44 protein-coding genes, 6 tRNA genes, 1 pseudogene and 1 riboswitch (1 of these 52 running past the window's edge) are annotated in these 57,671 nt (G+C 65.4%); of the genes and pseudogenes, 16 read left to right on the top strand and 35 right to left on the bottom strand.

The features are described from left to right. The 3 genes in view from prmC to hemA are tightly spaced (at most 16 nt apart) and all read right to left on the bottom strand, a layout consistent with a single transcriptional unit that may run on beyond the window. Positions 1-22: the 5' portion of a peptide chain release factor N(5)-glutamine methyltransferase gene (gene prmC / locus GFD32_RS01995; RefSeq protein ID WP_163574975.1), read on the bottom strand. Its footprint begins 824 nt before the window's first position; the window shows 22 of its 846 coding nt (coding positions 1-22); its start codon is at positions 20-22; its stop codon lies off the left edge, out of view. A 16-nt stretch (positions 23-38) separates the two neighbouring features. Next, the gene (gene prfA / locus GFD32_RS01990) at positions 39-1,130 is read right to left on the bottom strand and encodes a peptide chain release factor 1 (protein ID WP_163574813.1); all 1,092 of its coding nucleotides are present in this window, start codon (positions 1,128-1,130) and stop codon (positions 39-41) included. An 11-nt stretch (positions 1,131-1,141) separates the two neighbouring features. Further along, positions 1,142-2,407, bottom strand: coding sequence for a glutamyl-tRNA reductase (hemA, locus tag GFD32_RS01985; RefSeq protein WP_163574811.1), 1,266 nt, complete (start codon positions 2,405-2,407; stop codon positions 1,142-1,144). Between the two features lie 270 nt (positions 2,408-2,677). Between hemA and GFD32_RS01980 the strand changes: the two genes are divergently transcribed. The 9 genes from GFD32_RS01980 to GFD32_RS01940 all read left to right on the top strand — a co-directional run bounded on the left by GFD32_RS01980 (position 2,678) and on the right by GFD32_RS01940 (position 10,002). Continuing rightward, entirely contained in the window at positions 2,678-4,492 is a 1,815-nt protein-coding gene (locus tag GFD32_RS01980; protein WP_163574809.1) for a tetratricopeptide repeat protein, read from the top strand. A gap of 2 nt (positions 4,493-4,494) precedes the next feature. Continuing rightward, positions 4,495-5,118 (top strand): lipoprotein insertase outer membrane protein LolB, encoded by a 624-nt coding sequence (gene lolB, locus GFD32_RS01975; protein ID WP_163574807.1) that lies wholly within the window; start codon positions 4,495-4,497, stop codon positions 5,116-5,118. A gap of 4 nt (positions 5,119-5,122) precedes the next feature. Next, positions 5,123-5,980, top strand: a complete 858-nt coding sequence (ispE, locus tag GFD32_RS01970) for a 4-(cytidine 5'-diphospho)-2-C-methyl-D-erythritol kinase (protein WP_163574974.1) — start codon at positions 5,123-5,125, stop codon at positions 5,978-5,980. A gap of 61 nt (positions 5,981-6,041) precedes the next feature. After that, positions 6,042-6,116 (top strand) — tRNA-Gln (locus GFD32_RS01965). A 62-nt stretch (positions 6,117-6,178) separates the two neighbouring features. Continuing rightward, on the top strand, positions 6,179-7,120 hold the full coding sequence (locus tag GFD32_RS01960; protein WP_205599008.1) for a ribose-phosphate pyrophosphokinase: 942 nt from the start codon (positions 6,179-6,181) through the stop codon (positions 7,118-7,120). Positions 7,121-7,239: 119 nt separating this feature from the next. After that, complete coding sequence (locus GFD32_RS01955) at positions 7,240-7,890, top strand: 50S ribosomal protein L25/general stress protein Ctc (protein WP_163574805.1); 651 nt, start codon at positions 7,240-7,242, stop codon at positions 7,888-7,890. A gap of 88 nt (positions 7,891-7,978) precedes the next feature. Then, the gene (gene pth / locus GFD32_RS01950) at positions 7,979-8,563 is read left to right on the top strand and encodes an aminoacyl-tRNA hydrolase (RefSeq protein ID WP_163574803.1); all 585 of its coding nucleotides are present in this window, start codon (positions 7,979-7,981) and stop codon (positions 8,561-8,563) included. A 207-nt stretch (positions 8,564-8,770) separates the two neighbouring features. Beyond that, positions 8,771-9,862 carry a redox-regulated ATPase YchF gene (ychF, locus tag GFD32_RS01945; protein WP_163574801.1) on the top strand — a complete coding sequence of 364 codons (1,092 nt, stop codon included), beginning with the start codon at positions 8,771-8,773 and terminating at the stop codon, positions 9,860-9,862. Positions 9,863-9,925: 63 nt separating this feature from the next. Then, positions 9,926-10,002 (top strand) — tRNA-Met (locus GFD32_RS01940). A 217-nt stretch (positions 10,003-10,219) separates the two neighbouring features. On the opposite strand, the gene GFD32_RS01935 is transcribed toward GFD32_RS01940, so the two are convergent. Beyond that, positions 10,220-11,518, bottom strand: coding sequence for a M18 family aminopeptidase (locus GFD32_RS01935; RefSeq protein WP_163574799.1), 1,299 nt, complete (start codon positions 11,516-11,518; stop codon positions 10,220-10,222). Between the two features lie 128 nt (positions 11,519-11,646). Between GFD32_RS01935 and GFD32_RS01930 the strand changes: the two genes are divergently transcribed. Beyond that, positions 11,647-13,707 carry a carboxy terminal-processing peptidase gene (locus GFD32_RS01930; protein WP_163574797.1) on the top strand — a complete coding sequence of 687 codons (2,061 nt, stop codon included), beginning with the start codon at positions 11,647-11,649 and terminating at the stop codon, positions 13,705-13,707. 61 nt (positions 13,708-13,768) lie between these two features. On the opposite strand, the gene GFD32_RS01925 is transcribed toward GFD32_RS01930, so the two are convergent. The 6 genes from GFD32_RS01925 to GFD32_RS01900 all read right to left on the bottom strand — a co-directional run bounded on the left by GFD32_RS01925 (position 13,769) and on the right by GFD32_RS01900 (position 18,444). Next, positions 13,769-16,645 carry a PAS domain S-box protein gene (locus GFD32_RS01925; RefSeq protein WP_163574795.1) on the bottom strand — a complete coding sequence of 959 codons (2,877 nt, stop codon included), beginning with the start codon at positions 16,643-16,645 and terminating at the stop codon, positions 13,769-13,771. A gap of 224 nt (positions 16,646-16,869) precedes the next feature. Beyond that, positions 16,870-16,945: transfer RNA gene (locus tag GFD32_RS01920), tRNA-Asn, on the bottom strand. Between the two features lie 28 nt (positions 16,946-16,973). Further along, positions 16,974-17,049, bottom strand: a tRNA-Asn gene (locus GFD32_RS01915). A gap of 37 nt (positions 17,050-17,086) precedes the next feature. Beyond that, positions 17,087-17,162, bottom strand: a tRNA-Asn gene (locus GFD32_RS01910). Positions 17,163-17,318: 156 nt separating this feature from the next. Continuing rightward, positions 17,319-17,395, bottom strand: a tRNA-Met gene (locus GFD32_RS01905). 83 nt (positions 17,396-17,478) lie between these two features. Further along, on the bottom strand, positions 17,479-18,444 hold the full coding sequence (locus GFD32_RS01900; RefSeq protein WP_163574793.1) for a choline ABC transporter substrate-binding protein: 966 nt from the start codon (positions 18,442-18,444) through the stop codon (positions 17,479-17,481). A 164-nt stretch (positions 18,445-18,608) separates the two neighbouring features. On the opposite strand from GFD32_RS01900, the gene betI reads away from it, so the two are divergent. The 4 genes from betI (at position 18,609) to GFD32_RS01880 (ending at position 25,266) form a co-directional block, all read left to right on the top strand. Then, entirely contained in the window at positions 18,609-19,226 is a 618-nt protein-coding gene (betI, locus tag GFD32_RS01895; protein WP_205599007.1) for a transcriptional regulator BetI, read from the top strand. A 44-nt stretch (positions 19,227-19,270) separates the two neighbouring features. Further along, positions 19,271-20,740, top strand: coding sequence for a betaine-aldehyde dehydrogenase (gene betB / locus GFD32_RS01890; RefSeq protein ID WP_163574792.1), 1,470 nt, complete (start codon positions 19,271-19,273; stop codon positions 20,738-20,740). A gap of 165 nt (positions 20,741-20,905) precedes the next feature. Next, positions 20,906-22,633, top strand: a complete 1,728-nt coding sequence (betA, locus tag GFD32_RS01885; protein WP_163574790.1) for a choline dehydrogenase — start codon at positions 20,906-20,908, stop codon at positions 22,631-22,633. A 185-nt stretch (positions 22,634-22,818) separates the two neighbouring features. Continuing rightward, positions 22,819-25,266 carry an acyl-CoA dehydrogenase gene (locus tag GFD32_RS01880; protein WP_163574788.1) on the top strand — a complete coding sequence of 816 codons (2,448 nt, stop codon included), beginning with the start codon at positions 22,819-22,821 and terminating at the stop codon, positions 25,264-25,266. A 127-nt stretch (positions 25,267-25,393) separates the two neighbouring features. Here GFD32_RS01880 and GFD32_RS01875 read toward each other — a convergent pair whose 3' ends face one another. The 4 genes from GFD32_RS01875 to GFD32_RS01860 all read right to left on the bottom strand — a co-directional run bounded on the left by GFD32_RS01875 (position 25,394) and on the right by GFD32_RS01860 (position 31,227). Next, entirely contained in the window at positions 25,394-27,268 is a 1,875-nt protein-coding gene (locus tag GFD32_RS01875) for an SLC13 family permease (RefSeq protein WP_163574786.1), read from the bottom strand. Between the two features lie 128 nt (positions 27,269-27,396). Further along, positions 27,397-28,212: an enoyl-CoA hydratase-related protein gene (locus GFD32_RS01870; protein WP_163574784.1), complete on the bottom strand. Its 816-nt coding sequence runs from the start codon at positions 28,210-28,212 to the stop codon at positions 27,397-27,399. After that, positions 28,209-30,410: an acetate--CoA ligase family protein gene (locus tag GFD32_RS01865; RefSeq protein WP_163574783.1), complete on the bottom strand. Its 2,202-nt coding sequence runs from the start codon at positions 30,408-30,410 to the stop codon at positions 28,209-28,211. Before GFD32_RS01865 ends, GFD32_RS01870 begins: the two co-directional genes overlap by 4 nt. Before the next feature lie 22 nt (positions 30,411-30,432). After that, positions 30,433-31,227, bottom strand: coding sequence for an enoyl-CoA hydratase/isomerase family protein (locus GFD32_RS01860; protein WP_163574781.1), 795 nt, complete (start codon positions 31,225-31,227; stop codon positions 30,433-30,435). 261 nt (positions 31,228-31,488) lie between these two features. On the opposite strand from GFD32_RS01860, the gene GFD32_RS01855 reads away from it, so the two are divergent. After that, entirely contained in the window at positions 31,489-32,412 is a 924-nt protein-coding gene (locus GFD32_RS01855; protein ID WP_240455515.1) for a MurR/RpiR family transcriptional regulator, read from the top strand. Positions 32,413-32,473: 61 nt separating this feature from the next. On the opposite strand, the gene GFD32_RS01850 is transcribed toward GFD32_RS01855, so the two are convergent. Next, entirely contained in the window at positions 32,474-33,451 is a 978-nt protein-coding gene (locus GFD32_RS01850; protein WP_163574780.1) for an NADPH:quinone reductase, read from the bottom strand. 62 nt (positions 33,452-33,513) lie between these two features. Continuing rightward, positions 33,514-34,083 (bottom strand): hypothetical protein, encoded by a 570-nt coding sequence (locus tag GFD32_RS01845; protein ID WP_163574778.1) that lies wholly within the window; start codon positions 34,081-34,083, stop codon positions 33,514-33,516. Positions 34,084-34,395: 312 nt separating this feature from the next. Here GFD32_RS01845 and GFD32_RS01840 point away from each other — a divergent pair, with 312 nt between their 5' ends. Further along, complete coding sequence (locus tag GFD32_RS01840) at positions 34,396-35,157, top strand: glycerophosphodiester phosphodiesterase family protein (RefSeq protein WP_163574776.1); 762 nt, start codon at positions 34,396-34,398, stop codon at positions 35,155-35,157. A 15-nt stretch (positions 35,158-35,172) separates the two neighbouring features. Here GFD32_RS01840 and GFD32_RS01835 read toward each other — a convergent pair whose 3' ends face one another. The 19 genes and pseudogenes from GFD32_RS01835 to GFD32_RS01745 form a co-directional block, all read right to left on the bottom strand. After that, on the bottom strand, positions 35,173-36,663 hold the full coding sequence (locus GFD32_RS01835) for a cobyric acid synthase (RefSeq protein ID WP_163574774.1): 1,491 nt from the start codon (positions 36,661-36,663) through the stop codon (positions 35,173-35,175). Between the two features lie 121 nt (positions 36,664-36,784). Continuing rightward, a complete protein-coding gene (gene cobO / locus GFD32_RS01830) occupies positions 36,785-37,390 on the bottom strand; it encodes a cob(I)yrinic acid a,c-diamide adenosyltransferase (protein ID WP_163574772.1) in 606 nt (201 codons plus the stop codon). 1 nt (position 37,391) lies between these two features. Continuing rightward, positions 37,392-38,732 (bottom strand): cobyrinate a,c-diamide synthase, encoded by a 1,341-nt coding sequence (locus GFD32_RS01825; RefSeq protein ID WP_240455514.1) that lies wholly within the window; start codon positions 38,730-38,732, stop codon positions 37,392-37,394. A gap of 3 nt (positions 38,733-38,735) precedes the next feature. Then, a complete protein-coding gene (locus GFD32_RS01820; protein ID WP_163574770.1) occupies positions 38,736-39,503 on the bottom strand; it encodes an ABC transporter ATP-binding protein in 768 nt (255 codons plus the stop codon). Further along, complete coding sequence (locus tag GFD32_RS01815) at positions 39,503-40,510, bottom strand: FecCD family ABC transporter permease (RefSeq protein ID WP_407081063.1); 1,008 nt, start codon at positions 40,508-40,510, stop codon at positions 39,503-39,505. The genes GFD32_RS01820 and GFD32_RS01815 overlap by 1 nt, the downstream gene beginning before the upstream one ends. Then, positions 40,497-41,384 carry a cobalamin-binding protein gene (locus GFD32_RS01810; protein ID WP_240455513.1) on the bottom strand — a complete coding sequence of 296 codons (888 nt, stop codon included), beginning with the start codon at positions 41,382-41,384 and terminating at the stop codon, positions 40,497-40,499. Before GFD32_RS01810 ends, GFD32_RS01815 begins: the two co-directional genes overlap by 14 nt. 2 nt (positions 41,385-41,386) lie before the next feature. After that, positions 41,387-43,255, bottom strand: a complete 1,869-nt coding sequence (locus GFD32_RS01805) for a TonB-dependent receptor domain-containing protein (protein ID WP_163574766.1) — start codon at positions 43,253-43,255, stop codon at positions 41,387-41,389. 153 nt (positions 43,256-43,408) lie between these two features. Next, a riboswitch (cobalamin riboswitch) is annotated at positions 43,409-43,627 on the bottom strand. 57 nt (positions 43,628-43,684) lie between these two features. Then, the gene (locus GFD32_RS01800; RefSeq protein ID WP_163574763.1) at positions 43,685-44,113 is read right to left on the bottom strand and encodes a bifunctional adenosylcobinamide kinase/adenosylcobinamide-phosphate guanylyltransferase; all 429 of its coding nucleotides are present in this window, start codon (positions 44,111-44,113) and stop codon (positions 43,685-43,687) included. Next, positions 44,065-44,706 (bottom strand): histidine phosphatase family protein, encoded by a 642-nt coding sequence (locus GFD32_RS01795; protein WP_163574761.1) that lies wholly within the window; start codon positions 44,704-44,706, stop codon positions 44,065-44,067. The genes GFD32_RS01800 and GFD32_RS01795 overlap by 49 nt, the downstream gene beginning before the upstream one ends. Continuing rightward, entirely contained in the window at positions 44,658-45,416 is a 759-nt protein-coding gene (gene cobS / locus GFD32_RS01790) for an adenosylcobinamide-GDP ribazoletransferase (protein WP_163574760.1), read from the bottom strand. The genes GFD32_RS01795 and cobS overlap by 49 nt, the downstream gene beginning before the upstream one ends. Before the next feature lie 25 nt (positions 45,417-45,441). Then, a complete protein-coding gene (locus GFD32_RS01785) occupies positions 45,442-48,693 on the bottom strand; it encodes a type I restriction endonuclease subunit R (RefSeq protein ID WP_163574758.1) in 3,252 nt (1,083 codons plus the stop codon). Next, a complete protein-coding gene (locus GFD32_RS01780) occupies positions 48,693-50,174 on the bottom strand; it encodes a Fic family protein (RefSeq protein WP_163574755.1) in 1,482 nt (493 codons plus the stop codon). The genes GFD32_RS01785 and GFD32_RS01780 overlap by 1 nt, the downstream gene beginning before the upstream one ends. Continuing rightward, a complete protein-coding gene (locus GFD32_RS01775; protein ID WP_163574753.1) occupies positions 50,171-51,307 on the bottom strand; it encodes a restriction endonuclease subunit S in 1,137 nt (378 codons plus the stop codon). The genes GFD32_RS01780 and GFD32_RS01775 overlap by 4 nt, the downstream gene beginning before the upstream one ends. After that, positions 51,304-53,430, bottom strand: a complete 2,127-nt coding sequence (locus GFD32_RS01770; RefSeq protein ID WP_163574751.1) for a class I SAM-dependent DNA methyltransferase — start codon at positions 53,428-53,430, stop codon at positions 51,304-51,306. Before GFD32_RS01770 ends, GFD32_RS01775 begins: the two co-directional genes overlap by 4 nt. 232 nt (positions 53,431-53,662) lie before the next feature. Then, complete coding sequence (locus GFD32_RS01765; protein ID WP_163574749.1) at positions 53,663-54,190, bottom strand: bifunctional adenosylcobinamide kinase/adenosylcobinamide-phosphate guanylyltransferase; 528 nt, start codon at positions 54,188-54,190, stop codon at positions 53,663-53,665. Then, positions 54,187-55,359 carry a pyridoxal phosphate-dependent aminotransferase gene (locus tag GFD32_RS01760; protein WP_163574747.1) on the bottom strand — a complete coding sequence of 391 codons (1,173 nt, stop codon included), beginning with the start codon at positions 55,357-55,359 and terminating at the stop codon, positions 54,187-54,189. Before GFD32_RS01760 ends, GFD32_RS01765 begins: the two co-directional genes overlap by 4 nt. Then, positions 55,356-56,348 (bottom strand): adenosylcobinamide-phosphate synthase CbiB, encoded by a 993-nt coding sequence (gene cbiB, locus GFD32_RS01755; protein ID WP_163574745.1) that lies wholly within the window; start codon positions 56,346-56,348, stop codon positions 55,356-55,358. The genes GFD32_RS01760 and cbiB overlap by 4 nt, the downstream gene beginning before the upstream one ends. Beyond that, positions 56,345-57,397, bottom strand: coding sequence for a nicotinate-nucleotide--dimethylbenzimidazole phosphoribosyltransferase (gene cobT / locus GFD32_RS01750; RefSeq protein ID WP_163574743.1), 1,053 nt, complete (start codon positions 57,395-57,397; stop codon positions 56,345-56,347). The genes cbiB and cobT overlap by 4 nt, the downstream gene beginning before the upstream one ends. Positions 57,398-57,546: 149 nt before the next feature. Next, positions 57,547-57,671, bottom strand: a pseudogene (locus tag GFD32_RS01745) (IS1595 family transposase); the annotation flags it as partial.

Here is a 57,671-nt window from a genome sequence, read left to right as displayed (position 1 = left end):
ACAGCAGCCTGTCGAGCGGCACTATTTTGCCCTGCACATCACGCCTCCTGCTGCAGGGCGGCGAGCTGCTCTGCCTGGTATTCGTGGATCAGCGGAGCGATCACCTCGTCGAGTTGCTCGCCGCTGACCACCTCGCCCAGCTTGTAGAGGGTGAGGTTGATGCGGTGGTCGGTGACGCGCCCCTGGGGGAAGTTGTAGGTGCGAATGCGTTCGCTGCGGTCACCGGAGCCCACCAGCGAACGGCGCGTATCAGCCTGCTCCTGGCGCTGGCTGTCCACGGCCGTCTGCTTGAGCCGGGCAGCGAGCAGCGACATCGCCTTGGCGCGGTTCTTGTGCTGGCTGCGCTCCTCCTGGCACTCCACCACCACACCGGTGGGCAGATGAGTCAGGCGAATGGCCGAGTCGGTAGTGTTGACGTGCTGGCCACCGGCGCCGCTGGAGCGGAAGGTGTCCACCCGCAGGTCGCCTGAGTCGATGTCGATGTCGCCCACCTCGTCGGCTTCGGGCATCACCGCCACGGTGCACGCCGAAGTATGGATGCGTCCCTGGGACTCGGTGGCCGGCACGCGCTGCACGCGGTGCGCGCCGGACTCGAACTTGAGCCGCGCATAGACGCCCTCGCCCTTGATGCGCGAGATGATCTCCTTGTAGCCGCCCTGCTCGCCATGGCTGGCACTGATCACCTCGACCTTCCAGCCCTGCTTCTCGGCGTAGCGCGAATACATGCGAAACAGGTCCCCAGCGAACAGTGCCGCCTCGTCGCCGCCGGTACCGGCACGGACCTCGAGGAAGACGTTGCGTCGGTCATCGGGATCCTTGGGCACCAGCAACTGCTTGAGGCGAGTTTCCAGTGCCTCCAGCTTGTCGCGACCTTCGGCGAGCTCCAGCTCGGCCAGCTCGCGCAGCTCGGCGTCGCTGTCGTCGGTCAGTTCGCCGGCGGCTTCCAGATCGGTCTCGATGGCGCAGTAGTCCCGCCAGGCCTCGACCAGCGGCTCGAGCTCGGCATATTCGCGCGAATAGTTGCGAAAGCGCGGCTGGTCGCTGATCACGTCGGGCTCCGCCAGCAAGGCGGCAAGCTCCTCGAAGCGCTCGACGAAGGCATCGAGACGCTGGCGCAGGGTCGCTTTCATGGCGTGTCCTGTCAGGGTTTCGGGGAAGGGGGGTCGAGCAGCAGAGACTCCGCGGCGGCCAGCAGGTCGCGGCGCTCGCTGCCCGACGCCTCGCGCATGGCCACGGTGGGACGGTGCAGCAGGCGATTGGTGAGCTGATGCGCCAGCAGGCGCACCACGCTCTCCGGATCCTCGCCGCGCGCCAGACGCGCCAGCGCCTGCTGCTCGGAGAGCTCCCGCAGATCGATGGCCTGGTCGCGGTAGCGCCGGATCAGCTCGCCGCTGCTGCGGATGCGCCGCTCATGTAGCCACATGCTGACGCCGTGCTCGATCAGCGACTCGGCCTGATCCGCGGCCACCTGGCGATGCCGGCGATTCTCCTGAATCACCTCGTTCAGATCGTCCACGGTATACAGGAAGACGTCATCGAGTTCGCCCACCTCCGGCTCGATATCCCGCGGCACGGCGATGTCGACCATGAAGATCGGCCGGTGGCGGCGCTTCTTCAAGGCCCGCTCGGCCATGCCCTTGCCGAGGATGGGTAGCGGCGCCGCCGTGGAGGAGATGACGATATCGGCGCGCGGCAAGGCATCGGGAATTTCGTTGAGCGAAATCGCCTCGGCGTTGAACTGGCTGGCCAACTCATCGGCCCGCTCACGGGTGCGGTTGGCGACGATCATCTCGCGCACCCCCGCCTCGCGCAAATGGCGAGCCACCAGTTCGATGGTCTCGCCGGCACCGATCAGCATTGCCCGTGAACGGGCGAAGTCATCGAAGATCCGGCTGGCCAAGCTGACCGCCGCGTAGGCCACCGATACCGGGTTCTGGCCAATGCCGGTCCGTGTGCGCACCTGTTTGGCCACGGAAAACGTGTGCTGAAAAAGCAGCTCGAGTTCACCGCCCAACCCCTGCGCATCGCGCGCCGACTGGTAGGCTTCCTTCAGCTGACCGAGGATCTGCGGCTCGCCGAGCACCATGGAATCGAGACCCACGGCCACCCGCATCAGGTGACGTGCTGCCTCGTTATCCAGGTAGTGATAAGCGCAGCGAGACAGGTCATCCACCGGCAAGCCGTGGAAATCGCTCAGCCAGTCGAGAATCGGCCGTTCACCGCTGGATTCGGTAACGCAGTACAGTTCCGTACGATTGCAGGTCGACAGCACGGCAGCTTCCCGCACCTCGGGCATGCCGCGAAGCTGACCGAGTGCCGATGTCAACTGCGGGGGCGTGAAGGCGACCCGTTCGCGTACGGCGACGGTAGCCGTCTTGTGATTGATACCAAGGGCAAGAAGCGTCATGCGTTAGGCGTCTTCGCGTTGTGTCGTTCGGTGGTGCCGCAAAAGCCCACCTCTGCGGCGCAAGATTCTATCACAGCCTGACCGTTCGGGCGCCAGGCGGCCGTGATGCAACCTTGACCTGCCGCAAGAACCCCCGGCGGTCTCCTCTGCGATCAACACCGGGGACATCGTCATGCCCGGCGGCAATTGCCCGCCAAGCGCGTGGCCGTCGCTTTGCCCATGCGCCATGAGCCGGTATGCTGACGGCTCGGTCTACTGGACAGGATTCGCATGCCCTCCACCTACCGCGCGGCGACACGCTCTCGCCTTCATCATCCGGGTCGGCGCTGGCGCCTCTGGCTGGCCGCACCCGGCCTCGTCGCTCCGCTGCTGCTGGCCGCATGCCAGGCGCTGCCGACATCCGCCCCCGACAACGCCCATGAGGATCCACTGGCCAATGCACCAGCCATCGAGGAGGGACTCGATGCCGACAGTCTTTCGTCGCTGCTGCTGGCCGAGTTCGCCGGCCAGCGTGGCGACTACCGCCGCGCCACCCAGGAATACCTGAAGATGGCCGAGCGCCTCGGCATCCCCTCGCTGGCCGAGCGCGCCACCCTGGCGGCACGCTTCAGCAGCGACCCGCTGCTACTCGAGGAATCCGTCGAGCGCTGGCAGCGCCTGGCTCCCCAGGCAGACGCCCCCATGCGCTTGCTGGCTGGTCTCGCCATCCAGCGCGGCAACTGGCTCGAGGCCCTCGAACAGCGCCTGGCCCTTGCCGAGCGAGGCAGCCAGGCCGACCTTTCCGGACTGGTAGAGCTGGCGCTGGAGTCCGATACCGACCTGGTGCCGCTTCGACGGCGACTCGCCACCTTCCTCGAACATGTCGATGACGAGCTGCCCCGACTGCACGATGCCGAACTGGCACTGGCCATGCTGGAGGCCGCCACTGGCCTGACGCACCGCGCCGATGCCCGTCTCGCCAGACTCGCTCAGCAGCACCCTGAGTTGCCGGCGATATGGTTCGCCCGCGCCCAACTGGCCCTGAACGCCGACGATCCCGAACGCGCCCGCAACGCCGCCCGGCGCGGGCTCGACATTTCTCCGGACGATCCTCGCTTCGTGCTGCAACTCGCCCAGGCCGAACTGGCGCTGGGCAACGTAGCCGCCGCCGAAGCTCGTACCGATGCCCTGCTCGACAGTCATGCCGGCGGACACGAGCTGCGTTTCGCCTTGGCCCAGCTCTACTTGGAGAAGGGCCACCTCGAGCCGGCGCGCCGCCTGCTGCTGCCTCTCACCGACGGCGACGAAACACCGGCGGCGACATTCGCGCTGCTGGGCGCCATCGCCGAGGCCGAGGGCGAAGTCGACAACGCCCTTCTCTATTACCGTCAGGTACCGCCCGGCGATGAATTCCTGAACGCCCGTCTACGTGCGGCACGCATGCTCATCGACGATGGACGTCTGCAGGACGCCCGCGCCTTCCTGCGTATCGAACGCCTGCGCCACGAGCAACACTACAGCGACCTGGTCGCACTCGAAGTGGAACTTCTCGACGAGCAGGACCGCCAGGACGCCGCAGACACCCTGCTCGACAGCGAGCTCGAACGCACTCCCAACGACGAACAGCTTCTTTACCTGCGTGCCATGCGCACCTGGCAAGCAGGCGATCTCGAAGCCATGGAGCGCGACCTCGGGCGCATCATCGAGAACGATCCCGAGCATGCCATGGCCCTCAACGCTCTGGGCTATACCCTGGCCGACCTCGACATCAAGGGCCGTCTCGAGGAAGCTCGCGCGCTGATTGAGCGCGCCTACGAACTCGATCCCGGCAATGCCGCCATTCTCGACAGCCTCGGCTGGGTCTACTATCGCCTCGGCGATGCCGAGCGCGCCCTCCCGTGGCTGGAGCGTGCCTATGCCGCCATGCCGGACCAAGAAGTCGCCGCCCACTTGGTCGAAGTGCTGTGGGCCCTCGACCGCCGCGACGAAGCCCGCGGCAAGCTCCGCGAAGCCCTCGAACGCTTCGATGAACACCCGCTGCTGGACGAGTTGCTCGAACGCATCCCCGAGCTCGTTCCCGATGCCTCTCAGACAGACGAGACATGATCATGACCTTTTTCCTGCCTGCTCCGCGACGTCTCATGCTCGCCCTCGCCCTGGCCCTGCTGGCTGGATGTGCAGGTCGCCCGGATGCCCCGGAAGGCGAACGCCAACCCGGTGACTGGGAGGCACAACGGACCCGCATCGAAGCGCTCGACACCTGGACGCTGATCGGCAAGGCCGGACTTCGCACCCCCAAGGAGTCGACCAGCGCCAACCTCGACTGGAGCCAGTACCCCCACTACTACCGCCTGCTCATCAGCGGTCCGTTCGGTAGCGGGCGCAACACCCTGGAAGGACGCGAAGGTCGCTTTTCGATGACCACCGCCGAGGGCCGCTTCGAAGCCGAGACACCGCAAGCGCTGATGCAGGAACAGCTCGGCTGGTCGCTGCCCGTCGAAGCGCTCGCCGAGTGGATTCGCGGCCTGCCTGCGCCCGAGCGCTCTCATCGGCTCGAGACCGATGCGCTGGGCTTCCCGCGCCACCTGCAACAGGACGGCTGGACGATCGATTACCGCGACTGGGTCCAGGTGGAAACGCTCTGGCTACCGCGCCGACTGGTGATGACCTACGACGAGCTTCGCGTGACCCTGGTGATCAACGAGTGGCGGCCAGAGCTGGGCGATGCCTGAGCCAATGCCGCAAGAGACGACGCTCTCCCTACCCGCGCCGGCCAAGCTCAATCGCCTGCTGCACATCGTCGGTCGCCGCGCCGACGGCTACCACGAACTGCAGACACTCTTTCAGTTCCTCGACCATGGCGACACGCTCCACCTGCGCCGGCGAAGCGATGACGAGATCCGGCTCACGCCACCGCTGCCGGGCCTTGCCATGGACGACAACCTCATCGTACGTGCCGCTCGCGCGCTTCAGGCCGCCGGCAGCGTGCGGCTCGGTGCCGACATCCACCTCGACAAACGCCTTCCCATCGGCGGAGGCCTGGGCGGTGGGAGCTCCAACGCCGCGACGGCGCTGCTCGGCCTCGACCGCCTGTGGAGTCTCGATCTCGAGCTGGACGAACTGGCCGACCTGGGGCTCGCCCTGGGTGCCGACGTGCCGGTCTTCGTGCGCGGTCATGCTGCCTGGGGAGAAGGCATCGGCGAACGACTCACGCCGGTCGAACTCGATACCCCCTGGTTCGTGGTCGTCCACCCCGGCGTCACGGTGGCCACGCCGGCCGTGTTCGGGGCCTCGCAATTGACACGCGACACCCCCCCGATTACCATGGCGCGCGCACTGCAGGGGGGAGCGTCCGGCTGGCGCAACGACTGCGAGCCTACCGTCAAGGCACTCTATCCGGCCGTCGCTGACGCGCTGAACTGGCTTGGCGAGCGCGCACCGGCCATGCTGACCGGCACAGGTGCCTGCGTCTTCGCCACTCTGACGAGCGACGTCGAGGCCCAGCGGCTGCTGGCCGACATGCCGGAGCGCTGGATGGCCTTCGCGGCACGAGGCCTGAATCGCTCACCCCTTCATGCTGCGCTGGGTCGATGACCGCCGTTGCAAAGCGCCATGGCGGCAGCGCGCTGAACCGACCCGGTGCGGAGCCGATTGCTGGGGTATAGCCAAGCGGTAAGGCAGCGGTTTTTGGTATCGCCATGCGGAGGTTCGAATCCTCCTACCCCAGCCATTCCGTCCCGGACGACCGTCGACCCGATCCCTGAAGACCCAACACAGCAAAGGTGGCTGCGCGTGTCAAAATTGATGGTTTTCGCCGGGAACGCCAATCCCGAACTCGCCCAGAAGGTTGCCGAGAGCCTGGACACTCGTCTCGGCAATGCCACGGTCGGGCAATTCAGCGACGGCGAAATCGCGGTCGAAATCAACGAGAACGTGCGCGGCAAGGACATCTTCATTCTGCAGTCCACCTGTGCGCCGACCAACGACAATCTGATGGAACTGATCCTGATGACGGATGCCCTTCGCCGGGCCTCCGCCACCCGGGTCACGGCCGTGGTGCCCTACTTCGGTTATGCCCGTCAGGATCGCCGCGTGCGCTCCGCCCGCGTTCCGATTTCCGCCAAGGTGGTCGCCGACATGATGGTCAAGTCCGGTATCGACCGCGTCATGACCATGGATCTGCATGCCGATCAGATCCAGGGATTCTTCGACGTACCGGTGGACAACGTCTACGGCTCGCCGATTCTGCTCGACGACATCGAGCGCCAGAACTACGACGACCTCGTGGTCGTGTCGCCGGACGTGGGCGGCGTGGTAAGGGCCCGAGCCATCGCCAAGCAGCTCAATGCCGACCTCGCCATCATCGACAAGCGCCGCCCCCAGGCCAACCAGGCCCAGGTGATGCATATCATCGGCGAAGTCGAGAACCGTACCTGCGTGGTGGTGGACGATATGATCGATACCGCCGGCACCCTGTGCAAGGCCGGCGACGCTCTGAAGGATCACGGAGCTCGCCGCGTGGTCGCCTATGCCACCCACCCGATTCTCTCCGGCCCGGCCGTGGACAACATCACCGGCTCGGTGCTCGACGAGGTCGTCGTCACCGATACCATTCCGCTCTCCGACACGGCTCGCCGCAGCGGCAAGATCCGTCAGCTCAGCGTGGCCGGCCTGATCGCCGAGGCGATCCGTCGGGTCAGCAACGAAGAATCCGTCAGCGCCATGTTCCACTGAATCCCATTCGGTCGAACGGCGTGACGTAGGTCCCGGGCGATGTCGCCCGGGCAACCGGAAGCGCTGGGATCTGGTCGCGGGTCCGAGCGTTTCCTTATTCTCCAGAAAGAGGCAATTCCATGTCCGATTACACACTCAACGCCAGCGTTCGTAACGACCTGGGGAAAGGTGCGAGCCGCCGCCTGCGTCGTGCGAACGAACAAGTGCCGGCCATCGTCTATGGTGGCGAGCAGGCACCCCAACCCATCGCCGTCGACAAGACCAGCTTCTACAAGGCACTCGAGGAAGAAGCCTTCTTCTCCTCGGTGATCACACTGCAGGTGGACGGCAAGCCTCAGCAGGTCGTGGTGCGCGACCTTCAGCGCCATCCCTACAAGCCGTTGGTCACTCACGCCGACTTCCTGCGCGTGGACGCCACCCACGCGATCAACCTGCGCATTCCGCTGCACGTCATCGGTGAAGAGACGTGCGTCGGCATCAAGGATCAGGGCGGCGAACTGCACGTGCTCTCCAACGACATCGAGGTGAGCTGCCTGCCCAAGGATCTCCCCGACTACCTCGAGGTCGACATTGCCGACGTCGAGCTGGGCAGCACCCTGCACCTTTCCGACCTCAAGCTGCCGGCCGGCGTCACCTTGGTCGAGCTCTCCCACGGCGAAGATCATGACAACGCCGTGCTGAGCATCACCAAGCCCAAGACCCGCGCTGCCGACGAACCCGAGGACGGCGAAGCCGCCGAGGGCGAGGAAGGCGAAGAGAGCGGCGAGTAAGCCCGCCGCTCAGGGGCCACGCATGGCGTGGCCCCCACTCTTTACCTCAAGCGCCTCGGCGCTTGTTTTTTTGTTGGGAGTCTGAGCGATGAGTCAGGTCAAAGCGATCATCGGATTGGGCAATCCGGGCCCCGACTACGCCACCACTCGGCACAATGCCGGCGCATGGCTGGTCGAGGCCATGGCACGCACAGCCGGCACCGAGCTCCGTGCGGAACGCAAGTTCCTCGGGTTGCATGCCAAGGTGCGTCTCGATGGCCATGAGCTGCACCTGCTCGAACCCACGACCTTCATGAATCGCAGCGGCGGCGCCGTTGCGGCGCTGACCCAGTTCTTCAAGATCGCGCCGGACGAGCTGCTGGTCGCTCACGACGAACTGGACCTGCCTCCGGGTGCGGCGCGCTACAAACGAGGCGGCGGCCACGGCGGGCACAACGGCCTGCGCGACATCATCCGTGCGCTGGGCAATGACAACTCGTTTCACCGCCTGCGCATCGGTATCGGCCACCCGGGCGACGCCCGTCAGGTGACGAACTACGTACTGGGCCGTCCCGGCAAGGCCGAGCGTGCCGCCATCGACGCGGCCATCGACGAGTGCCAGGCCACCCTGCCCCTAGCCATCGCCGACGACTGGGCCCGCGCCATGAATCGGCTGCACAGTTTCAAGCCGTAAGCTGGAAGCTGGAAGCTGGAAGCTGGAAGCTGGAAGCTGGAAGCTGGAGCCCAGCTTCTTGCCACCAGAAACTGGCGGCAAGGGTTTTTCTTCCAGCTTCCAGGCGCGAAGCGCCGCTCTTACAGCTTATAGCTCGTCACCGCACCGTCTCGTACAATGGCGCCTACGCATTTTCGCGCCTCGCCCCATTACTCTCAGGAACGTCTTATGGGTTTCAACTGCGGTATCGTCGGCCTGCCCAACGTCGGCAAGTCGACCCTCTTCAACGCCTTGACCAAGTCCGGTATCGACGCCGAGAACTTTCCCTTCTGCACCATCGAGCCCAACGTGGGCATCGTACCCATGCCCGACCCGCGTCTCGACCGACTCGCCGAGATCGTGAAGCCGCAGAAGGTGATCCCCACCACCATGGAGTTCGTCGACATCGCCGGCCTGGTGGCGGGCGCTTCCAAGGGCGAGGGGCTGGGCAACCAGTTCCTGGCCAACATCCGCGAAACCCAAGCCATCGCCCACGTTGTGCGCTGCTTCGACAACGACAACGTCATCCACGTGGCCAACCAGATCGATCCGCGGGCCGACATCGAGACCATCAACCTGGAACTCGCTCTGGCCGACCTCGACACCGTGGAGCGGGCCATCCAGCGACTGACCCGCGTGGTCAAGAGCGGCGACAAGGAGGCCATTGCCACCAAGGCGATCCTCGACCGCGTCCAGCCGCACCTGGCCGAAGGGCAACCGCTGCGCAGTTTCGGCCTCGATGACGACGCGAAGAAACAGCTCAAGAGCTTCGGCTTCCTGACCCTCAAGCCCACCATGTACATCGCCAACGTCAACGAAGACGGCTTCGAGAACAATCCCTACCTCGACGTGGTCCGCGAGATGGCCGCCGAGGAAGGCGCCGTGGTGGTGCCGGTGTGCAACCAGATCGAGGCCGAAATCGCCGAGCTCGACTTTGATGAGCGTGCCATGTTCCTCGACGAGATGGGCATGGAGGAGCCCGGTCTCGACCGGGTGATCCGTGCCGGCTATGCGCTGCTCGGCCTGCAGACCTACTTCACCGCCGGCGAGAAAGAAGTGCGCGCCTGGACGGTCAAGGTCGGTGCCACCGCCCCGGAGGCCGCCGGCGTGATCCACACCGACTTCCAGAAGGGTTTCATTCGCGCCGAGGTGGTGGCCTACGACGACTTCGTCTCGCTCGGTGGCGAACAGGGCGCCAAGGACGCCGGCAAGTGGCGCCTGGAGGGCAAGGAGTACATCGTCCAGGACGGCGACGTCATCCACTTCCGCTTCAACGTCTGAGCACGGCCTCGCCAAGTGCTTGACCAGCGCCGGATAAATCCGTAGACTTCGCCCCCGTTGTGCGGCTACGTAGCTCAGTTGGTTAGAGCACATCACTCATAATGATGGGGTCCCCTGTTCGAGTCAGGGCGTAGCCACCAGATAGAATGCCGAAAAGCCCGCCTGGGAACAGGCGGGCTTTTTTGGCTCGGGCTGCGGGCTGCGGGCTGCGGGCTGCGGGCTGCGGGCTGCGGGCTGCGGGCTGCGGGCTGCGGGCTGCGGGCCATAGTCTAACTCGCCCCTCGAAACCCGTGGCTCGTATCTCGTATCTCGTGGCGCGAAACTCGAGGCCCAACGCCCGTGGTTCGCCGCCTGGCATCAGGGCAGCACCGAGCGATTGACGAAGGCCGTCAGCGCCCGGGTCAGATGCTCCACGTCGGCACTGCCCGCCGTCTCGCGGATCGAGTGCATGGCCCACTGCGGCACGCCCACGTCCAGGGTCGGCACACCGATCTCCGTGGCAGTGATGGGGCCGATGGTGCTGCCGCAGGCCATGTCGGCGCGGGTCACGAAGGTCTGCACCGGCACGCCGGCCTCACGGCACAGGTCGCGGAACAGCGCACCGGTCGCACTGTTGGTGGCGTAGCGCTGGCTGGCATTGACCTTGATCACCGGCCCGCCATTGAGTGACGGCCCGTGAGCGGCATCGTGCTTGTCGAGAAAGTTGGGATGCAGGGCGTGGGCATTGTCGCAGGAGATCAGCCGCGATGCCTGGACCAGGCGTATATAGCCCTCGTCGCCGACCTCGCCCAACTGGGCGTTGATGCGGCGCAGCACATCGCCCAGGAAAGGGCCTTGGGCACCGCAAGCGCTGGCACTGCCCACCTCCTCGTGATCGTTGGCCACCAGCAGGGCACCCTGGCTACCGTCACTCTCCAGCAGTGCCTCGAGGCCGATGAAGCAGGAGAGCAGGTTGTCGAGGCGAGCGCTGGCGATCAGCTCGCCGTTTACCCCAACCCGGGCCGGAGGCTGAAGGTCGTAGAATCCCAGTTCGAAGTCGAGAATCTCGGCATCGCGAATGCCATGCTGGGCATCGAGCCACTCTCGCAGCAGGCGCTCGAGATCGGCGCCCTCCCCGCCCTGCAGGAAGACCGGCGCCATCTGCGTTTGAGCATTGAGCGAGCGGCCGTTGTTGGCCTCGCGATCGAGATGAATGGCCAGGCTGGGGATGATCGCCACCGGCCGATCGACGTCGAGCAGCACGCCTTCCAGGTGACCGTCGGCATGGCGCAGGTGCAACCGCCCGGCCAGCCCCAGGTCGCGGTCGAACCAGGGTGTCAGCAGGGCTCCGCCGTAGACCTCCACGCCCAGTTGCAGCCAGCCGGCACTCTGCTGCGCAGCCTGAGGCTTGAGGCGAAGCCCGGGGCTGTCGGTATGTGCACCGATCATGCGCAGTGATTCGAGCTCCTCGTGGGGCAGCTGCACGGCAATGATCGATGAGTCGTTGCGGGTCACGTAGACCCGCTCGCCCGGGGAGAGCTGCCAGGGCTGGGACTCCGACAAACGACGATAGCCCGCGTCCTCCAATCGCTCGGCCATGGCCGCCACGGCATGCCAGGGAGTGGGCGAGCGCTTCAAAAAGTCGAACAAGCGGTCCAGTCGGGCTTCCCGAGACATGAGAATCCTCTTTCAGGGGCTGTGCTTGGCAGGACAACTGCTACAATGCCGAACCGGCCTTTCGCAACTCGTCCGCCTTGTGCGTGTCTAGGGAAGGAAGTGTACACGAAACCAGGAGTGCTTCATTGATGAGCCAGCTTGTCGCCCTTCGGCGGAGAACCACCCTGCTGGTGGTGCTGCTGCTGGTCAGCGCCACGGCGCTGGCGCGGATCGAACCCGACGATGCCCATCGCCAGGTTGCCGTGGAAGTCGCCGAGTCCCTGCGCTATGGCCACTACGCCGATATCGAATTCGACGACGAATGGTCGCAGACCACCTTCGACCGCTACCTGGACATTCTCGACGGCCAGCGCGCCTTTCTGCTCGAGAGCGACATTGAGGACTTCGAGCATCTCGAGACCCGCTTCGACGACATGCTCCTTGATGGCGAACTGGCAGAAGCCTACGCCCTCTATCGGCGCTACCACGAGCGTGCCGAAACTCGTTACGAGTGGCTGTTGGCACGCATTGACGAAGGGTTGACGCTCACCTTCGACAGCGACGACCGGCTCGAGACGGACCGTAGCGATGCCCCCTGGGCCACCAACGAGGCCGAGCTGGACGAGCTGTGGCGCAAGCGCTTGAAGAATGCCGCGCTCACGCTGGACATCAGTGGTCAGTCCCGCGACGAAATCGAAGCCAACTTGCGCCAGCGATACGAAGGACAGCTCACGCGTCTGGAACAGACCAATGGCGGGGATGTCTTCGGTCTGTTCATGGCCGCAGTCACCGGCAGCATCGACCCGCATACCCAATATCTTTCGCCTCACCAGGGCGAGTCCTTCGACATTCAGATGCGCCTGTCCCTGGAAGGCATCGGTGCCATGCTGCAATCCGACGGTGAGTACGTGAAGGTCACCAGCCTGGTGCCAGGCGGCCCCGCCGACCGCGCCGACGTCCTGGAGCCGGCCGACCGCATCGTCGGCGTGGGCCAGGAGGATGGCGAAATGATCAACGTGGTGGGCATGCGCCTCGATGAGGTCGTCGACCTGATTCGCGGCCCCAAGGGCAGCGTCGTCCGCCTCGACGTGGTGCCGGCCGAAGCCGTTGACATGACCCGTTCTCACGAAGTCGAAATCACGCGCGATACCGTGGATCTCGAGGAGCAGGCCGCCAAAGGCGAAGTCATCGAAGTCGAGCGCGAGGACAGCGTACGCCGCGTTGGCGTGATCACCATTCCCACCTTCTACGTCGATTTCGATGCCTGGCAGGCCGGCGAGGAAGACTACCGCAGCACCACCCGCGACGTCGCCCGAGAGGTCGAACGCCTGCAGGAAGAAGGCATCGACAGCCTGATGCTCGACCTGCGCAACAACGGCGGTGGCGCGCTGCAGGAAGCCAACTCGCTGCTCGGACTGTTCATCGACCGCGGCCCCACCGTGCAGGTCCGCGATGCTCGGGGGCGCATCAATCTCTACGGTGACACCGAGAGCGGTGCGCTCTACGACGGCCCTCTGGCCGTGCTGGTCAACCGTCTGTCGGCCTCCGCCTCGGAGATCTTCGCTGGCGCCGTCCAGGACTATGGCCGTGGCCTGGTGCTGGGCAACGCCACCTTCGGCAAGGGTACCGTGCAGACCTTGAGCGACCTCAGTCACGGGCAAATCAAGCTCACGCGCGCCAAGTTCTACCGTATTTCCGGGGAGAGCACCCAGCACCGCGGAGTGGAACCGGACATTCTCTTCCCCAACCTCATCGACCCGGAGCGGATCGGCGAAAGCAGCCTCGATAACGCTCTGGAGTGGGACACCGTCCGCGAAGTGCAGTATCGCACCTACGGCGAACCCTGGGAGTACCTCGAAACCCTGCGCAACCGGCATGAACGCCGCGCCGACACCCACCCCAACTTCGTCTACCTGGAACAGCGTGCCGAGCTGGCCGACCACATGCGTGAGGAGCGCACCAGCGTGAGCCTCGACCGTGAGCAGCGTCAGCGCGAAGTGGAACAGCAGGAAGCCGAACAGCTCGCCCTGGAAAACCAGCGCCGGGAGGCGCTCGGACTGGAACCTCTGGAAGAGTGGGCCGACGCCCGGGACGGCGACGAGGACGATCAGGACGACGAGCCCGTGGATCGCGCCCAGGTTCTTGAAGCGGCCGAGATCCTCGCCGACTACGCGGAACTTTCCCAGCGCCGCCTGGCCGGCACCCCCTGAGCGGGTTGCTCATTGATGCAGCAGCGGTGCTGCCTTCGACCGCAACCGAAGGCAGCACCACTCAGGAGTCGCCGGTTCGCTCGCTGTCCATGTTGACATCGGGCTCGTCTCCATCGGCAACGCATGAGCGATTGCGTCCGGCGCGCTTGGCCTTGTAAAGCGCCTTGTCGGCACGCTCCAGCCCGCTTTCCGGTGTGTCCTCCGGCTGCAGTTGGGTCATCCCCAGGCTCACCGTCACCTGCAGAGCCTCTCGATTCATCGCCACTTTCATCGACTCGCAAGCCTGGCGCAGCCGCTCGGCAAAGGCCCTGGCTCCCTCGAGATCGGTTTCCGGCAGTAGAATGGCGAACTCTTCGCCCCCGAGCCGGCCGAGCAGGTCCTGGGAGCGCAGCTTGTCCGTGCAAACCGCGACCAGCCGTTTGAGAACCTCATCGCCGGCAGCATGCCCCCACCGGTCGTTGATGCGCTTGAAGTGGTCGATGTCAAACATCAGCAGGCTGGCCGTCGTGCCGCTACGCCTCAGCCTCTGCAGCTCTTCATGGAAGCGACGCAGGAAATAGCGACGATTGGGGGCGCCCGTCAACTCATCGATCGTCGAAAGCCGCTCCAGCTGGTGCTGAGCTTCCAGTCTTTCGGTAATGTCCTTGAACACCACGACACAGCCCGCGATCTCGCCATGCTCGATTAGCGGAGAGGCGACCAGCTCCACGGGAAAGATCTTTCCGCTACGGTGCCAGAAGCAATCCTGAGTGACGCGCCACGGCCGCCCATGGCGCATGGCCTTGAAAATAGGGCATTCAGCGAGAGGATAGTCGGTTCCATCGCGGCGAGTATGGTGAAAGAGCTCGTGGGAGTTCTTGCCCTGCGTCTGTTGCAACGTCCAGCCCAGCAGTCGGCTGGCCGCCGTATTCATGAACGTGATGCGGCCCTCCCGGTCGACGCCGTAGATGCCCTCTCCCGCCGCCTCGAGAATCCTTTGCTGGCGCTCGGCCAGGCTTTCCAGCGCTTGCAGGGCCTGGCGCTGCTCGGTCACGTCGCGCGACAGCGTCTGCAGTGCGATCAGGCGCCGCTCATGGTCGTAGACGGGCATTACCTGAGTGTGCAGCCACAGGTAGTGGCCGTCACGATGGCGAAAACGGTACTCGATGCCTGACTCCGCTTCCCCCTCAAGGTAGCGATGATGCACCCTGTCGAGCAGCCGTGCGACATCTCCGGGATGCACGAAATCGAACAGCGCACGTCCCAGCAGTTCATTGGGAGCATAGCCAAGGATCCGCCTTGCGGAAGGACTCGCGAAACGGTATTGCATGTCGCCGTCGGCGTTGTGCAGACCGAGCACGTCGCTGATGGTTTCGGCAATGCGCCGAAAGCGCTGTTCGCTGGCCTGCAGCTCCAGCTGCGTCTGCTTCTGCCGGGTGATGTCGCAGATGAAGCCATGCCACAGCACGCTGTCGTCATCGAGACGCTCAGGCGTTGCCATGCCCCGAACCCACAGCTGATGGCCATCGGGATGGTTGACACGGTACTCGCATTGCCAGGGGGACAGCGTCTCCGCCGACTCCCATATCGACTCGACGACCCGCTGCACATCATCGTCATGAATGACGTGGAACGCACGGGCATCGCTTTCCCGCAACGCTTCGGGATCCGCGCCGTATATCTCGCGGCTGCGATGGCTGGCATAGGGGAAGCTTCCCTCGCCATTCGCGCTCAAGCGGTATTGATAGATGAAGCCCGGCAGTTGATCGCTCAGCTTGGCCAGTCTCTGCTCCATGGCATGCTGCTCGCTGAGATCCAGCATTGCCCCGACCACCCGCTCGGGGCGGCCCTGGCCATCATGGAGCAGACGCTTCTCGCCATGCACCCACAGGTAGTGCCCCTTGGCATGCCGTATTCGATAACGCAGCCGAACGGCACCACCCTCGAGAAGCAGGCGCTCGACCTGCCGCCTAGCATCGTCACGATCTTCCGGATGCACCAGCTCGGTCAGCCATACGGCCTTGCCCAGATGCTCACTGCGCTGATAGCCGAGCATTCGATACAGGTTGGGACTGATGTAGGTCGGCTCGAGATCTCGCGAGGGACGACACGAGTAGAGCACTGCCGGGGTGGCCTCGAGCAGCCGGTCCAGCTCCTGCCACGATGCCCAGAGCCGGCGCTCGCTGTCACGCACGGTCGTGACTTCTCGTCCCAGGCCGACGATCTCGACGATCCGCCCAGTCGCGTCACGCAGGGGAACGAGCAGAGTGTGCCAGTCGCGAAGCCCGCCCGGCAATTGGAGCTGCTCTTCGTACTCGATGGGCTCCCCCTGCTCGACGCACTGGCGATAGTGCGCCACTACCCGATCCGCTTGCGCCCCGTCGACGATCTCATGGGGTGTCTTGCCGACGATATCCGTCGACCTCAGGCCGGTATTGCGCTGATGGGCAGGATTGCTCTCGCGGTAACGAAAGCTGCCATCCGCATCGATATCGACGATGAAAACGGCATCGCTGGTGCGCGCCTTGAGCTGTTCGAGGAGCCGGAGTCTCTCACGCATCCGACATTCGGCGTTGCGCTGTTCGGTGACGTCCTTGGCAACCCCGAACAGCCGAATCAAGCGACCGTGGTCGCCGACCATCGTCCAGGCCGAATCCTGCAGCCACACGTGGCTGCCATTGGGGCGAACCACGCGATAGCAGCGCTCGACTCTCCCCTGGGCCAACAGTGCTTCGTGGCTCGCCGCCACGGCATCGCGGTCATCCGGATGCACGCGAGCCAGCCACAAGGCCGAATCGTCACTGAAGGCATGCAGCGGAATGCCGAAGATACGCTCGGCAGATGGGCTCAGGTATTCCAGCGAAAGGTCATCGGCCCTGACCGACCAAACGATATCGCCCATGCGCTCCACCAAACTGCGGAAGAAAGCACGGGAAGACGAGTCAACCTGCTGTGACATCGATCAGCGACTCATGGGTGAGAAGGATATCCAAACGCTCGCTTGAGACGTAACTGAACCGGAGTTAAGTGAACATGACCGGCCGATGGCGTCAAGTGACCGGAAGCACTAGATCCGCGACTCGGGCTTTACCGCTGCCGGTTTCTTGACGTCCCGCAAGAAACGTCCTGTATGACCGGAATCGAAAATGAAAACGCGAGGAGGAAATGCCCAAGAGGGAGTGATGGCTCCCGAAGCAGGACTCGAACCTGCGACCCAGTGATTAACAGTCACTTGCTCTACCAACTGAGCTATTCGGGAATGGGCATGAATGCGGCAGGATCGCTGATGGCTCCCCGAGCAGGACTCGAACCTGCGACCCAGTGATTAACAGTCACTTGCTCTACCAACTGAGCTATCGGGGAACGGCTGCGTGGATCAGCATGGCGTGTTCTGAATCGATGGCTCCCCGAGCAGGACTCGAACCTGCGACCCAATGATTAACAGTCATTTGCTCTACCAACTGAGCTATCGGGGAATGGCCTCGAACACGGAGCGTAGTATACGGATCGCTTTCATCAGGTCAAGGCCCGTCTGCCGCTCACCTCCCCTTTTACGACTGCCATCTGGGCACTGTGACTCCGTCAACGACGATGCCCGTTCGCCAGGGGCGAACGGGCATCGTGGACAGGTCTGGTGGCTACGCCCTGACTCGAACAGGGGACCCCATCATTATGAGTGATGTGCTCTAACCAACTGAGCTACGTAGCCTTTTCCGTTGGCCTGGTGAGCTCGCCAGGCAACGGGGGAGAATTATGCACGCCCCCCACCACCAAGGCAAGTCTCTACCGGGCTCAGCCTTCGAGTCCGAGTTCGGCCTTCACCGCCGGCAGCGCCGGCTCGCCGTCACGGGTCTCCACGCCCTCGAGCCAGTCATCCAGCACCTCGGGGTTGGCCTGCAGATAGGCGCGGGCAGCATCACGGGGGTCTTCGCCCTCATCCATGATCTCACCCATCAGCCGATTCTCCATCTCCAGGGTGAACTCGAGATTGTCCAGCAGAGTGCCGACGTTGCCACACTCCTCGACGTAACCGCCACGGGTGTTGGTGTAGACGGTGGCGCCGCCCAGATTGGGGCCGAAGTAGTCGTCGGCGCCCTCCAGGTAAGCCATGTCGAAGTTGGTGTTCATGGGATGCGGTTCCCAACCCAGGAACACCATCCATGTTTCGTCCGGTACCCGAGCGCGCAGCTCGGCCAGCATGCCCGCCTCGCTGGAGTCGACCAACTGCCAATCGCCCAGGCCAAAGGCATCATCGTCGATCATCTGCTGGATCAGTTCGTTGCCATCGTTGCCGGCTTCGATGCCGTGAATGGCGCTGTCGAACTCGTCGGCGTGCTCGGCCAAGTCTTCCACCGAGGTGACACCGGCGTCATAGACGTACTGCGGTACGGCCAGGGTGTACTTGGCACCCTCGAGGTTGGCACTCAGGCGGTCGACGTCGCCATCCTCGATGTAAGGATCGCTGATCGAGGCCATGGAAGGCATCCAGTTCCCCAGGAAGACATCGAAATCGCCATTCTTCATGCCGGAATAGGCGATGGGCACGGAGACGGTATCGATGCGGGTATCGTAGCCCACCGCTTCCAGCACTTCGGTGGTCAGCGCCGTGGTGGCGGTGATATCGGTCCAGCCCACTTCAGCAAAGCGAACGGCGCTGCAGCTCTCGGGTTCGTCGGCTGCCTGCGGTGAGGCTGCCAGCCCCATGGCAACGGCACCCATGCCCAAAGCGGTGAGTGTCGGCAGGTTCGTTTTGTTCATCGGAGTTCCCCTTTTCGGTTGGCCACTTGAGTATAGCCGTAGCGTCAGGCTCACGGCCGCCCTTTCTTGATTGAACGTTCAATAAAGAAATGGCAAGCTGTGCACATGGTAACCACGTCTACAGGTGTGGTTGCAAGACAGAAACCGCTAACAGGAGTGCGCAGGTGCCCAAGGTCGGAATGGAACCCATCCGTCGACAGCAGTTGATCCAGGCCACGATGGTCGCTATCGACGAGGTCGGCCTGGCGGATACCACTGTCATGCGTATTGCCCGCCATGCCGGCGTTTCGGCGGGGATCATCAGCCACTATTTCGGCGGCAAGGACGGCCTGCTGGAAGCGACCATGCGCCAGATCCTCCACGACCTGGGAAACGCGGTGGCCGCACGTCGCCAGTCGCTCGAGGACACCAGCGCCCGGGCCCACCTCGGCGCCATCATCGATGGCAACTTCGACCGCAGCCAGGTCACCAGCGCCGTGGCCAAGACCTGGCTCGCCTTCTGGGCCAGCAGCATGCACAAGCCGCGCTTGGCGCGGCTTCAGCAGGTGAACCATCGCCGGTTGCACTCCAACCTGTGCCACCAGTTCCGGCGTCTCATGCCCCGTGACGATGCTCACCGTGCAGCAGCGGGCCTGGCCGCCGTGATCGACGGGCTCTGGCTGCGCGGCGCCCTCACGCCCGGCAAGCTGGATGCCGACAAAGCCAGCCACCTGGCGCATGCGGCGCTGGACCAGCTGCTCGCCGGCCACGAGGTGGCAGCTTACGCCCCGGACGGCGCTTGAGCCATCACCTTCCGCACACCAATCTGGCCCGAACAGGAGGCCTCATGGCACAGCTCGACATCCAAACTCTCTACATCGGCGGCCGCCCTGTCGACGCCACTTCCAGCGCGACCTTCGAGGTCGTCAACCCCTTCGATGGCAGCGTGCTGGCCCGCGTACAGCAGGCTTCCGCCGCCGACGTGGACGCCGCCGTGGCCGCAGCCCGCGAGGGCCAGCGCGCCTGGGCCGCCATGAGCGGCATGCAGCGCGGCCGCATCCTGCAGCGCGCCGTGGCGCTCTTGAGAGAACGCAACGATGAACTCGCCGAACTCGAAACGCGCAACACCGGCAAGCCGATCAGCGAGACCGCCGCGGTGGACATCGTCACCGGTGCCGATGCCCTGGAGTACTACGCCGGCCTGGCAGCGGCCATCGAGGGCACCCAGATCCCCCTGCGCGAGGACTCATTCGTCTACACCCGTCGCGAGCCGCTGGGCGTGATCGGTGCCATCGGCGCCTGGAACTATCCCATACAGATCGCCTGCTGGAAGGCTGCCCCAGCGCTGGCTGCAGGCAACGCCGTGGTCTTCAAGCCCAGCGAGGTCACCCCGCTCACTACCATAAAGCTGGCCGAGATCTTCACCGCGGCGGGCCTTCCCGACGGCGTCTTCAACGTCGTTCACGGCGACGGCGCGGTCGGTGCGATGCTCACCGAACACGACGGCATCGACAAGGTTTCCTTCACCGGCGAGGTGAACACCGGCAAGAAGGTGATGGCCGCCGCCGGAGGCTCCACCCTCAAAGAAGTGACCATGGAGCTGGGCGGCAAGTCGCCGCTGATCGTGTTCGCCGATGCCGACCTCGACCGCGCCGCCGACGCCGCCATGATGGCCAACTTCTACTCCAGCGGGCAGATCTGCACCAACGGCACCCGAGTCTTCGTCGAGGGTGCCGTCAAGGCGGACTTCGAAGCGAAGATCGCCGAGCGCGTGGCACGCATCAAAGCCGGCGACCCGCTGGACCCGAGCGTCAATTTCGGCCCACTGGTGAGCTTCGAGCACCAGGCCAAGGTGCTCTCCTATATCGAGCTTGGCAAGCAGGAGGGTGCCACGCTGCTGGCTGGCGGAGACGCTTGGAACCAGGGCGAGCGGGCAAAAGGCGCCTGGGCGGCGCCCACGGCGTTCACCGACTGCACCGACGAGATGCGCATCGTACGCGAGGAAATCTTCGGCCCGGTAATGGCAGTCCTCGCCTTCGATGACGAAGAGGAAGTGATTCGCCGCGCCAACGCCACCCACTACGGGCTTGCCGCCGGCCTGTTCACCGAAAGTCTCAACCGCGCCCACCGGGTGATCCATCGCCTGCAGGCTGGCATCTGCTGGATCAACACCTGGGGCGAATCCCCCGCCGAGATGCCGGTGGGCGGTTACAAGCAGTCCGGCGTGGGCCGCGAGAACGGCCTCGAGACGCTTGCCCACTACACCCAGACCAAGTCGGTGCAGATCGAGATGGGCCCCTTCGAGTCGGTGTTCTAAGTCACGGGCCTCGAGCTACGAGCCGCGAGTCGTGTTGCGGCCACCAAGATGAGCGGCGCCGGGGACAGGTCGTAGAGAGGAAGGGGCGACCTGTCCACGAATCAGCCCCGGACTAGGTTTCTGACGCCCGACGCCACCTCCGTTTCAATTTTTTGGGAAACCGCCATGTCCCAGCTTCGCGAATTCGATTACGTCATCATCGGCGCCGGCTCCGCCGGCAACGTGCTCGCCGCCCGGCTCACCGAAGACCCGGACGTACAGGTGCTGCTGCTGGAAGCCGGCGGCCCCGACCACCGCTTCGACTTCCGCACCCAGATGCCGGCGGCGCTCGCCTACCCCCTGCAGGGCAAGCGCTACAACTGGGCCTTCGAGACCGACCCGGAGCCCCACATGGACGGCCGGCGCATGGAGTGCGGCCGGGGCAAGGGCCTGGGCGGCTCCTCGCTGATCAACGGCATGTGCTACATACGCGGCAACGCCCTGGACTACGACAACTGGGCCAAGGCAACGGGCCTCGAAGACTGGACCTACGCCGACTGTCTGCCCTACTTCAAGAAGTCCGAGCGACGCGACATCGGCGGCAACGCCTACCATGGCGATAGCGGGCCGATCGACGTCACCACGCCGAAAGACGACAACAACCCCCTCTACCGCACCTTCATCGAGGCGGGCAAGCAGGCCGGCTACCCGGAGACCGAAGACGTCAACGGTTACCGACAGGAGGGCTTCGGCCCCATGGACCGTTTCGTCACCCCCAGGGGCCGGCGCGCCTCCACCGCCCGCGGCTACCTGGACCAGGCCAAGGGGCGCGAGAACCTGACTATCGAGACCCGCGCCACCACCGACGTCATCGAATTCGAAGGCAAGCGCGCCACAGGCGTGCACTATACGCACAAGGGCCAGCCACGGCAGGCCCGTGCTCGCCGCGAAGTGCTGCTGTGCGCCGGCGCCATCGCCTCGCCGCAGATCCTGCAGCGCTCAGGCGTGGGCCCCAAGGACCTGCTCGACGAGTTCGGCATCCAGGCGGTGCACGTCAACGACAACGTCGGCGCCCATCTCCAGGATCACCTGGAGATGTACATCCAGTACGAGTGCCAGCAGCCGATCTCCCTCTACCCGGCGCTGAAGTGGTACAACCAGCCGAAGATCGGCGCGGAATGGCTGTTTCTCGGCACCGGCATCGGCGCCAGCAACCAGTTCGAGGCGTGTGGCTTCATCCGCTCCAACGACCAGGAAGAGTGGCCCAACCTGCAGTACCACTTCCTGCCCATCGCCATCAGCTACAACGGCAAGAGCGCGGTGCAGGCCCACGGCTTCCAGGCCCACGTCGGCTCCATGCGCTCGGAGAGCCGCGGGCGCATCCGCCTGACCTCCCGGGACCCCGAGGCGGCGCCGAGCATCCTGTTCAACTACATGTCCACCGACAAGGACTGGCAGGAGTTCCGCGACGCCATCCGCCTGACCCGGGAGATCATCGCCCAGCCCGCCTTCGACCCCTACCGCGGCCGGGAGATCTCGCCGGGGCCGGACGTGGCCTCCGACGCCGAGCTGGACGCCTTCGTGCGTGCCCACGCCGAGACTGCCTACCACCCCTGCGGCAGCTGCCGCATGGGCGAGGGCGACGATGCCGTGGTCGACGGCCAGGGCCGGGTACACGGCGTAGAGGGCCTGCGGGTGGTGGATGCCTCGCTCTTCCCGCTGATCCCCACCGGCAACCTCAACGCGCCGACGATCATGCTCGCCGAGAAGATCGCCGATCGCATCCGCGGCCGCGAACCGCTGCCGAAAAGCGACGCCCCCTACTATGTGGCGGGCGACGCCCCGGCCCGCGGCGAACCCAGCGCCGGCTCGACGGATAGCGTCGGCCCTGCAAGCGCAGCAGGGCATCGGTAGCGCCCAGGGAGGGGGGCACAGCGCCCCCGAACCAGCCTGCCGCCGGGAAACCTCGAGCGAGAGAGCTCGACGTGTTGGACCTTGGCGTGATCGTGGATACTGGCCGGTTGCAGTAAAGTGGGCTAGTCTGCAAGAATTCAAACATTCGTTCGAATTCTTGCACTGCCAACCACTGGAGTCTCTCCATGCTCACCCTGATCCTGCTGATCGTGGCCATCGTCGGCCTGCTGACGGTGATGCGCCGCGAGGCCGGCGCATTGCCCGCGCTGACGGTGCTCGCCGCCACCGGCCTGGCCAGCCTGCTCTTCGCTTCCACGCTGCTGGGCATCCTGCTGCTGCTCTGTGCCGCGGGTGTGGCCGCCGCCGGCCTGCCGGCGCTGCGCGGCAAATGGCTGACCCCACGGCTGTTCGCCATGTTCAAGAAGGTCTCGCCCAAAGTCTCGGACACCGAGCGTACCGCGCTGGAGGCCGGCAGCGTGGCCTGGGATGGCGAGCTGTTCACCGGCAAGCCGAACTGGCAAACGCTACTGGGCTATCGGGACGACGGCCTGAGCGAGGAGGAGCGTGCCTTCATCGACAACCAGTGTGGCGTGGCCGCCGGCATGTGCAACGCCTGGGAGATCGCCAAGGAGCGCGCCGACCTGCCCCAGGAGCTCTGGGATCATCTCAAGCAGGAGCGCTACTTCGGCATGATCATTCCCAAGGAGTACGGCGGTCTGGGCTTTTCCGCCAAGGCCCAGTCCCTGGTACTGCAGAAGCTCTCGGTCAACGAGACGCTGATGGTCACCGTGGGCGTGCCCAACTCCCTGGGGCCTGGCGAGCTGCTGCTCAAGTACGGCACCGACGAGCAGAAGAACCATTACCTGCCACGCCTGGCCGACGGCCGCGAGATTCCCTGCTTCGGTCTCACCGGCCCGCGCGCCGGTAGCGATGCCACCTCGTTGCCCGACACCGGAGTGGTCTGCAAGCAGACCGTCGACGGCGAGGAAGTCCTCGGCGTACGCCTCGACTTCGAGAAACGCTGGATCACCCTGGCGCCCATCGCCACCGTAGTGGGCCTGGCCTTCCGCCTGTTCGACCCGGATCACCTGCTGGGCGAGGAAGAGGACCGCGGCATCACTCTGGCGCTGATTCCCCGCGATACCGAAGGCATGGAGATCGGCCGCCGCCACCACCCCATCGGCAGCCCTTTCCTCAACGGCCCCATCAAGGGCAAGGACGTCTTCGTACCACTTGATACCATCATCGGCGGCGAGACGATGATCGGCCAGGGCTGGCGCATGCTGGTGGAGTGTCTCTCCGTGGGCCGCTGCATCACCCTGCCTTCCGGCGCCACCGGCACCGCCCGCTACGCCATCGGCTGGAGCGGCGGCTTCGCCCGCATCCGTCGCCAGTTCAACGTGCCGGTGGCCGAGATGGAAGGCGTCCAGGAGCCGCTGGCGCGCATGACGGCCCTGGGCTACATCGCCCAGGCGGCGGTCTACCAGACCGCCAACACCATCGACCGCGGCGAGAAGCCCGCGGTGCCCTCGGCAATTCTCAAGAGCCAGCTCACCGAATTCCAGCGCGTGATCCTCAGCGATGCCATGGACATCCACGGCGGCAAGGCGGTGACCCTGGGGCCGCGCAACTATCTGGGCATCGGCTACAGCGCCAACCCGGTGGCCATCACCGTGGAAGGCGCCAACATCATGACGCGCAACCTGATGATCTTCGGTCAGGGCGCCATCCGCTGCCACCCCTACGTGCTGGAAGAGCTGGCCGCCAAGGAAGCCGACGACGTCCAGGCCTTCGACAAGGCGTTCTTCGGCCATGCCGGGCTGATCTTCGGCAACGCCGCCCGCGCCTTCACCCAGGGGCTGGGCATCGGCAGGCCCGCCGCGCCCTTCGACGGGGTGGCCAAGCGTTACGCCCAGGAGATCGCCCGGCTTTCCGCCGGCTTCGGCCTGTGCGCCGATGCCGCCATGGCCAGCCTCGGCTCGAGCCTCAAGCAGCGCGAGATGCTTTCGGCACGCCTGGGCGACGTGCTCTCCAATCTCTACCTGGCCTCCATGGTGATCAAGCAGTGGCACGAGGGCGACAAGGTCGAAGACGAGGCGACGCTCTTCCACTACAGCTGCCAGCTGCTGCTGAGCCGCGCCGAGCAAGCCCTTGACGAGCTGTTCGACAACCTGCCCAACCGCGCCCTGGCACGCACCCTGCGCGTGCTGGTGATGCCACGGGGCAAGCGCTGCAAGCGCCCCCACGACGACCTGACACGTCGTATCGCCCAGGCCGTCTCCCGCAACACCGCCCTGCGCGACAAGCTGCTGCGCAATACCTGGGGCACCGACGACGGCACACGGGAAAATCCGCTGGCACGCTACAACGCTCTGCTGGCGACCCAGGAACGCGCCGAGACGCTCTACCGCACGGTCAACAAGGCCTACGCCAAGGGTGAACTGCCCCCCGAGGCGCTGCATCCAGAGCAGCGGGTGGAGGAAGCAGCCAAGACCGGCCTCATCAGCGAAGATGACGCCGCCTTCATGCGCGAGCGCGAAGCCCAGGTATTGGAACTGCTGACTGTGGACGATTTCGAATACGACGCCTTCGTCATCGACAAGGACAAGGTGCTGCGCCACACCCCCGCCTGACCCCCACCTTCGCCCTCAGCGATCAAGACGCCCCGGCCAGCCGCCGGGGCGTCCTGTCATTCCCTTGCCGCTCCCAAACGCCGACAAGGCTGGAGCCTGTGCGGCGGGGTGCGCTCTCGGTCAAGGGCTACAGCGGCCAGACGATCAGGATCATCGGCATCGCCACCGCCAGCACCACCATCGAGAGCGGCATTCCCAGTTTCCAGTAATCGCCGAAGCGGTAGCCGCCAGGGCCCATCACCAAGGTGTTGGACTGGTGCCCGATGGGCGTAAGGAAGGCACAGGAAGCGCTCACCGCCACCACCATCAGAAACGGGTCCACCGAGACATCGAAGCCGCTGGCCAGACTCGCTGCAATGGGCGCCATCAACACCGCCGCTGCGGCATTGTTGATGACGTTGGAGAGCACCATCGACAGCAAGAAGAGGGCTACCAGCGAGACCACCACCGGCCAGTCGCTGCCCAACGCCAGCATGCCTTCGGCGATCAGGTTCGCGCCGCCGCTGGTCTCCAGCGCCTGGCCGACCGGGATCATGGCGCCGAGCAGTACGATCACCGGACCGTCGATGGCCTGGTAGCCCTCGCGCAACGGCAGCACTCCGACCATCAGCGTCACCAGGGCAGCCAGCGACAGCGCCACCGCCGCCGGCAACAAGTCGAAAATCATGGCCAGGATGGCGGCGGCGAATATGGCGAGCGAGGCAAGCAGCATTCGCGGCTGCCCCAGAGTCAAGTTGCGGCTGGCCAGCGGCAGGCACCCGAGCGTCGCCAGGCTCTCGGAGAGTTCGCTCTCACCCCCCTGGAGCAGCAGCACGTCACCGGGGCGGAAGCGGATCTCGTGCAGCCGCTGCTTGAGGCGGCCGCCGTCCCGGGCCACCGCCACCAGATGCAGCCCGAACTGGTTGTGCAGGCGCAGCTGGGTGACGGTGCGGTTGACCATCATGGAGTCGTTGCGTACCACCGCCTCGACCAGTTGCAGTCCCTCGGTATCCACGCCCCCCTTCTGGGGCTTGTCGGCGTCGCTCTTGTCCGCCTGGCCCACACTCTCCTGCGTCTGGGAATCGTCGGTGGACTCGGAGTCTTCTTCGGCCTCCTCCTCCTTCTCATCATCTTCAGCCTCCTTGCCAAGGCGAAGCCCCGCCTTGCCTTCCAGCAGCTTCATCTCCTCGGGCCCCGCCTCCACCAGCAGGATGTCGCCCTCTTTCAATGCGCCGAAGAAGGCATGGCCGGCCCGGCGCCGTTCGCCGCGCACCACTGCCAGCACCGGGATAGTCTCTTCCAGTTCCTCCTGCAGTTCGCGCAGGGTCAGGCCGTTGGCCTCCGACTCCTCGCCGACTCGCAGCTCCACCAGGTAGTGGGCGGTGTCGAACATTGCCTCGGTGGAGGCCTTGCCGGCGCGCTGGGGTACCAGCCGCCAGCCCACCAGAAGAATGAAGGCTAGTCCGACCAGCGCCACCGCCGCTCCCACCGGCGAGAAGGAAAACATCCCGAAACTCTCGCCGGTAACGCCACTCCGGTAAGCCGAGATGATGATGTTGGGTGGGGTGCCGATCAGCGTGGTCAGCCCGCCGAGCAGCGAACCGAAAGCCAGCGGCATCAGCAGAATGGAGGGGGAGGCATCGTGCTCGCGGGCCATGCGCATGGCCACCGGCAGCAGCAGTGCCAGCGCGCCCACGTTGTTCATGATGCCGGAGAGCACCACCACGGTACCGGTGAGCACCAACAGCTGCAGGAAGAGCCGTTCGCCCACCTTGAGCACCTGCTCGGCGATCACGTCCACCACCCCGGAGCGTTCGAAGCCGCGACTGAGCACCAGCACCGCGGCCACGGTGATCACCGCCGGATGGCCAAAACCCAGGAAGGCTTCCTCCGACGGCACCAGACCCAGCAGAACCGAACCGAGCAGCGCCGCAAGCGCCACCAGATCGTAGCGAAAGCGCCCCCAGACGAAGGCGGCCAGAGTCAGCCCGAGCACGATGAAGACCAGTGTGCTGTCGGCCATGCGTTCACCTCCCTGTGAGATCGGATGGCCTCAGCATCGCCAGCTTTGCCCTTGCTGGACAAGCCCTTTCATGGCCTAGGAAGCAAAAAACCCGGCCGCAGCCGGGTAGAGAACGCAGAGAAGGCGGGTTACTTCGCCATATTCTCCAGCATGGCGTTGACCGCCTCGAGGTGCTCCAGCTCGTTGTGGCACAGCCCCTGGAATACCGCACAGAGGTCGAGGAAGTCGGGCAGCGCCATGCGGCTGCCCTTCTTCATCAGCCGCTTGGTGAGCCGCGTGGCCTTGGGCGGCTGGGCGGCGATGCGCTCGGCCAGCTCCATGGCGCGCCCCATCAGCGCCTCGGGCTCGGTGACCTCCAGCAGGATGCCGGTCTCCCTGGCTTCCTCGGCGTCGATCACCCGTCCGGAGAGGGTCAGCTCGAAGGCGCGCTGGTAGCCGATCAGACGCTGCAGGTACCAGGCGCCGCCGTCACCGGGAATGATGCCCAGATTGAGGAAGGTCTCGCCGAACTTGGCTTTCCTCGAGGCGATGCGCAGGTCGGCCATGTTGGCCAGATCGAAGCCGGCACCGATGGCCGGGCCGTTGACGGCGGCGATGATCGGCACCTCCACGGCGTCGAGGGCCAGCGGCATGCGCTGGATGCCGCGGCGATAGCGCTCGGCCACCTCGGCCGGGGCGCCGGCGAAGTCGCCGCCGCGGCTGGCCATGTCCTTGACGTTACCGCCGGCGGAGAACGCCGAGCCGGCGCCGGTGATCACCAGCACCGAAACCTCGTCGCAACGGTTGACCCATTCGGCCACGGCGACGATGTCGTCGACCAGCGCCGTGCCGGTCAAGGCATTACGCACGTCGTGGCGGTCCAGTGTCAGGGTGGCGATGCGCCCCTCGAGTTCGAGGCGGGCATCGCTCAGCTCGGGCTGAGACGTGGTGTACGTTTGACTCATGCGTTGGCAGCCTCCAGATCGCTGTCTGCCGGCGGCAGATCGCGTGCCACGATAACCCGGGCGTCGACCACCGCATAGCCGTCGGCACCCGCGATCACCGGATTGAGGTCGAGCTCCACGAGCTGGGGATAGGCCTCGACGATGCGCGATACCGTAAGCAGCAGATCGACCAGCGCCGACCTGTCCACCGGTGCTTCACCGCGCACACCGCCGAGAATCTTCTTGGCCTTGATCTGCTCCACCATCGACTCGGCATCATGACGGGACAGCGGGATCGAGCGGAATGCCACGTCCTCGAGAATCTCCACGAAGATACCACCCAGACCGAACATCAATACCGGGCCGAAGATCGGGTCGCGAATCACGCCGAGAATCACCTCGACGCCCTTCTTGGCCATGGGAGTGACCAGCACGCCCTCGATCTCGGCTTGGGGATCGTACTCACGACACGAGGCCAGGATCGCCTCGCGTGCCTCGCGCAGCGCCGCCTCGCCGACCAGATCGAGCCGAACGCCGCCGGCATCGGACTTGTGCAGGATATCCCGGGAAACCACCTTCATGGCCAAGGGGGTCTGGCCGAACGCCTTGGCGGCTTCGACCAGTTCGCTCTCGCTACCCACGACCCGCTCTTCCGGCACCGCCACGCCGTGCCCGCGCAGCAACTGCTTGGCCTCGTACTCGAAGAGGTCGCGCCCCTCTCCCTGAGCACGGTGGAAGAGTTCGGCCAACTCGGGCTTGGCCGATACCGCCATCTCGCGCTCCTGGCGGTGGTTCTGCGCCAGGTAGAGGCCGCGCTCCCCCAGTGCTGCCAGCACCCGTACGGAGTGCTCGATGGAATCGTAGACCGGAAGCCCCGCCTCGTGCAGACGGCGCAGAGCCGGCGGCTTGATCGGAGCATACAGGCTGTAGATCACCAGCGGCTTATCGGTGGCATGGGAGAGGTCGACCATTGACTCGGCACCGCGCATCTCGTCGCCGAGCAGCGATTCGGCGAAACGGATGCTGTAGCCGCCGAACATGCCCACCAGGAACACGCTGTCGACGTTGTCATCGGCGGCGACGATCTCCATGCAGGTGGCCAGCCGCGAGGGGTTGGCATCGGTAGAGCCGGCCACGTCCACCGGATTGACGGTGGAGGCCTGCGGGAAGAGCACCTCGCGCAGCTTGGCGCGTGTAGTATCGCTGAGTTCGGCGAGTTCGAGCCCTGCCTCGGTGAGGCGGTCGGAAGCGATGGTGGCCTGGCCGCCACCGTCGGAGATGACCGCCACGCGCTTGCCGCGCGCCTTCTGCAACAGGCCCAGCCCTTCGGCGACCGGCAGAATCTCATCGGACTGGTGCACCACGCTGACCCCAGCCTGCTTGAGCAGGTCGACGGTCATGCCATAGCTGCCGGCCAACGCCCCGGTATGCGAGCTGGCCGACTTCTGGCCGGCTTCGGTTGCCCCTGACTTGTAGACCACCACCGGCTTCATGGCGGTCACCTCGCGGGCCACGTCGAGGAACCTGCGTCCGTCGCGAAAGCCCTCGACGTAGAGCGTCGCCACCCGGGTGTGCTCGTCTTCGCCCAGGTAGCGCAGGTAGTCGTTGAAGCCGATGTCGCTCTGATTGCCCGGCCCCACGTAGGTGGAAAAGCCCACGTGACCATTGTGCTGCGCCTCCAGCGCCAACGACAGCAGCATGTTGCCCGACTGGGAGATGATCCCCACATCTCCCGGCTTGACGTTGTCCAGTGCCAGCAGGTTGATCTGGTGATGCAGGTTGAAGATGCCCGAGGTGTTGGGACCGATGATACGCACCCCATGGGCACGCGCCTTGGCCATCATCTCGCGCTCGAGATCGGCGCCCTCGCCGCCGATCTCGGCGAAGCCGCTGGCAAGTATCACCGCCCCCTTGATCCCGCGCCGGCCGCACTCGGCGATCAGCCCGGGCACCGTGGCCGCCGGGGTGCAGATCAGCGCCAGCTCCGGGTTGCCGGGAATGGCCGTGACCGAGGGCCACGCCTCGATGCCGAGGATCATGTCGGCCTTGGGATTGACCGGATAGATATCGCCCCGGTAGCCATCCTTCACCAGGCCCACCATGGCCTTGTAGCCGCGTTTGGTGGGGTCGGCGGAAGCGCCGATCACGGCGATGCCGCGGGGTGCCAGAATGTCGTGCAGGGGGCTGCGAGTGGGTAGGTGTCCTTCGATGGGATTCATGGTGTGCTTACCTGGCTCCTGTTCAGTGTCCCTTGAAACGGGGCGGGCGCTTCTCGGCGAAAGCGTCCACCCCCTCCTGCCAATCCGCGGTGGTCGAGCAGGTGAAGACGGCATCCAGCTCCTGCTGCAGCTGCCCTTCCAGATCGGTGTGGCCGCCCTGATTGACCAAGCGCTTGAGCATGGCCATGGAAACCGGCGCCTGCTGCGCCAATGTCTCTGCCAGTTGACGAGCCTCGGTCATCAGCGCTTCCGTCGGCCAGCTCGACGTGGCCAGTCCGAGACGCACGGCCTCCTCGCCATCGACACGCCGGCCCGTATAGAGCAGTTGACGTGCCCGGGAAAGCCCCACCAGCTGCGGCAGCAGCTTGGAAACGCCGCCACCCACGCAGGTGCCGATGCTCACCTCGGGGAAGCCGATCTGGGCGTCGTCGGCCATCAGGATGAAGTCACAGGCCACGGCCATTTCCGCTCCCGCGCCCAGCGCGTAGCCGTTCACCGCCGCGACCACCGGCTTCTTCAAGCGCAGGATCGTCTCGCAGACGTCATTGCCGAGCTGCAGGTATTGGCGCCGCTGGTAGAGCGAGCGACTGGCGCTGCCATGCTCCTTCATGTCGGCACCCACGCAGAAGGCACGCCCTTCGCCGGTGAGAATGACGACGCGCACCTCGCTGTCCGCCTCGGCATCGGCCAGGGCTGCTAGCAGCTCGGTGTAAAGAGGCTCGACCACCGCATTGAGGCGGTGAGGGCGGTTGAAGCGGATCGTGGTCACCGGGCCGTGACGGTCGACGATCAGTGTTTCAGGGGAAGTGTGGCTCATGGCGTTACGTGAATACTCTCCAGGGTTCGAATCGGCAGGAGCAGCACGGATGACGAATCACGCAGGCTTTCCTGGCTAGAAACAAACGTACCGTTATAGAAATGCATTCGGCACACGTGTTATGCCGCGCATCCTAGACCACGGCCATAGACAACGTCAACACGTACGTACCATCATATAAATCTATGAGAAACGATTGTTTCATCGATTGACGCCACGCATGAGTTACAATGGCGCCACTTCGGAAAGCAGGAGATCGCCGTGCAGGAACACATGCCTGACAACAGCGAATCATCGGCTGGCAAGACGCCGCCGGCAGACCTGGAAACGGTGAAACAGCAGTTGGCCGACGCCTACCCGGAACTCAGCCCGCAGTTGAAACTGGCCGCCGGCTACGTGCTGGAGCACCCGGTGGAAATCGCCTTTCAATCGATTCGCAAGTCGGCCACTTCCGCCGCAGTCACTGCTTCCACGCTGGTGCGGCTGGCCAAGCGCTTGGGGTTCGAGAGTTACGAGCAGTTCCGGGAGATATTCCAGTCGGCAGTGCAGGCCGGCCCGGTGGAGCTTTCCGGACGCGCCAACCAGCTGCGCAGTCTGGCCAGCCAGACCGACGATCAGGTGTTCCTCGACGTGGGGGACGCCGCCTTCGACAACATCGGACGCTTGTTCACTGCCAATAACCAGACCAAGGTGCGAGAGGCCGCCAAGCGCTTGCTCGACGCCCGCCGTGTGGCCGTGGTGGGGTTTCGCGACACCTTCGCCTGCGCCTACCACTTCGCCTACGTGGGCCGCATCGCCATGCCCAACGTCCAACTGATACGCGGCCAGGAGGGGGGGCTGCTCACCGAACTCTCCGCTTATGGCGCTGGTGACGTGGTGGTCGCCTTCGGGTTCGAACCCTACTGCAACGAAACCATGCGCGCCCTGACCATCGCCCGGCAGCAAGGGCTCAGCCCCATCGTGATCACCGACACTCTGCGCTCACCGCTGGTGCCGGGTTCCGCGATCACCTTTACCGTGGCCAACGCCACGCCGCACTTCTTTCCCTCGATTCTCTCGGCCATCACTCTGATCGAGGTCCTGCTGGCGGAGTGCGTCGCCTTCGGCCCCGACGACCTGGTCGACAACGTGGCGAACTTCGAGTCGCGGATGCGCCAGATGGGCGCGTACGTGGAGAGCGGCTGAGGGCCACGAGCGGCGGGCTACGAGCACCCGCAGCCCGCAGCCCGCAGCCCGCAGCCCGAGTTCAGGGGAGCAGAATGGTCGAGCCGGTGGTTTGACGATTCTGCAGCGCATCCTGCGCCCGGCCGGCCTCGGCCAGCGGGTAGCGGTGGGAAACATCGACCTGGACTTGGCCGCTTTCGAGCATTTCGAACAGCTCGCCGGCCATCCACTCCAACCGCTCGCGGGTGTCGGCGTAGCCGTTGAGACTCGGCCGGGTGGCGAAGAGCGAACCCTTCTGGTTGAGGATGGCAAGATTCACCCCCTCCACCGGCCCCGAGGCGTTGCCGAAGCTGACCATCAGCGAGCGCGGCTTGAGGCAGTCAAGCGAAGTCTCCCAGGTATCCTTGCCCACCGAATCGTAGACCACGTCGCACATCTCGCCGCCGGTCAGTTCGCGGACGCGCTCGACGACGTCTTCCCGGGTATAGTCGATGGTCGCCCAGGCACCGTTCTTCTCGGCCAGCGCCGCTTTCTCCGACGAGCTCACGGTGCCGATCAACTTCACACCCAGCGCCCTGGCCCACTGGCAGGCGATGGAGCCGACCCCACCGGCTGCGGCATGCCACAGGACGGTTTCACCACCCTGAAGCTCACGCGTCTGGCGTAGCAGGTACTGCACCGTCAGCCCCTTGAGCATCGAGGCCGCCGCCGTTTCGAAGTCGATGGCGTCGGGCAACTTGACCACCTTGGCCGCCGGCAGCGTGTGGGACTCGCCATAGGCACCCAAGGGGCCCTGGGCATAAGCGACACGATCGCCACGCTTCAAGTGGCTGACGCCCTCGCCCACGGCGTCGACCACCCCGGCCGCCTCGGTACCCAGTCCCGAGGGCAGACCCGGCGCAGGATAAAGGCCGGTGCGAAAGTAGATGTCGATGAAGTTGAGACCCACCGCCCGGTTGGCGACCCGGACCTCGCCGGGACCAGGCTCGGCGGGGGCGACATCGACGAGTTCGAGAACCTCGGAGCCACCGGTACGAGCGAATTGGATGCGCTTGGCCATGTCGTCAGATCCTTGTTTCTTGGGATATCGTCGAGCCATCCAAGCGCCGATCATCGCTTCGGTCAAGTCACGCCGACCGGAAAGGCGTCCAGCGCCTCGACGAAGAGCCGCTTCTCCGCCTCGAAGAAACGTGCGTCGTGCTTGAAGCGGCGCAGGATCGCAGTTTCGTCGAAATCCACTGGCGGAGCCAGCTCGTCGACGCTGCGAGCCGGATGATGCTCGGCCAGCCCCACCCGACGGCCGCCGGGCAAGGCAAACCAGCGCGAAATGCCGCAACGCTGGTAGAAGGCCTCGGCTTCCTGGTCGGCGGCGTCGAGGCGCAGCGGCGCCTTCTTGGCCAGTTCGCGGATCAACCGCCGCTCACTCTCGCGGTCCCCACCCGGCGCCGCGGAGAGCCACAGGCGCATCCCCCCACCTGCCTCGTCCAGCACCAGCAGCGCCAGGGCCCCTGGCCGCTGTCGGTCGTCCACCAGTGCCCACAGGCGTGCCGCCTCATGGGCGAACAGCACCTGGCGCATCCCGGTAAAGGTGACCAGCGGTGCCAGCCCTGCTTCGCGGCCGTAGTGATCGGCGCATAGCCGGGCCAGCCAGGCATCGCGCTGTTCGCGGCGTTCCGGGGTCATCACCTTCATGTCTTGCCTCTACACCTGTTCTGTGAAAAACGCGCAAGCCTGGCAGGCTGCCTGACTCGACCGATCGTTGCGAGAAAGTCGGATTTTGAGACAAGTTTATCGATCTGGTGAGGTGAATAGCGAGCTATTTAACGAAGCATATCGAATGAAAATCGCCGTAATTCCGGATTTTCAGTGAGCCGGCGTCACGCCCGACAGCCTGCTGGAACACTCACGGCGCACTTCGCCTATGCCAGGCGGCCCCCAAGTCGTTATCCTGTCACTTCTGACCGCGACACTGTCGCCGATGTCCTGTCCAGCCGGAGCGAGCGCATGCCAGATCGTCACCCCAGCATCGACCTGCCGCCGCTGATTGCCCACCGCGGGCTCTCGGCTCGCGCCCCGGAGAACACCCTGGCAGCCGTGCGTGCCGCCCACCGCGCCGGCTGTACCTGGGTGGAGCTCGACGTGCAACTGCTCGGTGACGGCACACCGGTGATCTGGCACGACGCCAGCGTGAGGCGCTGCTCGGATGGGCGCGACGCCCTGGCCGACCTGGAACTGCCCAGGGCCCGGCGACTGGACGTCGGCGCCTGGTTCGCCGATGACTTCGTCGGCGAGCGCATGGCCACCCTCCGCGAGATGCTCGAACTCGTCGACGCTCTCGACATGGGGCTCAACCTGGAACTCAAGGTCAACCGCGGACGCAGCGCACCGGCACTGGTCGACGGTGCGCTTCCCACCCTGCTCGATGCCCTGCCGTCCGAACGGCTGATTCTCTCTTCGTTCAACGACGCTGCCCTGGACCATGCACGACGCTTCGCCGGCCCCGAACGACTGGCACTCGGCGTTCTCTTCGAAGGGTTGCCACGCCACTGGCAGGCACGCTGCGAAGCGGTCGACGCCTTCAGTGTGCACACCGACTGGAAGCGGCTTAACCAACGCGGCGCCCGCGCAGTCCGCGAAGCGGGCTATCGCTTGCTCGCCTATACCGTCAACGATCCTGCCGCCTTCGCCCCCCAGTGGAGCTGGGGGGTGCAGAGCGCCATCACCGACGACCCGGCAGTGTTCGACGGACGCTTGCCGCCCCCCTGACCCCAACGAAGCTCGCTACCGGAGAGGCGCTGCTGCCGAGCTCCCGCTCGACAGCAGCTCTTCGATGACCGCCATATCCAGATGGGCCTCGAGGGTGTCAGCCAGGCGGTCGAGCTCTCGCTGGCGATGCTCACGGTAATCCACTGCCGCGTCCGCAGCAGCTAACCCACAGCGCGCCAGCAGCGCCGTGCAGGTCTCGGGCCTGTCGAACAGGCCATGCAGGTAGGTGCCCATCACCTGACCGTCGGCACTCACCGCGCCATCCATGCGTTCTCCCTCGCGGCCATCGAGCGCGACCAACGGTTGCGCGAGCGCAGCCCCTTCGCTCACGCCATTGTGGATCTCGTAGCCGGTGAGGGGCACATCCTCCGGCAGCAGCCGGCCCATCACGTTACGCAGTTGCTTGCCCGCCACCATTCGCGTCTCGAGGTCGAGCAGACCAAGCCCCGGCATGGAACCGGCCGCCCCCTCGAGGCCATCGGGATCATGGACTGCGCTGCCGAGCATCTGGAAGCCGCCGCAGATGCCCAGCACCTGGCCGCCGTAGCGCAGGTGGCGCGCAATGACGGTCTCCCAGCCCTGGGCACGCAGCCATTGAAGATCGCTGCGCGTGCTCTTGCTGCCGGGCAGGACGATCAGGTCGGCCGGCGGAATGGGTTGGTTGGGCCCCACGAAGGTGAGCGCCACCCGCGGGTGAAGCCGCAATGGATCGAAGTCGTTATGGTTGCTGATGCGCGGCAGCGCCGGCACCACGACCCGCAGCGCCGGCTCGCCCTCTTCGCGCCCCGTGCGGCCGATGCTGTCCTCGGCGTCTAGCAGCAGGCCGTGCAGGTAGGGCAGCGTGCCGAGCACCGGCTTGCCGGTGCGTTCGGCGAGCCACACGAGACCCGGCTCGAGCAACGCCAAGTCGCCACGGAAGCGGTTGATGACGAAGCCTCTGGTACGGGCCCTCTCGCTCTCGCTGAGCAGCGCCAGAGTACCGACCAACTGGGCGAAGACCCCGCCGCGATCGATGTCACCCACCAGCAGCACCGGGCAGTCGACCATCTCGGCGAAGCCCATGTTGGCGATATCGTTCTCGCGCAGGTTGATCTCCGCCGGGCTGCCCGCCCCCTCGGCGATGATCACGTCGAAGCGCGTCGACAGCGCCTCCCAAGCGGCCAGCACGCTGTCGCGCGCCTGGCGCTTGTAGGCGTGGTAGTCCAGTGCGTCCATATGGCCGTGCACCCGACCGCGCAGGATCACCTGGGCGCCGCGGTCGCTCTCCGGCTTGAGCAGCACCGGATTCATGTCGCTGTGAGGCTCGACACCCGCCGCCAGCGCCTGCAGCGCCGTGGAGCGGCCGATCTCGCCGCCGTCCACCGTCACGGCGCTGTTGAGCGCCATGTTCTGCGGCTTGAACGGCGCCACCGACACGCCCCGGCGCGTCAGCGCCCGGCACAGCGCCGCCACCACCGTGCTCTTGCCGGCATCCGAGGTGGTGCCCTGGATCATCAACGTCGCCATGCAGCCCTCGAATTACAGAAATCCCATTTTGATTTCATGCTCAGACTGGGAAGCCGCCGATTTCCGTCGCGGGCGAAGATAGGCTGGCCAGAGCCGGAGCGCAGCAAGAAATCAGCGCTTCCTAGAGTTCGATGCCTTTCTGGGCCTTGACCCCCTGATCCTTGAAGGCGTGCTTGACCGACTTCATCTCGGTGACGGTGTCGGCCAGCTCGATCAGCGCCTTGGGTGCATAGCGACCGGTGACGATGGCGTGCTGCATCGCCGGGCGCGCCTGCAAGTCGTCGAGCACCCGGTCGAGATTCAGATACTCGAAATGCAGGGCGATGTTGAGCTCATCGAGCAGCACCAGGTCGAAGCTGGGATCGGCGAGCATGCGGCGAGCGACTTCCCAGGCTGCCTCGGCCTTCTCGATGTCGCGCTCGCGGTTCTGGGTGTCCCAGGTATAGCCCTCACCCATCACGTGGTACTCCACGTTCGGCAGATCGCGGAAGAAAGCCTCCTCGCCGGTGCTGAAGGCACCCTTGATGAACTGCACCACGCCCACCTTCATGCCGTGGCCCAACGCTCGGGCCAGCATGCCGAAACCCGAACTGCTCTTGCCCTTTCCCGAGCCGGTATGCACCAGCAACAGCCCCTGCTCCTTGTCGGCCTGGGAAATACGCTCGTTCATGATCCGCTGTTTGATGGCCATGCGCTCGGCATGACGCTGAGGGTCGACGTTCTTCATGTCAGTCTCCTGAAGTAGCGGAAAGGGCGGCATTCAAGCCCTCGCCAGTGAAGGTGGCGGCGACAAGCGCCGGTGCGGAAGGAAAATAGCCATGGAAGTAGCTGGCCGTGAGGCTCCCCTCACGATAGACCGCCTCGGCGGAACTGCCCGCCAGGCGCCGGGCATGGGCAACCGGCCGTAGCGGGGTCTCCAGCGACGAGTGGTGATAGGTATGGCCACGCAGCTCACCCAGCGCCGTGTCCAGACTCTGCAGGCCCAGGGCACTGAGCTTGCCGGTCATGCGTGCGGTGCCGGACAGCAGGCCGTATGCGACGTGCTCGATGCCGTCGCCATCGACGAGACTTTCCATGCAGGCCATCAGCCCGCCGCATTCGGCCAGGATCGGTTTGCCGGCCTCATGGTGGGCGCGGATCGACGTGCGCATCGACGCGTTGGCAGCCATCCTGGCGGCGTGCAGCTCCGGGTAGCCACCGGGCAGCCATAGAGCATCGCAGACAGGCAGCCGAGCGTCCTCCAATGGCGAGAAGAACGCCAACTCGGCCCCCATGGCCTCGAGCAGATCGAGATTGGCGCGATAGATGAAGGCGAAGGCCGCATCACGTGCCACGGCGATGCGCACCCCGACGAGTCGGCGCAACGCCGCACCGGGCTCTGCCGCCTCCAGCGTCACACGGGCCGGCAGCCGGTCGAGCCCCGCCTCGGCGAGCACCGCCGCGGCATCATCGAGCTGGGCATCGAGCCCATCGAGCTCGCCGGCCTGCACCAACCCCAAGTGACGATCGGGAATCGCCATGGCCTCGCTACGCGGAATGGCGCCGAGTAGTGAGAGCCCCTCCGGCATGCTATCGGCGAGTAGCCGACCGTGGCCGGGGCTGCCCACGCGGTTGGCGATCACCTCGTGGATGGCGAGCCGCGGATGGAAATTGGCCAGCCCCTGGGCCACGGCGCCGAAGGTCTGGGCCATGCCCCAGGCATCGATCACCGGCAGCGCCGGCAGGCTGGCCAGTATCGCCAGATCGGCGCTGGACGGCTCGCCATCGAACAGCCCCATGGAGCCTTCAACGAGGATCAGGTCCGCCTCCCTGGCGGCCTCGGCCAATCGCCAGCGGCACTCGGCTTCGCCGGTCATCCAGGGGTGCAGCTGGTAGACCGGAGCGCCGGAGGCGACTTCCTGCACCATGGGATCCAGGTAGTCGGGGCCGTGCTTGAACACGCGCACCCGACGCCCTGCATTGCGATGCAACCGCGCCAGTGCGGCCGTAACCATTGACTTGCCCTGGCCGGAGCCGGGCGCGGTAATCAGAGCGGCATGAGCCTCGCCGCGAATCGGGTGCGTCGTCACATGTCACCTCACGGGTACGAAAACGGGAGCGCCGTCGACCTCTGCGGTGGCCAGACGCTGGCCATAGAGTCGCTCCAGGACGTCCGGCACCAGCATGGTGTCGCGCGGTCCCCAGCACGCCTCGCCGTCGGGATAGAGCAGCAGTACCCGATCGCACCAGCGCGCAGCCAGGTTGAGGTCGTGCAGGCACATCAGTACGGCGCGCCCTTCGGCAGCCTGCTCGGCGAGCAACGCCATGACCGCGGTCTGATGGTGCAGATCGAGATGGTTGGTGGGCTCGTCGGCCAGCCAGATGGCTGGCCCCTGGGTGAGTACCGTGGCGAGAACCAGACGCTGGCGTTCGCCTCCGGAGAGCGTGCTCACCAGGCGTTCCCCCAGGTGAGCCACGTCGAGGCGTGCCAGGGCCGCCTCGGCCAGCTGCAGATCCTCCCCGCCCTCCATCTGCCAGGGCGAAAGCCAGGGATGACGACCGATCAGCGCCGTCTCCTGCACCGTGGCAGGGAAACCATCGTGACGCTCCTGGAAGACCAGACCCAGCGCACGGGCGACCCGGCGGCGCGACAGCCCGGCCAGCGGCTCGCCATCGAGGCGCACTGTACCGTGCCGCGGCGCACGCAACCCCGCCAGAGTATGCAGGAGCGTGGTCTTGCCCGCCCCGTTGGGACCCAGCACGCCCCACACTTGCCCCGGCTCCAGGCTCAGGGTCATCGCCCGGCCGTCGCCACGCCCCGGCACGTCGATCACCAGCTCGCAGGCCTCGAGTCGGCTCATCAGCGGCTCCGGTAGAGCAGATAGAGGAAAGTCGGCACGCCGAGCAGCGCCGTGATCACGCCGACCGGCAACTGCTCGGGCGCGATGATGGTGCGCGCCAGAGTATCGGCGAGCACCAGTAGGGTACCGCCGGCCAAGGCACAGGCGGGCAGAATCAAGCGCTGGTCGTTGCCCAGCGCCAGGCGCAGCATGTGCGGCACCACCAGGCCCACGAAGCCGATGCTTCCGGCTGTGGTCACCGCCATGGCGGTGAGCCCGCTCGCCGTCAGGTAGATCGTCCATTCCAGGGGCCTCACCGCCACGCCCAGGGCTGCGGCCTGAAGCGCCCCGCGGGCCAGCACGTTGAGACTGCGCCCCAGGGGAATGGCCAACAGGCATACGACCACCAGCAGTAACAGCGGCGGCACCGGCGAGCGCGCATAAGCGAGATCGCCCATCAACCAGTAAAGCATGCCGGGCAGTCGCTCGACGGGACTCACCGCCAGCATCAGGGTCACCACCGCACCCCAGCCGGCCGCCACCACCACCCCGGTGAGCAGCAGTCGTGCCGGCGTCCAGCTTCCGGTGCCATGAGCCAGGCCGAACACCAGCAAGGTGGAGAGCAGTGCGCCAGCGAAGGCCGAACCGGTGATCAGTGCGCTGCCGAGCCCCGCCAGCATGGCCGCCAACGCCCCTACCGCGGCGCCGCCGGAGAGCCCCAGTACATAGGGGTCGGCCAGAGGGTTGCGCAGCAGCACCTGCATCAGCGCTCCGGCCAGCGCCAGCAAGCCGCCGGTGGCGAAAGCCGAGAGCGACCGCGGCAGGCGCAGCTCCAGCACCAGGGTGCGCGAAAGCGGCTCGCCCTGCCCCGTGATCACCGCCCACAGCTCCCCCGGAGAGACCGCCACGCTGCCGACGCCGACGCCCAGCGCCAGGGCCGCTAGCGCTGCCAGCGTCAACAGGCCCAGCGGACGAATCAGCCCGCGGCGGCCGCCGATCACACCCAGCGTGGGCCTAGCGGCGTGCACGCGCTTCCTCCAGTTTCTCGCAGAACAGTCGGCTGCCCTCCAGCAGGCGCGGCGTGGGGCGCTGAATCAGTGACGGCGGCACGAAGAAGAGGTTGCCCTCGGTCACCGCCGTCAGATGCGGGTATTGCTCCCAGTGGGTGAGCCACTCGCGGTTCTCCTCGCCCATGCCGCCGGCCAGTATCGCCTCCGGATCGGCATCCAGCACCGATTCGTCGTCGATGCGCGGTACCAGGCGCTCCAGCCCCCCGAAGACGTTGACCCCTCCGCAGGCTGACAGCACCTTGCCGATCAGGTGCGCATCGTTGATGGTCATCAACGGCTCGTCCCACACCTGGTAGAAGACTCGCACCGGCTCCCGGTCGGCGTAGCGCTTGCGAATTTCGGTCATGCCCTCGCGGAAGCGGTTCGATTCGCGACGCGCCGGCCCGACTGTGCCGGCCAGCGTCCCGAGGCGCTCGATGGCGCTGGCCACGTCCTCGAAGCTGCGCGGCTCCAGATAGAATACCGGCACACCCAGCGACTCGACGGTCTCCAGCTGTTCGGGCGGATTGCCGGTCACCCAACCGATCACCAGAGCCGGACGCAACGCCGCCAGGCGCTCCATGTCGAGGCGAGTATGACTCCCCACCTTGGGCACTTCGCGCGCCTCGGGGGGATAGTCGCTGTAGTCGACCACCGCCACCACCTTGTCGCCGGCCCCGGCGGCATAGACGAGCTCGGTGGCCCCGGGCGAGAGTGCCGCGATGCGCTCGGCCGGCGCCGGCAGGCACACCTCGCGCTCGGCATCGTCGATGGCGCACACCTCGGCGTAGGCCGGCGTCACCGCCAGTGACAGCAGCGCCAGGGCAAGGCCGCTCAGGAAACGACGCGACATCATCATCCGCCGAAATGCACGCTGAGGAAGGCGGCACGGCCGGCGTTGATGTAGCCTCCGGCGGTCTCGTACTCCTTGTCGAGCACGTTATCCAGCGTCAGCCGCGCCGACCACATCGGTGCGAACTCCCAGCCGGCGCGCAGGTTGAGCAGACCGAAGCCGGGCAAACGCTCATCGTTCTCGGCGTCGTCGTAGCGGTGATTCTGGACGACCCAGGAGCCGCCCAGCGACCAGTCGCCCAGTTCGCGATCGACGTCGAAACGCAGGCTTTGCGTGGCACGGCGCCTAAGATCGTTGCCACGATTTTCGTTGCTGTCGCCCTCGCCGCGGTTCTCAGGGTCCATCCAGGTTAGAGCAGCCTGCAAAGTCCATTTGTCGAACTCAGCACCGGCAGAAAGCTCAACACCACGGATTCGCGCTTCACTGATATTTTGCGGTGTAGTCAACGAAGGATCGCTGGGAGACTCCCCCCAGTCGATAAGATCATCGACATCCGTCTGATAAGCGGCCAAGTCCCAGAAGTACGCCTCGTACTGCCCTCGAATGCCGACCTCAAGAGTGCCGGAAGTTTCAGCTTTCACATCGGGGTTACCGACATAGCCCCAGGAATCCTGTGGATAGTAGAGATCATTGAAAGTGGGTGCGCGAAAGGCCGTTCCGTAACTCGTACGCAGGGTATGATGCGCATCCAGCTCCAGGCCTATGGCCATGCTGCCGGTAACCTCTTCGCCAAAATGCTCATTGTCGTCAAAGCGAAGGGCCGCCTGCACCGAAAAAGGGGACATATCCAGCAGAGCTTGAGAGAAGAATGCCAGATTTTCCCGACTGCCCGGAGTGTAGTTCGACGTACCGGCAACCTTGTCTTCTTCGAATTCGAGACCTGCTATCACTTCATGCACGCCATATGACAGGGCATTTTCCCAGCGGACGGTACGCGTACGGGTGTCGAAGATCGATGTGCTGGCCGGTCCCCACATCGAAGCCTCGGAGAAATTCTCGAGTTCATCACGGGATTCACTCAGGCTCAGTCGACTACGCCACTGTTCCGTCACTGGGAGCTCAGCATGAATACCGGCAACCTGCTGAACGAAGTCCATACTGCCACCGTCATATTCGGTGCTACCTCGCGCCCGCAACGCCAGGACACCGACCTCTGCACCACCATCGAAGGTGTGCGAAAGGCGTACGAGGCCGGAGGTATTGTCGTAGCCCTTGTCCTCGCCATCGCGACGAACCGGCGCGCCGTCGGTATCGAAACGGCTCGCGGCGAAGCTGTAACGGGTACCGCCCTCACTGCCGGAGAGCCCGGCGCTCAAACGGCGTGAATCGAAGCTACCGCCGCCGACGGAAACGCGGGGATGCGGGCCTCCTTTCTCCGCATCGTGGGTGAATAGCTGCACCACACCGCCAACGGCGTCGGCACCGTAGAGGCTGCCGCGTGGGCCGCGCACGACCTCGGCGCGCTCGAACATCCGCGGGTCGAGATACTGCCAGGCGGCACCACCCGAGGTAGCCGAACGCAGGCGAATGCCATCGATCATCAGCACACTCTGATCACTGGAAGTACCACGAACGTAAACGCTGCTGGTCTTGCCGAAACTGCCGTTGGTGGTGACATCCACACCCGGCTGTCCGCGGAAGAGATCGGTCAGGCTGACGGGATCCTGACGGCGCAGTGTCGCTTCGTCGAGCAGCGTGACGGAGGAAAGCGACTCGTCGGCGGTGCGCGGCGCCAGGGTGGCGGTCACCACCAGAGGGTTGAGGTCAACGGCGTCGTTGCCGTCGCTCTCGGGCTGGGCCTGGACGGCCAGCGGAAGGAGAGCCAGACCAAAGGCGGCCAGGCCACGGTGTGCGTTGCGTGTGGTGTTCATGGAGGTCCCTTGCTCGCCGTGCCTGCCCGCACGGCAATGGTGTTGCATTCACCGGGGCGGCAAGGGACGAGAGAGGGAGACGACGGCTGCGACGAGAACCCTGCCTCGTGGTCGCCCACCGCAACCCGGCATGAGGGAAGCGCCGTTGTACGGCGTTTCCTGGACTCACAGGCCGGTCTCCGGGCTGACGAGTGGACGCGAAGCGTCCTGGAAGGCCACCTTCCCGTGCCGAGCGGCACAGTGGTATAGGGCGTTCCTAAACTCGATCACCGTTGCGGGGGCAGCGTCGGAATGGCTGATCAGCGCACCGACTTCCCGTTTCACCCCAGCGTGTCTACGCACGCCTGGAGCACCTGAGAGTGGCGCTAAGCTAGCAACCCCGCGCTACGGGGTCAACGACAGTGACGTGCCGATCTACGACACGCCTCGTCATTTCAGGGACTTGACGAGCCCATGACGGACGTACCAAACCGCTTCGGCGCGTTCGGCGGTGTCCTGGGCCAGCCAACCGGCCAGGTCGCGCAAGCGGCGTAGCCGAGCCGCCATCGGCACGATGCCGCGGCCCATTTCGGGCAGGATCACGATGACGGTAGTACCGCGCTCTCGCTCGACGGCGACCAGCGCCTCGAGGGCAGCAACCAGTTGTTCGCGCAGGCGATCGTCGTCGGGCTCATCGCTCAGGGCCATTTCGATCCAGTCTGCCCAGCCGGTCACCACCAGCGGCACCTCGGCAACGACCGTCTCCCGCCAGTCAGGCAGTCGCGTACCGGCCTCCAGGCGATGCCAGCGAGCGGCCGGAAAGCGCTCGCTTACGGCGTCGCACTTGCCGGCACAGGCTCCGCCGATGAAGAGCTGCATTGCCACTCCCCCTCTCGTTGCACGAAGATCAGCCGGCGACCTTCGGCCTGGCCTACGCTGCCTTCCCAGAAGTCGATCTCTTCGAAGTGCCGGCGCAACTCGCGGATCACCCCCCCATGGGTGATGACCAGCACGCGCTGCAGCCCATGGGCCTCCACGTCGGCGAGCAGATCCCCGAACCACTCTCCGAGGCGCTGACGCAGCGCTCGGGTGGACTCACCGCCCGGCGGAGCCTGTTCACCCTGGTTGTCGACCCACGCCCGATAGGCAGGCAGCGCCTGGAGTTCCTCGTAGCACTTGCCCTCGTACTCGCCGAAGTCGAGTTCGCGCAGGCGCGCGTCGAAATGCGGCTCGACGCCGAGCCGTCGACCCACCAATAGATGTGCCAAGGTCTGACGACAGCGCATCAGATCGCTGGCGTGCACGGCATCGAACTCGTCTCCGGCCAGCGCCCCACGCAGGCGATCCAGGCCGGTGCGCGCCTCGGGCAGCAACAGCGGAATGTCACGCTGACCCTGGTAGCGGCGCTCACGGTTCCAGGCCGTCAGGCCGTGACGAACGACCACCAACTCCAGGCGATCAGCAACAGCCATAGCTCTCCTCCCTCGATGGCGGCACCCACGATATCGCCGTTGATGCCGGTAAAAGCTCGTGTCATTCCCCCACCGTACACCAGCAGGAAGGCCAGCAGCGCCCCCAGCAGCAGCGGCCATCCCGGCAGCAACGCAAACAGCACCGCCAGCGGCACGAGGGCCAGCAGCAGGTCACGCCGTTCGAGATCCTGCCGCCAGGTCCAGGCCAGCCCTTCGCGACGCGCACAAGGCGCCAGGCACAGCAAGGCCACGGCACCGAAGCGCGCCAGCGCCGGTACGGCCACCAGCACGCCCAGCGAGGCACCGGCGTTCAGCAGCGCCCAAACCAGCATGCCCTTCCAGGCCAGCAGGAAGACCAGAGCCAGGATGGCGAAGCTTCCCACCTGGGGATCCTTCATGATCTCCCAGCGCCGTGCCAGGGGTGCATTGCTGCCCAGGGCGTCGGCCACGTCCATGACGCCGTCCAGATGAAGCCCTCCGGAGAGCGCCACCCACAGGCTGAGCAGCACGAGCGCCAGCAGCGGTGTCGGCAATACGTCGCCCAGCAGTGCAGCAAACGCCGCCAATAGTACGCCGATCGCCAGCCCCACCAGCGGATAGCTGCGCAGCGCCCAGCGCCGGGTGACCGGCGTCCAGGGGCACGCCACCGGTACCGGCAGCCGTGTCAGAAACTGGCAGGCCAGCAGCAGCCCATAGCCCATGCCTTTCATGGCCACTTAGTCCTGTGAGTCAACGTCAATGCGCAAAGTGGCGACCGACCTGCGACGTATAAACCGGTGAAGGGACGGTGGGATAAGCACGGATCACATGCCGAAAGACCTCACCTGTCTTCTTCAGCACCTCCTCCTCGCTATAGTGGTCCACCGGCAAGCCGGTGCGGTCGTCCCACAGGAAGTCACGAATGACGATCTGCACTGCGTCGCGGCTGGACTCGCGCTCCTGCCAATGATCGATCTCGGTGATCCTCGCCTTCAGGTTCTCCAGCAGTTCCACCGACACCCGTTTGATGCGACGAATCTCGGCGCCGCTCAGCTCCGGCTTGCGCAGCAGATCGAAGATCGCTAGCGACTCCTCATCCAGGCCTTCCCGCTTGGCCCGGGCGGCCTCTTCGTCAAGCTTTGAGAATTCATCCAGCAGCCCATCAAAGGTCTGTTCGACGGTGGCGCGGTCCTTCTCGCGGTTGTAGTCAGCCACCAGCTTCTCGTAGTGGTTCTGGAAGTCCGTGCGCAGCGGATTCTGCAGCAGCAGTCGCTGGAGCTTCTGCTCGACCACCTGGCTCAGCTTCTGCACCAGGGTGCGCTGCTGCTTGCTCTTCTCGAACTCCTTCTTGAGACGCTCGAAGTCGATGGCGCTGATGTCATAGACCCCGATCTCACGAATGCGGTCACTGGGCGCACGGATCTCGATGGCCTCGTCGACCACACCGTGAAGCTCGCGGATGATATGCGAAATATCGGCCTGCTCACGGTCCTGCTGCAGGCTCTTGTAGACGATATCAATGGTATCGCGGTCGGCACGGCGAGCGTTGACACCCTTGGCGTTCAGACAGGCCTTGAACTTCTTGAACACCTCGCGGCACAGCACCTCGAAACGCTTGCGGCTCTCGTCACTCTCGTTGGCCGCCTCCTTGCAGGCGACGATGGCCGCGTTGCGCTCAAAGCCGCTGGTCGTCTGCACAAGCTCCAGAGATGCGTCACGCTCGACCAGGAAGGTCTTGACCATCGCCACCGCCTCATCCAGGTCGGCCAGCAGCTCCTCCTCCGGACGGGCGGGGTCGCGGCCATCCCCCGGGTCGCCCTCCCCGGTGGTGCCGGCGAAGGTGGCCAACGCCTTGCGCAGATGGCGCAGGATGCCGCAGTAATCGACGATCAGGCCGTTGTTCTTGCCCTCGCTGACCCGGTTGGCGCGGGCGATGGTCTGCATCAGCGTGTGGGCCTTGAGCGGCTTGTCGAGGTAGAGGGTGGCGAGGCTCGGCACGTCGAAGCCAGTCAGCCACATGGCGCAGACGATGGCGATGCGGAAAGGGTGCTGTTCGGCCTTGAAGGCATCATCCAGGGCCATGCGCTGCATATGGCGGAACTGCGGCAGCTCGCGCATCGATTCAGGCAGCGCCATGCCCTCCTTCATCAACCGCCGATGGGGTGTGATATCCAGGTCCCAGCGGCGAAACTTCTCCTCCTCGCCCTGCTCCTCGCTGACCACCACCGCCGCGCGTGTCTCGCGCATCCAGATCAGCTGCCGACCCCGGAACAGTTCCTCCTGCTCATCGGTATTCTTGGCCAGCGACCTTTCCAGCTCGTGGATCTTCGCGTCCCAGTAGAAGCCGATCAGCTTGTGCATGCGCACGCAGGTGATCTTGTCGATGCACACCAGCATCGCCTTGCCGGTCTCCCAGGCGTTGGCGTAGTGCGCGACGAAGTCCTGCGCCACCCGGTCGAGCCGCTTGCCCGCGGTGATGATGTGATAGTCCCGCTTGAGATCACGCTCCAGGCGCTGCTCCACGTCCACATCGTCGGTCTCGAACTGCTCCAGGTGCTCGGCGATGCGCTCGTTGATATCGCCGATCGCCACGCCCAGCTTGTCGCCACGAGCGTCGTAGTAGAGCGGAACCGTGGCCCTGTCCTCCACGGCGCGCTGGAAGTCGTAGGTGGAGACGTAGTCGCCGAACATGCGGCGGGTGATCTCGTCGTCCTTGAACAATGGCGTGCCAGTGAAGCCGATCACGCTGGCCCGAGGCAGCGCATTGCGCATATTCAACGCCAGGCTACCGTACTGGGTACGGTGTGCCTCGTCGGAGATGACGATGATGTCGTCGCGCCGGTTGGGCGGCATGTCCGGGCGAAATTTCTGGATCAGCGAGAACAGGTAGGCCTTGTGCTGCCCCAGCAGCGCCTCCAGGTGGTCGCCGCTGCCGGCACGGCAAGGATCTCGATCGTTGTCCACCAGGCCGCATCCAGCATAGGTCTTGTAGATCTGGGTGTCGAGGTCCTCACGGTCGGTAAGAACCACGAAGGAGAAGTTGCCGCCCAGCTTGCGGTGCACCTTGCGGGTGAACATCACCATGGAGTAGCTCTTGCCGGAGCCCTGGGTGTGCCAGAACACGCCCAGCTTGCCCTGCCGCTGGCGGCGTTCGCGCACCGCCTGTACCGCCCGGTTGACGCCCAGGAACTGGTGGTTGCGGGCGATGATCTTCTTGGGCTCGCCAGTGGAGTCGTCGAAGAGGATGAAGTTCTCGACGATGTCCAGGAAGTTGCACCGCTCGCAGACACCCTTGAGCAGGGTCTCCATGTCCACCGAGCCGGGGTCCTCCTCGGCCAGACGCTTCCAGTCGGTGAAGTGCTCCCAGCGGCTGGTCAGCGATCCCAGCTTGGCCTTCTCGCCGTTGCCGAACACCACCAGGGCATTGTGGTGGAAGAGGTGCGGCACCTCCCCCTTGTAGCTGGAGAAGTTCTGCTCGAAGGCGGCACGCAGGTGCTTGCCGATGTTCTTGCACTCCATGAACAGTAGCGGCAGGCCGTTGACGAAGCCGATGATATCGGCCCGGCGGCGGTAGAGGTCACCCTGCACCCACAGCTCTCGCACGCAAAGGAAGTCGTTGTTGTCCGGCTCGTCGAAATCGACCAGCCGCAGCCGTTCGCGGCAGCGCTCGCCCTTGGCGTCGTGGAAGGTGACCCAGACGCCGTCGCGCAGTTGAGCATACTTGTCGCGGTTGGTGGCCGCCAGCGACTGGGCCACCGGCGAGGCCACCACCTGGCGCACGGCATCGTCGTAGGCCTCGGCCGGCAGCCCGGGGTTCAACCAAGTCAACCGCTCACGCAGCGCGCGGGTGAGCACTACCTCGCGCTCGGAGCTTCGCCCCAGCAGGCTATCCGGCCCGAAGTCCTCCTGGTTCCAGGCCAGCACCGAGCGCCAGCCAAGCCGCTGTTCCAGATAGTCGGCGGTGGTCTGCTGGACCAGAGTATCTTCACTGTAGGGGCTCGGACTCATCACGCATCCTTGTCGTTCTGCTCCGGGGCGCGCTTTTCAAGGTTGCGCCGGCCACGCTCGGTCAGTCGGTATCGCTGCTTGCTGCTGCGAGGCTTGTCGGGAAGGGTCATCTCTATCAGACCCTTTTCCAAGGCAGGCACTAAATAAGCTTTACGGAAATACTCAGCATCCTTCAAGGAAAGCTTCTCTTGAAGCGCCTGTCGCGACATTTCCCCATCCAAGACCCCACACAGGCGAACTTCCGGGGTGACTTCCGGGGTGACTTCCGGGGTGGCTTCCGGGGTGGCTTCCGGGGTGGCTTCCGGGGTGGCTTCCGGGGTGGCTGCCGCAGCATCGGGACCAAGTCGCGCCTGCCCCACCTGCTCAACCACTTCCGACCGGGGAAAACGCAGCACGAACCAGTGGGGCGACACCTCGATCTCGGGCTCGGCCACGCCATACTCGGCGCACAACCGGCGGATGCGCCGGATGCCGGAGCCGATATGCTCCACGGCCTCCATGCGGTGCAGCATGCCGAACAGCAACGGGTTGCGGGGGATGCTCTTGATGCCCAGGTCCGCCTCGCTCATGCCGGCGGGCAGGCCGCCGGGGCTGACCACCTCCACCCGGTCCCTGAACACATAGACATGCACGTTGGCAGTGGAGCGGTAGTCGCGGTGCACCAGCGCGTTGACCACCGCCTCGCGCAGCGCCTCTTCGGGCAGTTCAGGGCGCTCCTCGCGCTTCACGTGCTTGATGATGTAGGCGACGTTGAGCTTGGAAAGCAGCCAGGCCATCACCTCGTCGATCATCGAGTAGACGTCGCCGTGGAAGCCGCGACGATCGAGGATATGCACCTTGTCGGTGCCCATGAACAGCGCGCAGGCCACATCGGCGCTGATGGAGAACTTCTGGATGTCGCGTGCCAGCAGCCAGGCGCCGGCATGGGTCATCTGGCCGTCGTCGGTCAGCAGGTGCAGGTTCTTGAGCGCGGTGAGCGGCGGCATGTCGGCGGGGATGCGCGCCCGGCGGCGGAAGGTGGCCCAAGCCTCGTCGGTCAGATCCTCCTCCAAGGAGAAGCGCTCGCAGGGGGTCTCGTCGAAGTGGATCAACCCCTCGCGGTAGAAGAACTCGCGGATCTCCTGGCGCGACATCTGCTGGGAGGAGGCGCCCTCGCGCAGGTAGAACTTGCCGCCGAAGGAGTAGGGTTTGCTGTGCTGGGCCGGCACGGTCACGCACAGCACCTCGCCTGCGCTCTCCACCTCCACGGCGATGGGCGGCTCGGCGGAGCGCGCCGTGGCCTGCACGTCCGACTTCAGCTTGTTGTGGTCGACCACGCCGACCACCTCGCCGGCATCGGTGACGCCGATCACGATCACACCGCCGGTGGCGTTGGCGAAAGCGCAAATCTCCCGCCCCAGGCCGGAGGTGCCGGCCTTCTTGAACTCGGTGGTAAAGCCCTCCCCGAGCGCGAGCAGGTCGTTCAGCGCCTGGCGATTCATGCGGCCAGCTCTCCGCTCATCAGCTTGGGCAGCAGTAAATCGCGGGCCTTGGCGAGGCGCTCGTTCTGCGCCATCAGCACGCCGACCTGTTCGAAGGCCTGCATGGCGACCTCATCGAACATCTCCAGCAAGTGCTGGGGCGGCAACGGCACCGAGTAGTCCGCCAGGGAGGAGGCCTGAACCCGTTGGCGACCCGATGAGCCGGTCATGCTCTGGATGGCGGTCTCGCGGAAATGCTCCGAGCGCGCCAGGCAGTAGACGAAGGCGGAGCTGACTCGCTTTCCCCGCAACACGATGAACTCCGTCGAGCCACACGCCTGTTCATCCTCCTTGAGGAAGTGCACATAGCCCGTCTTGCCATTTTCCAGGCAGGGGGTAATCCGTGCCAGCAACACATCATGCTGGCGAAACTTGACGTTGGTGTGCTTGTTACGCTTCTCGAATCTCGAGACATCGACCGTCATATTGGTCTCGGAGAGCGCCGCCATCGGAACATAGGCGACCTCCTTGCCCTTCTCGATCCTTTCCTTGGGGTTGACCTCGATGACATGGGGAAGCAGGCAGGGCTCCCACCCCTCTGGCACGCCGTTGGTGATCTTGACATGCTCATGACCAGGAAAGCGCAGATGGACAAACCACTCCTTGTAGAGCAGCTGAGCAGATTCCTCGAGGAGTTGGATACGGCGATGGTTATTATCGATAAGGTCATCGTAGGATGAAAGAGCGTTCACGACCCTCCTCTGGTTATCGATATCAGGCACTCTAACCCTGGAACTATAGAAATCTTCTCTCTTCGTTGATGGTATCGCCGACCCTGAATCCATGGAATTAATATCAAGCAGCATCAGCCTATAATAAAGCCACTTCAGCTCCACATTTGAGACATTCAGCACAAGGTAATAGGCTGTATCAATCGTCCAAGATGGAAATTCAGAATAGTGCACTCCTCTATACGCACCTTTCCTTCCTATGATGATCGTAGGCTCATCAGAAAGCGCTTCCCGAGCCCAGCCAATAGGGCCATTTGTCCCAAAAACCCTCACTGGCAACTCATTATCAGGCTCTGGCGAATACCCACGCAGCGACCTGCCATAATTTAAAGTACAAATATCACCAAGTCTTGCCAGCTTCATACCCCCAGCTCCTCGAAGTTGCGGCGGATCTTGGCGGCCAGTTTGTTCGCTTCGGCATCGAGGTCGGTGAGTTCCACATGGATCTCGCGCAGGGCCTCCTCGAAGTCGAAGTCCTCATCCTCCTCTTCCGGAGCAACGCCGACATAGCGCCCGGGGGTCAGGCTCCAGTCGTTGGCGGCGATTTCATCGATGCTCACCAGCTTGACCAGACCCTCCACGTCGCGCAGCTCCGCTTCCGGGAAGCGCTCGGTGAGCCAGTGGGCCTGCTTCCAGACGTAGCGCACGGCCTTGAGCTGCTCGACCACCTCCTGGCGCGCCGCATCGGCGGCCTTGCGGGCGCGATTGATCTCGCGGCTGGGCCACAGGCGGCTCTTCTTGGCGGCGAACTCCTGCTCGCAAGTGTCGAGCACCCGGCAGGCGAGCTTGTAGAGCAGGTCGGTCTGCTTGACCAGATCGCGACTGGCCTCGGCCAGGGGCGCCAGGCGGTCGACGGCTTGCTTGAGGGCACCGTGGGTCAATGACTGTCCGCGCCACGCCGCCTGCTCGGCGCCCAGGGTCTCGCGGAAGGCCGCCATGTCGGCGGTAAAGGCGCGGCGGGCCTGGGCCAACTCCTCGCGGGCCTCCACAAGCGGCGCCAGCGACGGCGAGGCGTCGTTGAGGCTGTCGAGGAAGGGGGCAGCGCTCTCGCCCAGGGCATCCAGGGCGGTGTCGAAGTTGGCCAAGGGAGCGTCGGCACTGCGCTCCCCGTTTTGCCGCTCGAAGCAGCAAGCGGCTTCGGCCAGGGCACGCCGCCCATAGTCTTCCACCAGCGCCAGGTAGCGACGGGTCTCGCCGCGGTAGAGCCAGACAATGGCCTGAAGGCTTAACTGCTGCTCTGGGCTGAAGTCATATATCTTGCGCGTCACCTGGCGATAGATCTGGCGGGCGTCGATCATCAGCACCTTGTCGCGGTGCTCGGCAGGCTTGGCGCGGTTCAGGAACCACAGCTCGCAGGGCACGCTGCGGGTGTAGAAGAAGTTGCCGCGAATGCCGATCAGGGCATCGACGTCGCCGGTCTCCACCAGCGCCTGGCGGAGCCGGGCCTCGTCGCGCCCGGCGCTGGAAGCCTGTGAGGACATCACGAAGCCCGCCTTGCCCCGCTCGCTCAGGTAGCTGTAGAAGTAGCTGATCCAGACGTAGTTGCCGTTGGAGAGCTTGCCCTTCTTGTTCACCCCGGGCAGGCCGAAGGGCAGGCGCGGGTCGGCCTTGATCTTCTCGGCGTCGATCTCGTCGACATTGAACGGCGGGTTGGCCATCACGTAGTCGGCCTTGCCGACCATCTCATGGGGATCCTCGTAGTAGGTGATGGCGCGCTGGATATCGCCTTCCAGGCCGTGCACCGCCAGGTTCATCTTGGCCAGGCGCACGGTGGTGGCGTTCTTCTCCAGGCCGCGAAAGGTGAGCCGCTCGCTGGGGTTGTTGCCGTGCTCCTCGACGGTGCGCGCACTCTGCACGAACATGCCGCCGGACCCGCAGGCCGGGTCCAGCACGGTGCCACGGTCGGGGTCGAGCACATGGGCGATCAGCGAGACCAGCGACACCGGGGTGAAGAACTCGCCGCCGTCGTGTGCGCCCTGGTCGGCGAACTGGGTCAGGAAGTATTCGTAGATACGCCCGAAGACATCGCCTTTCACCCGCTTGAGCTCGTCGGGATTGAGGGTGCGCAGCAGCTGGCCTAGCACCTCGTTGTCGAGCTCCTGGTATTCGCTCTTGGGCAGCACGCCCTTGAGCGAGGCATAGTCACTCTCGATGGCTTCCATGGCCTCGATGATGGCGCGGGCGCGGTCGGCGCTGTCCGGCAAGCTCACCAGGTGGTCGAACTGCGCCTCGGGACGCAAGTGGATGGCGCTGCGCTGGGAGAAGTCCTCCTTGGTGATCTCGCGGGTCTTGCCACCCCGCGACGGCAGGCTGGCCTGGATGTCGTCCTTCACCGCCAGGTAGCGGCTGTAGGCGTGGCGCAGGAAAACCAGGCCCATTACCGGCAGGAAGTATTCGTTGCTGGCATAGTTCGAGTTGGCGCGCAGATTGTCCGCCGCGCTCCACAGGCGCTTCTCCAGCACCTGGATATGTTCCAGTTGAGCCAAGGCTCGCTCCGTTGCTATTCGCTGTCTGCTCGACGGCATTGGCGCCGTCAGGGGTGCGTTCAATCGAGTGAGAGAACAGTACCACCGAACGTCGCCGGCATCAGCCGGCCAACACCGCGCAGAGGTCCCGACCATTAAGTACTGTCCACCTCGCTGGCGCCGGCAAAATGCACCTTTGGCGCAACCTGAAGCTGCCGACGGCCAAGCCATGGCTGACATCACGACGACGAGCTCAAATTTTCCAATCGATGGCCACTCCGGCCACCACCTCGACGACGCGCTCGGCTTCCCGAGCGAGCGTGCGGTGCAGGCGTTGCAGGAAAGCGACATAGTCTCGCGTTGCGGCATCCTGCGGCAATGCGGCCTCGTTCAGGTCGTTGGAGACCACCACCAGGTCGAGCGGCCGGGTGCGAGCCGCAACCAGCAGCGCCTCGAACCGGGCGAGGCCGGCAGCACTGTCGTAACCGGCCTCGAAGCGCGCGCGGCTGGCCCACAGCGTCAGGCAGTCGAGCAGTACGCAGCTGCCGGGCTCGATACCGTCGAGTGCCTCCCCCAGTGCCAGCGGCGCCTCACGGGTGCGCCACGCATCTCCCCGGTCGCGGCGGTGCCGGGCGATGCGCTCGGCCATCTCCGCATCCGATGCGGTTGCCGTGGCCAGATAGTAGAGTGCCCCGCCACGCGCCTGGCGACATTCAAGTGCCAAACGCTCGGCAACGGCGCTCTTGCCGGAGCGCGCCCCGCCGCTGACGAAGGCGATCATGACTCCTCACCCTCACCCAGCGCGCCGAGCAGACGCGTGTTGGAGTCCCGGTCGCGCAGTGCCAGGCGCAGCCAGCCACCGTCGAGCCCGGGAAAGCCGTGGGTATGGCGGGCCAGGATGCCGGCACGCAGCAACCGTTCGAACAGCCTCTCGGTCGTCAGGGCAATTGCCTCAGTCATAAGCGCCTGAATCGAGCCGTCAACGGGTCTTCGGTGCTGGACCTGACCTGCCGTCGCTTCGACTTCGATCGCTGGCCGCACCAAAAAGAAGTTGGCACGACTCGGGATCACCTCGAGACCGGCGGCGGCGAGACCGGCCTGCAGGCGTGGCCGCTCGCCGGTCAGCCACTGTCGGGTACGGGCCAGGAAGGCGGTGTCGGCCAGTAACGGGGCGACGAGTTCGGCCGCCAGGTGATTGACGCTCCAGGGTGGCTGGTACGCTTTAATGTTGCGCACCATTGATTCGCTCGCCAATAGATATCCCACCCGAAGTCCCGGCAATGCATAGAGCTTGGTCAGCGAACGCAGCAGAACGAGATTGTCGAAGCGTGCCAGCAGCGGCGCCAGGCCCTCCTGGGGCGGCGTCACGAAGTCGATGAAGGCTTCGTCGATCACCACCCGGCAGCCACGTGCCGCCGCTAGGGTCAGCAACCGCTCGACCGTCTCGCGCGGCACCAGGGTGGCGGTGGGGTTGTTGGGGCGACACAACCACAGCAGCGTGCCGGGGGTCAGGGACACGCCGAGACGTTCCGGATCGAGCGAGAAGTCGGGCGGGGGCAGCTGGATGTCGTCGACGGCGAGGCCGAAGGCACGACAGGCCCGGGCATATTCATTGAAGGTAGGCTGAACGATGGCCGCCCGCCCACCGGCATGTGCCGCCGCCACCAGGAAGATCGCCTCGGCGCCGCCGTTGGTCAGCAGCACCTGCTCCATGGCAACGCCGGCCTGGCAGGCAATCGCCTCCCGGGCCGTGCGGTAGTCGGGAGCCGGGTAGTGCACCAGGCCGTCGGCCGCAGCGGCTAGGCGGGACGGCACCCAGTCAGGCGGCCCCAGAGGATTCAGATTGGTGCTGAAGTCGTGCAGCGGATGGTCGGGCGGGAGGCCGAAGCGCGCCAGCAGCGGCCCGGCCTGGCCGCCATGCGATGGCCAGGTGGCATCGTGCGTCGTCATGTCAGCCCCTCCCGGATCGACACCGCCAGCGCCATCAGCAACGCGAAAGCCAACCAGCCGCCGTGCATATGGCAGATCGCACGCTCGATGTGCCCGACGGCCAGCGGTTCGCCGCCCTCGCTCGGCGGGACGCCCAGCACCGCACGCTGCGAGGCCACGCCAGCGTAATGATTGGTGCCGCCCAGTTGAACCCCCAGCAACTGCGCCACCATGGCTTCAGGCCAGCCGGCATTGGGGCTCGGGTGGCTTGGCGCTTGACGCCAGGTGGCCGCCAGCGCCCCAGTACGGTGGGCGCCCGGCATCGCCCAGGCAGCGAGCCACAGGGCCAGCGCGGTCAGCCTGGCCGGCAGCCAGTTGGCCAGGTCGTCGAGTTTCGCCGCCGCGTAGCCGAAGTCGGCATAGCGCACGTTGCGGTAGCCGACCATCGAATCCAGGGTATTGACCGCCTTGTAAGCCAGAGCCAGTGGCGCCCCGCCGAGCAGGGCCCAGAACAGCGGCGCGGTAATGCCGTCGACGCAGTTCTCGGCCACCGTCTCCACGGCACCGCGGGTCAGACCGGCCTCGTCGAGCCGCTCGGTGTCTCGCCCCACGATCATCGCCAGAGCGCGCCGCGAGGTCGGCAGGTCACCGCGCGCCAGCGGTGCCGCCACGGCCCGAGCGGCATCGGCCAACCCCTTGATGGACAGCGCCGAGACCAATAGCCACAGCTCGGCGGCAAGCGCCAGCCACGGATGCACCCGCGCAAGCAGCACCAGCGCTCCCCAGGTGAGCATGAGAGTACCTGCCACCACGGTCATCGTCATCGCGGCACCGCGCCAGCGCCGCGCTCGTGCGGAACCCTGGTTCCAGGCACGCTCCAGGGCCGTAACCGCGCGGCCCATGCCCACCACCGGATGCGGTAGCCGGCGAGGGTCGCCAACCAGCAGGTCGATGGCCACGGCAGCCGCCACCCACCCCAGCAGCGCCAGCGTCAGGGGCTCCTGGGTCATGGCGTCTGACTGGCGGCGACCCCGGCATCCTCGAAGGTCGCCATCTCGGCCAGCATGCGCGTTGCCGCTTCCAGCAGCGGGAAGGCGAGCGCCGCTCCGGTGCCCTCGCCCAGGTGCAGCTCCAGATCCAGCAGAGGATGAGCATCGAGAGCGCTCAGCGCATGGGCATGCCCCGGCTCCCTGGAGCGATGGCCGAAGATCAGGTAGTCCCGCGTGGCCGCGCCCAGCCGGCAGGCGACGAGCGCCGCCACCGTGGCGATAAAGCCGTCGACCAACAGCGGCACCCGTCGCGCCGCGCCGCCCAGATAGGCGCCGGCCATGGCGGCAATCTCCAGGCCCCCGAGCTTGGCCAGCACGTCGAGCGGGTCATCGCAAGCCGGCGCGCGGGCGGCGATGGCACGCTCGATGACCGCCTGCTTGTGAGCGAGCCGCTCGGCGGAAATCCCGGTGCCGTGCCCGATCAGACCGGCTACTGGGCTGTCGGTTAGCACCGCCAACAGCGCACTGCTGGCAGTGGTATTGGCGATGCCCATCTCACCGACGATCAGGCAGCGACAACCCGCCTCGATGGCGCGTTCGGCAGCGTCAACGCCCGCCTCGACCGCCACTACGGCCTCACCGCGAGTCATGGCATCCGACTCCACCATGTTGGCGGTGCCGGGCCGCACCTTCGCATCCACCACGCCCTCGCCTGCCACCGTACCGGCCACGCCCACGTCGATCACTTCGAGACGGGCGCCGATCTGGCGGGCAAAGACGTTGATCGCCGCACCGCCGGCGACGAAGTTGGCCACCATTTGTGCGGTGACTTCCTGGGGAAAGGCCGACACGCCCTCGGCGGCCACCCCGTGGTCGGCGGCGAACACCAGCACCCCGGGCGGCGCGACCCGGGGGAAGGCCTCGCCGGTGATGGCAGCCAGCGTCACGGCCAGCGCTTCCAGCCGGCCTAGGCTGCCCGGCGGCTTGGTGAGGTTGTCAAGATGAGCGGCGACCCGGTCTTCCATGGCGCTGTCGGCGGGTTCGAGACGCGCGAGGGTATCGGCGAGCATGCGAGCGTCCTGCGGTGGCATGGGTGACATCGAAGGCGATCATCATAGCAGCCCTGATCCGCTCCAGCAGAACCGCAGCGATATCGACGCCGTCGTCGTCGGCATGTCTTGGCGTCTTTCCGAAGCGCCACTACACTGTACATAAACGGCTATGTTGGTATCTGTTGTTGGTCTGCGCCTATCGCTGCGCGAAACCACGCCTCCTCTGCTGGCTTCGCGGTTTCAAACAGCCGCCGCCATGCCAGGTAATTGGGTAAGTACGCGGTCCCCACCC

Origin of the sequence: Halomonas faecis, assembly GCF_010993975.1 — a bacterium.
GTDB classification, from domain to species: domain Bacteria; phylum Pseudomonadota; class Gammaproteobacteria; order Pseudomonadales; family Halomonadaceae; genus Halomonas; species Halomonas faecis.
The sequence above is the reverse complement of the archived record's forward strand: the minus strand, read 5'-3'. Positions and strand labels throughout refer to the sequence as shown.

Bases quoted from the DNA above. Each gene is read 5' to 3' on its own strand.
- GFD32_RS01900 (WP_163574793.1), bottom strand. From the start codon at position 18,444: ATGAACAAAACGAACCTGCCGACACTCACCGCTTTGGGCATGGGTGCC.
- cobT (WP_163574743.1), bottom strand. From the start codon at position 57,397: ATGCTCGCCGATACCCTCGCGCGTCTCGAACCCGCCGACAGCGCCATG.
- GFD32_RS01840 (WP_163574776.1), top strand. From the start codon at position 34,396: ATGCCAGATCGTCACCCCAGCATCGACCTGCCGCCGCTGATTGCCCAC.
- pth (WP_163574803.1), top strand. From the start codon at position 7,979: ATGAGTCAGGTCAAAGCGATCATCGGATTGGGCAATCCGGGCCCCGAC.
- GFD32_RS01955 (WP_163574805.1), top strand. From the start codon at position 7,240: ATGTCCGATTACACACTCAACGCCAGCGTTCGTAACGACCTGGGGAAA.
- GFD32_RS01880 (WP_163574788.1), top strand. From the start codon at position 22,819: ATGCTCACCCTGATCCTGCTGATCGTGGCCATCGTCGGCCTGCTGACG.
- GFD32_RS01780 (WP_163574755.1), bottom strand. From the start codon at position 50,174: ATGAATCGCCAGGCGCTGAACGACCTGCTCGCGCTCGGGGAGGGCTTT.
- lolB (WP_163574807.1), top strand. From the start codon at position 4,495: ATGACCTTTTTCCTGCCTGCTCCGCGACGTCTCATGCTCGCCCTCGCC.
- GFD32_RS01765 (WP_163574749.1), bottom strand. From the start codon at position 54,190: ATGATCGCCTTCGTCAGCGGCGGGGCGCGCTCCGGCAAGAGCGCCGTT.
- GFD32_RS01850 (WP_163574780.1), bottom strand. From the start codon at position 33,451: ATGGCCAAGCGCATCCAATTCGCTCGTACCGGTGGCTCCGAGGTTCTC.
- GFD32_RS01835 (WP_163574774.1), bottom strand. From the start codon at position 36,663: ATGGCGACGTTGATGATCCAGGGCACCACCTCGGATGCCGGCAAGAGC.
- GFD32_RS01925 (WP_163574795.1), bottom strand. From the start codon at position 16,645: ATGTCACAGCAGGTTGACTCGTCTTCCCGTGCTTTCTTCCGCAGTTTG.
- ychF (WP_163574801.1), top strand. From the start codon at position 8,771: ATGGGTTTCAACTGCGGTATCGTCGGCCTGCCCAACGTCGGCAAGTCG.
- prfA (WP_163574813.1), bottom strand. From the start codon at position 1,130: ATGAAAGCGACCCTGCGCCAGCGTCTCGATGCCTTCGTCGAGCGCTTC.
- GFD32_RS01805 (WP_163574766.1), bottom strand. From the start codon at position 43,255: ATGAACACCACACGCAACGCACACCGTGGCCTGGCCGCCTTTGGTCTG.
- GFD32_RS01870 (WP_163574784.1), bottom strand. From the start codon at position 28,212: ATGAGTCAAACGTACACCACGTCTCAGCCCGAGCTGAGCGATGCCCGC.
- GFD32_RS01845 (WP_163574778.1), bottom strand. From the start codon at position 34,083: ATGAAGGTGATGACCCCGGAACGCCGCGAACAGCGCGATGCCTGGCTG.
- GFD32_RS01760 (WP_163574747.1), bottom strand. From the start codon at position 55,359: ATGACGACGCACGATGCCACCTGGCCATCGCATGGCGGCCAGGCCGGG.
- cobO (WP_163574772.1), bottom strand. From the start codon at position 37,390: ATGAAGAACGTCGACCCTCAGCGTCATGCCGAGCGCATGGCCATCAAA.
- GFD32_RS01785 (WP_163574758.1), bottom strand. From the start codon at position 48,693: ATGAGTCCGAGCCCCTACAGTGAAGATACTCTGGTCCAGCAGACCACC.
- betB (WP_163574792.1), top strand. From the start codon at position 19,271: ATGGCACAGCTCGACATCCAAACTCTCTACATCGGCGGCCGCCCTGTC.
- GFD32_RS01930 (WP_163574797.1), top strand. From the start codon at position 11,647: ATGAGCCAGCTTGTCGCCCTTCGGCGGAGAACCACCCTGCTGGTGGTG.
- betA (WP_163574790.1), top strand. From the start codon at position 20,906: ATGTCCCAGCTTCGCGAATTCGATTACGTCATCATCGGCGCCGGCTCC.
- GFD32_RS01795 (WP_163574761.1), bottom strand. From the start codon at position 44,706: ATGGCTGTTGCTGATCGCCTGGAGTTGGTGGTCGTTCGTCACGGCCTG.
- GFD32_RS01775 (WP_163574753.1), bottom strand. From the start codon at position 51,307: ATGAAGCTGGCAAGACTTGGTGATATTTGTACTTTAAATTATGGCAGG.
- GFD32_RS01935 (WP_163574799.1), bottom strand. From the start codon at position 11,518: ATGTCTCGGGAAGCCCGACTGGACCGCTTGTTCGACTTTTTGAAGCGC.
- cbiB (WP_163574745.1), bottom strand. From the start codon at position 56,348: ATGACCCAGGAGCCCCTGACGCTGGCGCTGCTGGGGTGGGTGGCGGCT.
- GFD32_RS01860 (WP_163574781.1), bottom strand. From the start codon at position 31,227: ATGAGCCACACTTCCCCTGAAACACTGATCGTCGACCGTCACGGCCCG.
- GFD32_RS01980 (WP_163574809.1), top strand. From the start codon at position 2,678: ATGCCCTCCACCTACCGCGCGGCGACACGCTCTCGCCTTCATCATCCG.
- GFD32_RS01875 (WP_163574786.1), bottom strand. From the start codon at position 27,268: ATGGCCGACAGCACACTGGTCTTCATCGTGCTCGGGCTGACTCTGGCC.
- GFD32_RS01800 (WP_163574763.1), bottom strand. From the start codon at position 44,113: ATGCAGCTCTTCATCGGCGGAGCCTGTGCCGGCAAGTGCGACGCCGTA.
- GFD32_RS01810 (WP_240455513.1), bottom strand. From the start codon at position 41,384: ATGTCGCGTCGTTTCCTGAGCGGCCTTGCCCTGGCGCTGCTGTCACTG.
- GFD32_RS01820 (WP_163574770.1), bottom strand. From the start codon at position 39,503: ATGAGCCGACTCGAGGCCTGCGAGCTGGTGATCGACGTGCCGGGGCGT.
- GFD32_RS01865 (WP_163574783.1), bottom strand. From the start codon at position 30,410: ATGAATCCCATCGAAGGACACCTACCCACTCGCAGCCCCCTGCACGAC.
- cobS (WP_163574760.1), bottom strand. From the start codon at position 45,416: ATGAAAGGCATGGGCTATGGGCTGCTGCTGGCCTGCCAGTTTCTGACA.
- ispE (WP_163574974.1), top strand. From the start codon at position 5,123: ATGCCGCAAGAGACGACGCTCTCCCTACCCGCGCCGGCCAAGCTCAAT.
- hemA (WP_163574811.1), bottom strand. From the start codon at position 2,407: ATGACGCTTCTTGCCCTTGGTATCAATCACAAGACGGCTACCGTCGCC.